General features: G+C 72.7%; 54 protein-coding genes and 1 riboswitch (1 of these 55 cut by a window edge). Of the genes, 28 read left to right on the forward strand and 26 right to left on the reverse strand.

What is annotated here, in order from left to right:
• The first annotated feature begins 38 nt into the window (after positions 1–38).
• Positions 39–272: a DUF397 domain-containing protein gene (locus QCN29_RS15780; RefSeq protein ID WP_279928773.1), complete on the forward strand. Its 234-nt coding sequence runs from the start codon at positions 39–41 to the stop codon at positions 270–272.
• 48 nt (positions 273–320) lie between these two features.
• On the opposite strand, the gene QCN29_RS15785 is transcribed toward QCN29_RS15780, so the two are convergent.
• The gene (locus QCN29_RS15785; RefSeq protein WP_279928694.1) at positions 321–689 is read right to left on the reverse strand and encodes a hypothetical protein; all 369 of its coding nucleotides are present in this window, start codon (positions 687–689) and stop codon (positions 321–323) included.
• Between the two features lie 133 nt (positions 690–822).
• Here QCN29_RS15785 and QCN29_RS15790 point away from each other — a divergent pair, with 133 nt between their 5' ends.
• Both QCN29_RS15790 and QCN29_RS15795 read left to right on the forward strand, forming a co-directional pair.
• Positions 823–1,224 carry an ACT domain-containing protein gene (locus QCN29_RS15790; RefSeq protein ID WP_279928696.1) on the forward strand — a complete coding sequence of 134 codons (402 nt, stop codon included), beginning with the start codon at positions 823–825 and terminating at the stop codon, positions 1,222–1,224.
• 47 nt (positions 1,225–1,271) lie between these two features.
• Positions 1,272–1,772, forward strand: a complete 501-nt coding sequence (locus QCN29_RS15795; protein WP_240134582.1) for a hypothetical protein — start codon at positions 1,272–1,274, stop codon at positions 1,770–1,772.
• A 79-nt stretch (positions 1,773–1,851) separates the two neighbouring features.
• Here QCN29_RS15795 and QCN29_RS15800 read toward each other — a convergent pair whose 3' ends face one another.
• Together QCN29_RS15800 and QCN29_RS15805 are read right to left on the reverse strand one after the other, a co-directional pair.
• Positions 1,852–4,080 (reverse strand): terpene synthase family protein, encoded by a 2,229-nt coding sequence (locus tag QCN29_RS15800; protein WP_279928697.1) that lies wholly within the window; start codon positions 4,078–4,080, stop codon positions 1,852–1,854.
• 258 nt (positions 4,081–4,338) lie between these two features.
• Positions 4,339–5,460: an aminoglycoside phosphotransferase family protein gene (locus QCN29_RS15805; protein WP_279928698.1), complete on the reverse strand. Its 1,122-nt coding sequence runs from the start codon at positions 5,458–5,460 to the stop codon at positions 4,339–4,341.
• A 296-nt stretch (positions 5,461–5,756) separates the two neighbouring features.
• On the opposite strand from QCN29_RS15805, the gene QCN29_RS15810 reads away from it, so the two are divergent.
• Positions 5,757–7,250: a DNA-binding protein NsdB gene (locus QCN29_RS15810; RefSeq protein ID WP_279928700.1), complete on the forward strand. Its 1,494-nt coding sequence runs from the start codon at positions 5,757–5,759 to the stop codon at positions 7,248–7,250.
• Positions 7,251–7,346: 96 nt separating this feature from the next.
• On the opposite strand, the gene QCN29_RS15815 is transcribed toward QCN29_RS15810, so the two are convergent.
• Positions 7,347–8,828: a PP2C family protein-serine/threonine phosphatase gene (locus QCN29_RS15815; RefSeq protein ID WP_279928775.1), complete on the reverse strand. Its 1,482-nt coding sequence runs from the start codon at positions 8,826–8,828 to the stop codon at positions 7,347–7,349.
• Between the two features lie 290 nt (positions 8,829–9,118).
• A complete protein-coding gene (locus tag QCN29_RS15820; RefSeq protein ID WP_279928702.1) occupies positions 9,119–9,703 on the reverse strand; it encodes a DM13 domain-containing protein in 585 nt (194 codons plus the stop codon).
• Positions 9,704–10,001: 298 nt separating this feature from the next.
• Here QCN29_RS15820 and QCN29_RS15825 point away from each other — a divergent pair, with 298 nt between their 5' ends.
• The gene (locus QCN29_RS15825) at positions 10,002–10,568 is read left to right on the forward strand and encodes a type 1 glutamine amidotransferase domain-containing protein (protein ID WP_279928703.1); all 567 of its coding nucleotides are present in this window, start codon (positions 10,002–10,004) and stop codon (positions 10,566–10,568) included.
• Between the two features lie 95 nt (positions 10,569–10,663).
• Here the strand turns inward: QCN29_RS15825 and QCN29_RS15830 are convergent, their stop codons facing one another.
• On the reverse strand, positions 10,664–10,942 hold the full coding sequence (locus QCN29_RS15830) for a DUF6158 family protein (protein WP_240134576.1): 279 nt from the start codon (positions 10,940–10,942) through the stop codon (positions 10,664–10,666).
• A 106-nt stretch (positions 10,943–11,048) separates the two neighbouring features.
• Here QCN29_RS15830 and QCN29_RS15835 point away from each other — a divergent pair, with 106 nt between their 5' ends.
• Positions 11,049–12,167 (forward strand): baeRF2 domain-containing protein, encoded by a 1,119-nt coding sequence (locus tag QCN29_RS15835; RefSeq protein WP_279928704.1) that lies wholly within the window; start codon positions 11,049–11,051, stop codon positions 12,165–12,167.
• Between the two features lie 84 nt (positions 12,168–12,251).
• Here the strand turns inward: QCN29_RS15835 and QCN29_RS15840 are convergent, their stop codons facing one another.
• On the reverse strand, positions 12,252–12,635 hold the full coding sequence (locus QCN29_RS15840; RefSeq protein WP_279928706.1) for a hypothetical protein: 384 nt from the start codon (positions 12,633–12,635) through the stop codon (positions 12,252–12,254).
• The gene (locus tag QCN29_RS15845; protein WP_279928708.1) at positions 12,593–13,345 is read right to left on the reverse strand and encodes an ANTAR domain-containing response regulator; all 753 of its coding nucleotides are present in this window, start codon (positions 13,343–13,345) and stop codon (positions 12,593–12,595) included. Before QCN29_RS15845 ends, QCN29_RS15840 begins: the two co-directional genes overlap by 43 nt.
• Before the next feature lie 76 nt (positions 13,346–13,421).
• Here QCN29_RS15845 and QCN29_RS15850 point away from each other — a divergent pair, with 76 nt between their 5' ends.
• Positions 13,422–14,657, forward strand: a complete 1,236-nt coding sequence (locus QCN29_RS15850; protein ID WP_279928709.1) for a PAS domain-containing protein — start codon at positions 13,422–13,424, stop codon at positions 14,655–14,657.
• Here the strand turns inward: QCN29_RS15850 and QCN29_RS15855 are convergent.
• Positions 14,652–15,422 carry an RNA polymerase sigma factor SigF gene (locus QCN29_RS15855; protein ID WP_279928776.1) on the reverse strand — a complete coding sequence of 257 codons (771 nt, stop codon included), beginning with the start codon at positions 15,420–15,422 and terminating at the stop codon, positions 14,652–14,654. The two genes, QCN29_RS15850 and QCN29_RS15855, sit on opposite strands and share 6 nt — an antisense overlap.
• A 393-nt stretch (positions 15,423–15,815) precedes the next feature.
• On the opposite strand from QCN29_RS15855, the gene QCN29_RS15860 reads away from it, so the two are divergent.
• Positions 15,816–16,256, forward strand: a complete 441-nt coding sequence (locus QCN29_RS15860) for a CBS domain-containing protein (protein ID WP_240134571.1) — start codon at positions 15,816–15,818, stop codon at positions 16,254–16,256.
• Between the two features lie 152 nt (positions 16,257–16,408).
• Positions 16,409–16,753: a DUF3040 domain-containing protein gene (locus tag QCN29_RS15865; protein ID WP_279928711.1), complete on the forward strand. Its 345-nt coding sequence runs from the start codon at positions 16,409–16,411 to the stop codon at positions 16,751–16,753.
• Between the two features lie 32 nt (positions 16,754–16,785).
• On the opposite strand, the gene QCN29_RS15870 is transcribed toward QCN29_RS15865, so the two are convergent.
• Positions 16,786–17,598 carry a VOC family protein gene (locus tag QCN29_RS15870; protein ID WP_279928712.1) on the reverse strand — a complete coding sequence of 271 codons (813 nt, stop codon included), beginning with the start codon at positions 17,596–17,598 and terminating at the stop codon, positions 16,786–16,788.
• Between the two features lie 149 nt (positions 17,599–17,747).
• Positions 17,748–18,065, reverse strand: a complete 318-nt coding sequence (locus QCN29_RS15875) for a hypothetical protein (protein WP_279928713.1) — start codon at positions 18,063–18,065, stop codon at positions 17,748–17,750.
• 184 nt (positions 18,066–18,249) lie between these two features.
• On the opposite strand from QCN29_RS15875, the gene QCN29_RS15880 reads away from it, so the two are divergent.
• Positions 18,250–18,726 (forward strand): DUF6299 family protein, encoded by a 477-nt coding sequence (locus QCN29_RS15880; RefSeq protein ID WP_279928714.1) that lies wholly within the window; start codon positions 18,250–18,252, stop codon positions 18,724–18,726.
• 54 nt (positions 18,727–18,780) lie between these two features.
• Here QCN29_RS15880 and QCN29_RS15885 read toward each other — a convergent pair whose 3' ends face one another.
• The 6 genes from QCN29_RS15885 to QCN29_RS15910 form a co-directional block, all read right to left on the reverse strand.
• Positions 18,781–19,356 carry a TetR/AcrR family transcriptional regulator gene (locus QCN29_RS15885; protein WP_279928716.1) on the reverse strand — a complete coding sequence of 192 codons (576 nt, stop codon included), beginning with the start codon at positions 19,354–19,356 and terminating at the stop codon, positions 18,781–18,783.
• Between the two features lie 31 nt (positions 19,357–19,387).
• Positions 19,388–20,812, reverse strand: a complete 1,425-nt coding sequence (locus QCN29_RS15890) for an amidase (RefSeq protein WP_279928718.1) — start codon at positions 20,810–20,812, stop codon at positions 19,388–19,390.
• A complete protein-coding gene (locus QCN29_RS15895; RefSeq protein WP_279928719.1) occupies positions 20,790–21,008 on the reverse strand; it encodes a hypothetical protein in 219 nt (72 codons plus the stop codon). Before QCN29_RS15895 ends, QCN29_RS15890 begins: the two co-directional genes overlap by 23 nt.
• Before the next feature lie 145 nt (positions 21,009–21,153).
• A complete protein-coding gene (locus tag QCN29_RS15900; protein WP_279928721.1) occupies positions 21,154–22,278 on the reverse strand; it encodes a trypsin-like serine peptidase in 1,125 nt (374 codons plus the stop codon).
• Positions 22,279–22,348: 70 nt separating this feature from the next.
• A complete protein-coding gene (locus QCN29_RS15905) occupies positions 22,349–23,071 on the reverse strand; it encodes a class I SAM-dependent methyltransferase (protein WP_279928722.1) in 723 nt (240 codons plus the stop codon).
• 43 nt (positions 23,072–23,114) lie between these two features.
• Positions 23,115–23,330 carry a hypothetical protein gene (locus QCN29_RS15910; RefSeq protein ID WP_240134561.1) on the reverse strand — a complete coding sequence of 72 codons (216 nt, stop codon included), beginning with the start codon at positions 23,328–23,330 and terminating at the stop codon, positions 23,115–23,117.
• A gap of 284 nt (positions 23,331–23,614) precedes the next feature.
• Between QCN29_RS15910 and QCN29_RS15915 the strand changes: the two genes are divergently transcribed.
• The 3 genes from QCN29_RS15915 to hemC all read left to right on the forward strand — a co-directional run bounded on the left by QCN29_RS15915 (position 23,615) and on the right by hemC (position 27,264).
• Positions 23,615–23,806, forward strand: a complete 192-nt coding sequence (locus QCN29_RS15915; RefSeq protein ID WP_240134560.1) for a DUF6381 family protein — start codon at positions 23,615–23,617, stop codon at positions 23,804–23,806.
• 648 nt (positions 23,807–24,454) lie between these two features.
• Positions 24,455–26,164: a sigma-70 family RNA polymerase sigma factor gene (locus QCN29_RS15920; protein WP_398859249.1), complete on the forward strand. Its 1,710-nt coding sequence runs from the start codon at positions 24,455–24,457 to the stop codon at positions 26,162–26,164.
• 164 nt (positions 26,165–26,328) lie between these two features.
• Complete coding sequence (gene hemC, locus QCN29_RS15925; RefSeq protein WP_279928725.1) at positions 26,329–27,264, forward strand: hydroxymethylbilane synthase; 936 nt, start codon at positions 26,329–26,331, stop codon at positions 27,262–27,264.
• A gap of 51 nt (positions 27,265–27,315) precedes the next feature.
• On the opposite strand, the gene QCN29_RS15930 is transcribed toward hemC, so the two are convergent.
• Positions 27,316–27,804, reverse strand: coding sequence for a DUF5709 domain-containing protein (locus tag QCN29_RS15930; protein WP_279928726.1), 489 nt, complete (start codon positions 27,802–27,804; stop codon positions 27,316–27,318).
• Between the two features lie 148 nt (positions 27,805–27,952).
• Complete coding sequence (locus QCN29_RS15935; RefSeq protein WP_279928727.1) at positions 27,953–29,254, reverse strand: cytochrome P450; 1,302 nt, start codon at positions 29,252–29,254, stop codon at positions 27,953–27,955.
• A gap of 737 nt (positions 29,255–29,991) precedes the next feature.
• Between QCN29_RS15935 and QCN29_RS15940 the strand changes: the two genes are divergently transcribed.
• Positions 29,992–30,903 carry an SDR family NAD(P)-dependent oxidoreductase gene (locus QCN29_RS15940; protein ID WP_398859233.1) on the forward strand — a complete coding sequence of 304 codons (912 nt, stop codon included), beginning with the start codon at positions 29,992–29,994 and terminating at the stop codon, positions 30,901–30,903.
• Positions 30,904–30,987: 84 nt separating this feature from the next.
• The gene (gene hpnR, locus QCN29_RS15945) at positions 30,988–32,505 is read left to right on the forward strand and encodes a hopanoid C-3 methylase HpnR (protein ID WP_279928778.1); all 1,518 of its coding nucleotides are present in this window, start codon (positions 30,988–30,990) and stop codon (positions 32,503–32,505) included.
• Between the two features lie 58 nt (positions 32,506–32,563).
• On the opposite strand, the gene QCN29_RS15950 is transcribed toward hpnR, so the two are convergent.
• Together QCN29_RS15950 and QCN29_RS15955 are read right to left on the reverse strand one after the other, a co-directional pair.
• Positions 32,564–33,463, reverse strand: coding sequence for a DMT family transporter (locus QCN29_RS15950; RefSeq protein ID WP_279928728.1), 900 nt, complete (start codon positions 33,461–33,463; stop codon positions 32,564–32,566).
• 4 nt (positions 33,464–33,467) lie between these two features.
• The gene (locus QCN29_RS15955) at positions 33,468–34,796 is read right to left on the reverse strand and encodes a glycosyltransferase (protein WP_279928729.1); all 1,329 of its coding nucleotides are present in this window, start codon (positions 34,794–34,796) and stop codon (positions 33,468–33,470) included.
• A 342-nt stretch (positions 34,797–35,138) separates the two neighbouring features.
• On the opposite strand from QCN29_RS15955, the gene QCN29_RS15960 reads away from it, so the two are divergent.
• The gene (locus QCN29_RS15960) at positions 35,139–36,377 is read left to right on the forward strand and encodes a glycosyltransferase (protein ID WP_279928779.1); all 1,239 of its coding nucleotides are present in this window, start codon (positions 35,139–35,141) and stop codon (positions 36,375–36,377) included.
• A gap of 293 nt (positions 36,378–36,670) precedes the next feature.
• Here QCN29_RS15960 and QCN29_RS15965 read toward each other — a convergent pair whose 3' ends face one another.
• Genes QCN29_RS15965 through QCN29_RS15975 form a run of 3 tightly spaced genes read right to left on the reverse strand, consistent with a single transcriptional unit; the run spans position 36,671 to position 40,372 of the window.
• A complete protein-coding gene (locus QCN29_RS15965) occupies positions 36,671–39,031 on the reverse strand; it encodes an FtsX-like permease family protein (protein WP_279928731.1) in 2,361 nt (786 codons plus the stop codon).
• Between the two features lie 4 nt (positions 39,032–39,035).
• A complete protein-coding gene (locus tag QCN29_RS15970) occupies positions 39,036–39,869 on the reverse strand; it encodes an ABC transporter ATP-binding protein (RefSeq protein WP_279928732.1) in 834 nt (277 codons plus the stop codon).
• Positions 39,866–40,372, reverse strand: coding sequence for a PadR family transcriptional regulator (locus QCN29_RS15975; protein ID WP_240134550.1), 507 nt, complete (start codon positions 40,370–40,372; stop codon positions 39,866–39,868). Before QCN29_RS15975 ends, QCN29_RS15970 begins: the two co-directional genes overlap by 4 nt.
• Positions 40,373–40,556: 184 nt before the next feature.
• On the opposite strand from QCN29_RS15975, the gene QCN29_RS15980 reads away from it, so the two are divergent.
• From QCN29_RS15980 to QCN29_RS16020, 9 genes are all read left to right on the forward strand, one after another.
• Positions 40,557–41,846 carry an ABC transporter substrate-binding protein gene (locus QCN29_RS15980; RefSeq protein ID WP_279928735.1) on the forward strand — a complete coding sequence of 430 codons (1,290 nt, stop codon included), beginning with the start codon at positions 40,557–40,559 and terminating at the stop codon, positions 41,844–41,846.
• 204 nt (positions 41,847–42,050) lie between these two features.
• A complete protein-coding gene (locus QCN29_RS15985; protein WP_279928736.1) occupies positions 42,051–43,736 on the forward strand; it encodes a glycoside hydrolase family 13 protein in 1,686 nt (561 codons plus the stop codon).
• 37 nt (positions 43,737–43,773) lie between these two features.
• Positions 43,774–45,108, forward strand: a complete 1,335-nt coding sequence (locus QCN29_RS15990; protein ID WP_279928737.1) for an ABC transporter substrate-binding protein — start codon at positions 43,774–43,776, stop codon at positions 45,106–45,108.
• 11 nt (positions 45,109–45,119) lie between these two features.
• Positions 45,120–46,463, forward strand: a complete 1,344-nt coding sequence (locus QCN29_RS15995; protein ID WP_279928738.1) for an ABC transporter permease — start codon at positions 45,120–45,122, stop codon at positions 46,461–46,463.
• Positions 46,464–46,534: 71 nt separating this feature from the next.
• A complete protein-coding gene (locus QCN29_RS16000; RefSeq protein ID WP_398859252.1) occupies positions 46,535–47,410 on the forward strand; it encodes a carbohydrate ABC transporter permease in 876 nt (291 codons plus the stop codon).
• 286 nt (positions 47,411–47,696) lie between these two features.
• Positions 47,697–47,888 carry a putative ATP-grasp-modified RiPP gene (tgmA, locus tag QCN29_RS16005; protein ID WP_240134546.1) on the forward strand — a complete coding sequence of 64 codons (192 nt, stop codon included), beginning with the start codon at positions 47,697–47,699 and terminating at the stop codon, positions 47,886–47,888.
• Between the two features lie 18 nt (positions 47,889–47,906).
• Complete coding sequence (gene tgmB, locus QCN29_RS16010; protein WP_240134545.1) at positions 47,907–48,827, forward strand: ATP-grasp ribosomal peptide maturase; 921 nt, start codon at positions 47,907–47,909, stop codon at positions 48,825–48,827.
• A 405-nt stretch (positions 48,828–49,232) separates the two neighbouring features.
• On the forward strand, positions 49,233–50,840 hold the full coding sequence (locus QCN29_RS16015) for a phospholipase D-like domain-containing protein (RefSeq protein ID WP_279928739.1): 1,608 nt from the start codon (positions 49,233–49,235) through the stop codon (positions 50,838–50,840).
• A gap of 381 nt (positions 50,841–51,221) precedes the next feature.
• Positions 51,222–51,377: riboswitch (cyclic di-AMP (ydaO/yuaA leader) on the forward strand.
• A gap of 4 nt (positions 51,378–51,381) precedes the next feature.
• A complete protein-coding gene (locus tag QCN29_RS16020; protein WP_279928740.1) occupies positions 51,382–52,164 on the forward strand; it encodes a transglycosylase SLT domain-containing protein in 783 nt (260 codons plus the stop codon).
• 121 nt (positions 52,165–52,285) lie between these two features.
• Here the strand turns inward: QCN29_RS16020 and QCN29_RS16025 are convergent, their stop codons facing one another.
• Positions 52,286–52,783 (reverse strand): peptidylprolyl isomerase, encoded by a 498-nt coding sequence (locus QCN29_RS16025; protein ID WP_240134542.1) that lies wholly within the window; start codon positions 52,781–52,783, stop codon positions 52,286–52,288.
• Between the two features lie 250 nt (positions 52,784–53,033).
• Here QCN29_RS16025 and QCN29_RS16030 point away from each other — a divergent pair, with 250 nt between their 5' ends.
• Entirely contained in the window at positions 53,034–53,327 is a 294-nt protein-coding gene (locus QCN29_RS16030; protein ID WP_279928743.1) for a hypothetical protein, read from the forward strand.
• 38 nt (positions 53,328–53,365) lie between these two features.
• Here QCN29_RS16030 and QCN29_RS16035 read toward each other — a convergent pair whose 3' ends face one another.
• Entirely contained in the window at positions 53,366–54,145 is a 780-nt protein-coding gene (locus QCN29_RS16035; protein ID WP_279928744.1) for a DNA-formamidopyrimidine glycosylase family protein, read from the reverse strand.
• A 157-nt stretch (positions 54,146–54,302) separates the two neighbouring features.
• Between QCN29_RS16035 and QCN29_RS16040 the strand changes: the two genes are divergently transcribed.
• Together QCN29_RS16040 and QCN29_RS16045 are read left to right on the forward strand one after the other, a co-directional pair.
• On the forward strand, positions 54,303–54,686 hold the full coding sequence (locus QCN29_RS16040) for an NADH-quinone oxidoreductase subunit A (RefSeq protein WP_279928745.1): 384 nt from the start codon (positions 54,303–54,305) through the stop codon (positions 54,684–54,686).
• Positions 54,677–54,915: the 5' portion of a hypothetical protein gene (locus QCN29_RS16045; RefSeq protein ID WP_279928746.1), read on the forward strand. The gene runs 895 nt beyond the window's last position; only the first 239 of its 1,134 coding nucleotides appear in the window; it begins with the start codon at positions 54,677–54,679; the stop codon falls past the right edge of the window. Before QCN29_RS16040 ends, QCN29_RS16045 begins: the two co-directional genes overlap by 10 nt.

Consider the following 54,915-nt stretch of genomic DNA (forward strand, 5'->3'; position numbering starts at 1 on the left):
ACGACGAACCGGGAGGAGCTACGGACGTGGGCGAGACCATGACGACCACCGCGCAGACGCCGTCCGGCTGGGACAAGCCGGAGCTCGACCTCAGCAACGCCGACTGGCAGTCCGGCAGTCAGGGGGCGGGAGACGTCCAGATCGCCTTCGTCGAGGGGTTCATCGCGATGCGCAACGCCGCCCGGCCGGGCAGCCCGTCGCTGATCTTCGCCCCGGACGAGTGGCGCGCCTTCGTCATGAACGCCCGCGAAGGGGAGTTCGACCTCACCTGAGCCCCTCCGCCGCCCGGGCACGCCCGGCGGCCTGCCCGGCGGCCCTCGTCACGCCGATGTCTGGGCGCCCCCGTGGCCGCCGACCGCCGAACCGTTGATCTTGTCGATGGCCTGGCGCGCATGCTCCCCGGGGGAGCGTGCGGTCAGCGGGGACACCGGGGACGCCGTCGCGGGCGGGGTGCGTTCGGTGACAGCCTGGGGACGTGAGACCGGCCGGGTGCGCAGGCGGTGCGCGGCGGCCTCGTCCAGGGTCACGGCGCGCTGCATGCGCGCCGCAAGCCGTCCCGCCTCCTGCCCGAGGGCGGCCACATCCTCCCACCCCAGCCGGACCACCAGCCGAAGCTCCGCCTCCCCGTCCGGAAGCGCGTGCACGGAAGGCGGCAGGGGCGAGGCAGAAGGATCGACGCGGTCGTTCATGGACTGCTCCTCACGGGGGTGCCGGTCGGTGTCGGTATCCGCATGTGCCCAGGGATACGCAGCGGCCGCCGGCCGCGTTCAACGTCAACACCGCGCCGCCGCTGCGCCGGAACCGCCGGCGTAGGCTGGCGCCATGAGCGGCGAACGGGATCTGCACATCCTCCTCGCGACCATGCGGCCCGAGCTGAACGCCGGCCGTTATGTCTTCACCACCGTCGACGGCCCTGCCCCTGAGGGGCTGCGGCCCGTCGTCACCGTCACCGAACCCGAGGGCCTCACCCTCGTCGTACGCCAGGAGGAGGCAGACGCCGCCGGGCTGTCCTACGACTATGTCGCCGGATGGATCACACTGCGCGTCCACTCCGCGCTGGACGCCGTCGGGCTGACGGCCGCGGTCGCCCGCGAACTGGCCGAGGCGGGCGGTCTGAGCTGCAACGTCGTCGCCGGCTACCACCACGACCACCTCTTCGTGCCCCACGACGGGGCCGAGGAGGCCGTCGCCCTGCTGGAGGCGCTCGCCCGCCGCTCCCACTGACCCGGGGGCCGGCGGGCCGCACGGCCGCGGGCACGTACCATGGCCGTATGTCCTTCCTCCGCCGCCGCAGCGCCGCCACACCCGCGGGCCCGGATTTCGACGTCCTGGCCATGGACCCGGGGGACTGGCCCGGAAATCTCGGCGCGGGCCTGCTGCCCGCTCCGGACGGAAGCTGCCAGGGCGTCTTCCTGCGCTATGACCTCTTCGGCGGCCGCGGCCCGGCGATGATCATCGGAAATCTGCCCGAGGGCTCCCCGGCCCGTGAGCTGGAGGAGGGCCAGATCCCCTTCGAGGTGGCCCAGCTGCTGGCCGCACTGGGGAACGACGAGCCGGTGCAGGTCGTCGGCAGCGAGGACACCCCCGTGATGCAGGGTGACAACCTGCTGATCGTGCGCCGTGTCAAGCTCTCCGAAAGCCGTATCTCCTGCGTCCAGTTCGACCGCAGCGACCATGTCCTGGTCACCATCGCGAGCTGGGACCGCCCCATCACCGACGATCTGTACGCACTGCTCAAGCCGCTGCCCGCAGAGCTGTTCCAGCAGGGCTGAGCAGCGACGGCCGCCACCCGGCCGACCTGCCCGCCGCCCTGTGCGCGGCGGGCCGTTGCCCACGGTGAGCCGACGGCGGCTACGCGACGACGGCCGTGGACGGGCGGCGGACCGGCAGCGTCAACGGACGCGCCGCCGAAGTGCCGAGCCCCACTGGCCCGGTGAGCCGCCACGGCCCCATCCCGCCGTCCCGCAGATCCTCCTCCCGGTAGCGCCTGCACTCCCGGTGCCAGGTCAGAATCGCGGCCATCCAGTCCTGCAGTTCACGCACATACCCGTCAAGGACCTCGCGGGCCTCCTGCTTCAGGTCCATATCCTCGTAGAGCTGGGGCAGTTCGGCAGCCGCGACGTGCTGGAACTGCGCCATCCGCGATGCCATGAGATCGGCGACGATCGGCATCGCCGTCGGATAGTCGAGATCGAAGAAGTTCTGCACCACCAGAACGGCGTTGTGCACCTCGCCCTCGAACTCGATCTCCTTCTGGTACGAGAACAGGTCGTTCATCAGCATCGCGTAGTCCATGGCGGAGCGTTCCAGCGACTGCACCGGGCCGCTGCGGTACACCTCCTCCGGCACCAGATCGCCATGCCCGATCCGGGCCAGCCGCATCGTCATGTCGGAGCCGAACGTCTGCCGCCTCATCTCCAGATAGTCCACCGGATCCGGGATGCGGTGCTCCGCCTGATTGGCCAGCTCCCACACCCAGCTGGCGGTCATGTCCTCCACGGACCTGCGGAACGCCGCACGGTCCTTGTCGCTCATCGACCCCGCGGTCCGCACCCACAGATCGGCGAGACCGCGCTCCAGGGCGTTCGACGGCTCCGGCGCCGACGCGCCGTCGAGCGGCATGAACAGCGAGAGCCGGTCGCTCGACGCGTGCGCCCCGATCAGATCCCGGGTCCGCCCGTACACGGCCGGGTACAGATCGTCCCCATAGGTCCCCCAGGTCAGCCAGCACGATCCGACGTCCAGCTCATCGGCCGGACACTCGGGGTTGATGCCGGCCGCACACAACGGGAAGTCAAAGCCTTCGAGCTTCCGCTCGTCCCAGACATGTGAGTGCGGCATGCCCGGCTGGGCCTGGAGCATGCCCATCGCACGGGCCCACGCCACCGTCCGCACCCGGGAGCCGTCCAGATGAGGGTTCAGCCGGGTCTCGAACGGCATCCGGAAGTCCGGCAGCAGTGAAGGACCGACCTTCTGGTAGGGGGTGTGGGTGTGGCGGCGCCACCGTGCGGCCTCCGACCGCGGCGTGAAACGGACGGAGGCGGCCGCCATGCCGAAGGCGTCCCCCGGTCGGCCGGCTCCCAGATCCGCTTCCCCGTTCATATAGCGGCTGGACCGCATATGCCACTCATGCCCGCCGGACTGCCAGTCCTGAAGGCCTTTCGCATAGGCCGCGACGGCGGCCGTCTGCGCAGCGTCCAGCCCCTTCTCCACGCAGAGCGGGCCGACTTCGGTCAGCGCCGTGTGCTCGAACTGCTGGAGCCGTGACGTCAGCAGATCGTTGACCGCCTCCGCCGCCTCCTGCGTGGTGCAGTTCAGAAACGTCTCCAGCACCAGCACCCCGTTGCTGTTCTCGCCCTCGTCCTCGACCTCCCGCTGGTACGAGAAGAGGTCGTTGCGCAGATGGACCGCATCGGAGAAGGCGTCCCGCAGCACCCGCAGCGGCCGGGAGTGAGCCACTGCGTCGGGCACCTCCGCGCCGGCCGCGAACTCCACCAGTCCCGCGGACCAGGGTGCGCCGCCCACCTTGCGGCGCATCTCGACGTACTCGACGGGATTGGCGATCCGGCCCGCGTTGATGTTCGCCAGTTCCCACATGGACTCATTGAGGAGATTCTCGGTGGCCTCCGAGAAGCGGGTGCGCCAGTCCATCGACATGCCGGGCACCGTGCGCGCCCAGAGATCCGCCAGCCCCGCCTCGACCGGATTCTCCGGTTCCGGCATCCCGTCCGCCAGGTCCATCGGCATGAACAGCGGCAGCCGGCCCAGATGGGACTTCCCGTTCCTGGTGTCCTGGGTCCGCTTGTAGCGCTCGAGGAAGTGGTCGTCGAAGAAGAACACCCACACGTACCAGTCGGTGACCAGGGAGAGCACCTCTGCGGCACAGTCCGGGTGGGTGTAGGCGCACATCAGCGCATAGTCATGCGCTTCGAGATCGCTCTCCTCCCAGACGCCGGAACCCTCCAGCATCCCCATCCGGCGCGCCCACTGGTTGGTGTGCGCCCGTGCCTCCTCGAGATGAGGGTTGAGCCGCGCCGGATACGGAACATAGAAGTCCGGCAGTGTGAAGGGCTGTCCCATGTGCGGCAGTTGCCTTTCGATCGGCATCCGCGACCCCGGCGCGGATGGACAGTGGTCGGCCGAGCCCCTACCCGTCGCCCATACGGCCCACGCACAATAAGGATAAGTCACACGATCACACTCAAGTCGGCTGTCAGGCATCCGCCTTCACCCTGCCGTGGGCACGCGGGCACACCACAGGGCGCTGCGTTCCCAGTGCGTCGGCTCACTGGGAACGCAGCGCGCTTCCCCTCTGCGGGGTCCCTCTCCGAGGGCCGGTCAGCGGGTGCCGACCGCCGCGCGCACGGCCCGCCGGGCCATGGCGCAGTCGTCGTGGAGCCGCCGCAGCAGCAGCCGCTGCTCCTCGCCGGCCGACAGCCCGGTCGGCTGCGGCTGGCCGGGGCTCACCGGCGGAGCCTCCCGCATCGTGCGCTGCACGGCCGTCTCATAGGTGCGGATCTCCCTCGTCAGCACCAGCATCAGATTCACCAGGAACGCATCCCGGGCCGCAGGTCCCGGCCGCTGTGCCAGCTGGCTGATCTGCCGGCGTGCCGCCGGGGCGTCTCCCAGCACGGACCAGAGCGTCGCCAGGTCGTAGCCGGGCAGATACCAGCCCGCATGCTCCCAGTCCACCAGCACCGGACCGGCCGGCGACAGCAGGACATTGGAGAGCAGTGCGTCCCCATGGCAGAACTGGCCCATGGCCTGCCGCCCGCCGGCCTGTGCCAGCCCGTGCAGCAGCTTCTGCAGATCGCCCAGGTCGCGGTCGGTGAACAGCCCCAGCTCGTGATAGCGGGCGATACGGGACGCGTAGTCCAGCGGGGCGTCGAACAGCCCCGCCGGGGGGCGCCAGGTGTTCAGCCGGACGACCGAGTCCAGCACGGCGCGCAGATCGCCGCGCGCCGGCGCCTCGGCCGTGTGCCGGCTGAGTGCCGCGGCCCGCCCCGGCATCCGCTCGATGACCAGCGTGCAGTTCTCCGGGTCCGCGGCGATCAGCCGCGGCACCCGCACCGGCGGACGGTGCCGCACGAAGGCCCGGTACGTCACTATCTCGTGACGGAACCGCTCGGCCCAGGCCGGCGAGTGGTCCAGTAAGCACTTGGCGACCGCCGTGGCGCGTCCTGTGCCGCCCACCAGCAGCACGGACCGTCCGCTCCTTCGGAGCACCTGGACCGGGTTGAACTCCGGGCAGATGCGGTGCACCGAGGCGATGGCCATGCGCAGCTGCGCGCCCTGCGGGCCGGACAGGTCGATCCTGCCGCTGAGAGGCTGGCCCACCGTGCCCGCCGCCCGTCGAGCCCGACCGGCGTGCGTGGGGTCGAGATACGGGGCGCCGCCGGCCGGGACAGCGGGACGCTGCAGCCGGGGCGGGGCGGACACGGAGGACGATGCTGTGTACATGAGCGATACAGATCCCTTCGTGCGCCGACAAGTTGCATCGGTTGCATTGACATGCAACCAGAGTGCAGCAGTGTGCAGCGGTGTGCTCCTGCGTGCACCAGTGCGCCGCCCCGCCCCGGCGCCCAGGCAGCACCCTGGGGAATGCTCCAGCTACCGGGCCGGGGTGGCGCGTTCCTACCTGACACCCGAGCGCGACTGGCGGACCACATTGCGAGCCCTGGCGAAGCCTGGCGAATAGTCGCTTCGCAACTGACAGGGGGCTACTGTCAACTCAGCCGAGAACCTGGGGGCTTGATGTGAGTGGAGAACCCAACACCCGCCTGAGCGACCTGTTCGGCCTGGCCGGCTGGTCCAAGGGAGAGCTGGCGAGAATGGTCAACCGGCAGGCGGCGGCCATGGGCCACCCGCAGTTGGCGACCGACACCTCGCGGGTCCGGCGCTGGATCGACATGGGGGAGACCCCGCGCGACCCGGTGCCCAAAGTGTTGGCGGCTCTGTTCACCGAGCGACTCGGCCGTGTCGTGACCATCGAGGACCTCGGGTTCGCACGGAGCGGGCGAACGGGCAAGCGCCGGGACGTTCAAGGGGCGGACAACCCCGACGGACTGCCCTGGGCGCCCGACCGTACGGCCGCGGTCCTCACCGAATTCACGGGAATGGACCTCATGCTCAACCGACGCGGTCTGGTGGGCGCGGGCGCCGCGCTCGCCGCAGGCTCCGCACTCAGCAGCGCCATGTACGACTGGCTGCACACCGACCCCGCACTCGTCCAGGACGCTCCCCGCACCGACAGTCCCCTGCACGCCGACCCCGCTGGGTACGACCGCTATGAGGCCGCCCCCATCGGGTCGCAGGAGATCGAGGCGCTGGAGCGTTCCGTCGAGGTGTTCCGCGCCTGGGACGCCGCCCGTGGCGGCGGCCTCCAGCGCAAGGCCGTCGTGGGGCAGCTCAACGAAGTGGGCGGCATGCTCGCCTACCGTCACCCCGACCATCTGCAGCGCCGCCTGTGGGGCGTCGCCGCCAACCTTTCCGTCCTCGCCGGCTGGATGTCCCATGACGTCGGCCTCGAACCCACCGCCCAGAAGTACTTCGTCATCGCCGCCCACGCCGCTCGTGAGGGCGGCGACCACCCGCGCGCGGGCGAGGCGGTCTCCCGTGCCGCCCGGCAGATGGTCCACCTGGGCCGTCCCGACGACGCCCTGGACCTGATGAAGCTCGCCAAGTCCGGCTCCGGCAAGGAAGTCCTGCCGCGCACCCAGGCCATGCTGCTCACCATCGAAGCATGGGCGCATGCGCACATGGGCCGGGGCCAGGCCATGCGCCGCACCCTCGGCGAGGCGGAGGACCTCTTCGCCTCCGACAAAGGCGATGTGCCTCCGCCGAGCTGGATGCAGACCTTCAAGGACGAGGACATGTACGGGATGCAGGCGCTGTCCTACCGCACCCTGGCCGATCATGAGCCCGCCGCCGCCAAGCACGCCCAGCACTTCGCCCAGAAGGCGCTGGAGCTGCGCATCGACGGCCGGCAGCGGTCGAAGATCTTCGACTACATCTCGCTCGCCTCCGCCTGCTTCATCGCCGACGACCCGGAGCAGGCCGATCGCTATGCGCGTCTGGCGCTGATGTCGATGGGGGAGACCTCCTCGCACCGGACCTGGGACCGGCTCCGGGAGATGTACCGCCTCACCGGGCGGTACGCGGGCTACTCGAAGATCGAGGATCTGCGCGAGGAGATCAAGCTCGCGTTCCCCAACAGCCCGTCGACGAAGGCCCGGGACGTCGAGATCTAGCAGCCCGTCGGGACCTGGCAGCCCGTCGGGAACTCGCAGACCGGAGGCGTTGAGAACCAGTAGACCGGAGGTGTCGAGACCCTGGAGGCCCGATCCTCACCGACCGATCCGAGCTGCCATCACACAGGCATCGTCCCCGCGCTCCGCCTCGCCGAACTCCTCGACCACGGCCCGGACGCAGTCCTGCGCGTCCTTGGCTTCGGCGAACAGCGGCGCCAGTGCCAGCAGTCGGCCGGTGTCGCACTCCTCCGCCGCACTGGTCCTCGTCAGCCCGTCGGTGTGCAGGACGAGCACATCGCCGGGCAGCAGCCGTACGTCGGCCTGGCCGTACTGTGCGGTGGGGGTGGCGCCGAGCAGCACGCCCTCGGGGGGAGTCAGCGCACGCCCCGTCCCGCCGCGGAACAGCAGCGGGGCGGGGTGCCCTGCCTGCGCCCAGGTCAGGGTACGTTCGGCCGGCTCGTAGCGGCAGCAGACGGCGCTGCCGAGGGCGGGCTGCGCGGAGGCTTCCAGCAGCTGGTTGAGATGAGCCATGAGCTGACCCGGCGCAATGCCGGCCACGGCCATGCCGCGCAGCGCCCCGAGCAGCATGGCCATCGAGGAGGTGGCGACCACACCGTGCCCCGTCAAATCGCCGACGCTCAGCAGCGCCTGGCCACCGGGCAGCTGCAGGGCGTCGTACCAGTCTCCGCCGATCAGGGCGCTGTCGGCGGAGGGAAGATAGTGTGCCGCGACGTCCAGCGCGGCCGGTGCGTCCTCGGGCAGCTGAAGGGAGCCGCGCCAGGGCGGCAGCACCGCTTCCTGGAGCTCGACCGCGAGTCGTCGCTCCGTCTGCGCGAAGTGCTCTTTGCGCTGGAGGGAGTGGCGCGTTTCACGGACCGCGCGCTGGCTGCGCCGCAGTTCGCTGACGTCCCTGAGGACGGCCCACATGGAGGCGGTGGAGCCGTCGGCGTCCAGGACGGGCTCGCCCGTCATATGGACGGTGCGGACGCCTCCGTCGGTGCGCACCATGCGGAACTCCCCGTCGATGGGGCTCCCGTCCACCAGACAGTCCGTCACCATCGCGGTGAGCAGCGGCTGATCCTCCGAGAACACCATGGCGGGCAGCTCGTCCAGCGTCATGGGACCGCTCTCCGGCGACCACCCCAGGATCTGGTACAGCTCGTCGGACCAGCTCACCTCGTCGGTGAGCAGATTCCACTCCGCGCTGCCCACTCTGCTGAGCAGTGAGCCGCCGTGCAGGGCGGAGTCCGCCTCGTGCTCGGCGAGATCGTCCTGAAAGGAGTCAGGGGCCTCGAATGACTCGACCCGCCCGTGCGGCCCGGGGGAGTCCGCGGCCTGCGCGGGCAGCCCCTCCTTGAGCTGGCCCAGATGTGCGCCGAGGTCGTCGAGGTGATGGACGGCCAGATCGCACAGGGCACGCTGCCAGCGTCCGTGTGCGTCGTCCTCCTGGTCCGCGGCATCCCGGCGTACGGCGTCGACATCGCCGCGGAGCCGCCTCGCCAGCGAGATCAGCGCATCGACGTCGCCGCGCTCAGGAGGCTGCGGGGCGGGACGGTCCGCGAACACATGGGACGGCATGTCGTACTCCGATACAGGCGTGGCCACGGCCGGGTCTCTACAAAGGACCGGTAACGAGGGTTGCACAGGGAGCGAGGGCTCGTAAGCCATTTGGCAACACTCGATCTGGTGGTGCCCAGGACATATGCCATAGGCCCGCAGGCTACTCGGCGGTCTTGTCGAGGTGAAGAGTCCCCGCCGCTCACGGGGGCATAACCGGCCACCTGCGGGTGCGGCAACTCGGCCGCACTCCGCAGGAGTTGAGACTCGGTCGGATGTTCCCTTCCGGAGTCGAACAGGTACGGCAGGGGTCAGGCGCCGACGATGGGCGCGGCGCCGAACGACACATCGAAGCGGTCGCACCAGATGCTCACGCTGGTGAACTTGTCCAGATCGACGTCGGCGGGCAGGGCGTAGTTCTGGTCCCCCTTGTTGCCCTTGAGTTTGCCGAGACTGACGTAGGCGCCGTCGTCGAAGACATGCCAGCCGGCCTTGCCCTCCTTGACTGGCGCGTCGCTGAGCAGCACCCGCAGGTCCGGGCCGTTGCTGGTGTCGAGGTTCTCCAGCCGCAGCGTGCGGCTGCCGTCCGCGAGCCGGAGGATCTTCACCGAGCCCGTGGTGGTGTGCTCATGGCTGATGAGCTCCCCCTCGGCCAGCGTCACGGGCCCCGCCGGAGCGGTCGGCGCCGCGCCGTCCGAGGGCTCCGCGCCCTCCGCCGCCTCGTTCGCGCCGCCGGCCGGGGCCGCGGTCGGGATCTCGTCCCGTACGGTCTCGTCCACCCACAGTTTCCACGGCTGGAACCAGTACAGTCCCGCACCGGCCAGCGCCAGCCCGACGACGAGCACCGTCACACCCAACGGCTTGCCGAACCACCTGAGCACACGCCCCACTGCCATCTCCTCATTCCCGAACACTCCGGCACCTGACCGGCGACCTCCATTCAACGCCAGGTCAGGGCGGCAGTCCCAGCCCGGCCCGATGACGAAAGTCTTACGGCCGCATCGCCCGCGGCAGCCCGCGGGGAGAAGCCGGGCCGCCGCGGGGGCGGGTCCGAGCCGCGGGCGAAGTGTGTACCCGTAGCTCGCTCGGCCGCAGCCCGGGCCCCCGGCACTGCGCCGTCCGAACCACCGCTCCCACCACCGCATGGGGCCGCCGGGCGGGGGTACCCAGGGGACGGACACAGAGGAGCAGATCATGCTGATCGCATTCCTGACAGCGCCCCGGGGCGTGGAGCAGGTCGAACTGACCGAGCCATGGCAGGCCGTCCTCGACGCCGGCGACACCCCCCGGCTCGTCTCCACCCGGCCCGGCCGGGTGCAGGCCTACCGCCATCTCGACAAGGCGGACGCCTTCCCCGTCGACCAGGTCGTCACCGACGCATCGGCGGACGAGTACGGGGCACTGGTGCTGCCCGGCGGGGTCGCCAACCCCGACGCGCTGCGGATGGACCGGCACGCCGTGGCGTTCGTCCGCAGCTTCTTCGACACGGGCAAGCCCGTCGCGGCGATCTGCCATGCGCCGTGGACGCTCGTGGAGGCCGACGCGGTGCGGGGCCGGACCCTCACCTCGTGGCCGAGTCTGCGCACCGACATCGCCAACGCGGGCGGCACCTGGGTGGACGAAGAGGTCACGGTCTGCCACGACGGCCCGAACACCCTGATCACCAGCAGGAAGCCGCACGACCTCAAGGCGTTCTGTGCGGCCTTCACCGCGGAGTTCGCCAAGGCCGGGCAGGAGCGAATGAGCCCCTCCGGCATTTGAGGAGCGGGGTCCCGGGGGCGGAGCCCCCGCGCACGGGGTCCGGGGTGGAGTCCCGGTTTCGGGAAGGGGCGGGAGTCCGCCGGGAGGGGCCCTGCCTAGCGGCGTTCCCGCGCCTCGGCGGCGTCCCGCGCGCCGTCACGGGCACGGGCCCCGGCCCGTGTCCTGCCCGGCGTCACCGTGCGCCGCGGATGCCGGCGCAGATACTCGTTCTCCAACTCCGCCATCCGCACATTGTGCGCGTCCAGCGCCGCCGCGGAGCCGTACAGCAGCGTGTCGTGCCTGCTCCGGTGGATCGCCTCCAGCTCGCGCAGCAGCACCGGCTCGTCCAGACGGGCCGGATCGACGCCCCGGTGCTCGTGCTCGGTCTCCGTCATCTCAGCCGTCCTCCGTCCGTCTCCACAGGTCTCGCGGCGGTGCCGTGTGACTGGTGACCTCGCGGGTACTCGCCGGGAACGCGAACGCGGTCACCGGGAGGATTCCATGCGACTCGAATTTCTCACGCCGCTCTACGAGCGTCCCGGACCGTGGGCCAGCGTGCATCTCGACACCGACTGGGGAGACCGGGACACCCCCGCTCGCCGCGAGCTCCAGGCCCGTGAGGTCTGCCGGGCACTGGCCGAGAAGGGCGCCGACCAGCAGACGGGCCATGCCGTCTACGAGGCCCTGACCGCCTTCGGCGGCAGGCCGGGGGAAGCCGGGCGCGCCGTGTACGCCACGGGCGGCGAGGTGGTCCTCGACCCGCCGCTGACCCACCGCCCTGCCGCGCCCATGGACGTCACCTGGGCGGCCCTGCCGCATGTCGCACCGCTGCTGGACCTCGCCGCGCAGGAACCGGTCTGTCTGGTCGTCTACGTCGACCGCACGGGCGCGGACTTGGAACTGCGCACTCCGCTGGGGGCCGCGGACGCCGGGTCGGTCGTGGGCAAGCACTGGCCGCTGCACCGCACCGCGAGCGCCGACTGGTCCGAGCGCCATCACCGGCAGCGCGTGGAGAACACCTGGGAGCAGAACGCCCAGGAGATCGCGGAGGCCGTGACGGGAAACCAGGAGGAGTACGGGGCCGACCTGATCGTCCTCGCCGGAGACCCCTACGAGCGGCGGGCCGTCCATGAGCGGCTGCCCGCGGCGCTGCAGCCGTACGTCGTCGAGACCGAACACGGCGGACGCGCCGAAGGTGCGGGCAGCAGGCTGCTCGACGCGGACGTCGAGCGCGCCCGCCAGGAGCATCTGAGCCGCCGCGCCGAGGAGGAGCTCGACCGCTTCAGGGCCGCACCCGAAGCGACGGCGGAAGGCGTGCCCGCGCTGGTGGAGGCGGCCCGCGAGCACCGCATCGAGGAGCTGTTCATCCGGCCGGAGGGGGCGGACGCCCAGCGCCGGGTGTGGGTGGGCGAGGCCCCTGACCAGCTCGCGATGCGCCGCACCGACGCCCGGTACCTCGGCGCACGCGACCCCGACCCCGCCCGCGCGGACGACGCGCTGCTCCGCTCCGCCGCGGTCACCGGCGCGGAGGCGTTGCGGGTCCCCGCCCGGGAGCCCGCGGACGCCTCCCCGGCCGGCGGCCTGGGCGCCCTGCTCCGCCGGCCCGCTCACGCGGCATGACGTCCGCCGGGCGACCGCTCAGGCGCCCCGCTGTCCGGGCGAGGAGGCGCGCCCGGCTCCGCGCCGCCGCCGGGGGGCGGCCGGCTATCCGATCCCACGCCCCGGCCCGTGGCGTTCCTGACCGTCAGGCCGGTGCTCGGGACGCCCCGGCTCTTCAGGAGTGTCCGGCTCCGGTTCCTCCTCCTCCGCGTCCTCCTGTCGCGTACGCGCCCGCTCCCGGCGGTGGTGGATGCCGACCGCCTCGCCCAGGGCGAGCAGCGCCAGCACCGCGCAGATGAACGACAGCGCCATCAGGACCCCGGGATCGGGCGAGTCACCGGCTTGGGACCACAGCCCCCACACACCGAACAGCACCGCTCCCGCCGCGAACACGGGGATGTACACCATGGCCAGGAGCAGGCGGACCCTCAGCGGGTTCCGCGCCGTCATCGGCTCCGCGCGGATGTGCGAACGGCCTCGTCCGAACACGCGGGACTCCTTCCGCTCGCCCCGGCGAGAGCCCTGAGCTCCGCTTCGAGCCCCCGTCCCCGGCGGCGCACCACCTCGTCGGCCACCTCCGCGAGCTTCCGGTTGGTGCGCTGCGAGATCCGCCGCAGAATGCCGAACGCCTCCCGGGCATCGCCCTCGGTCACATGCATCACGATCCCGCAGGCCTGATCAATCACCGCCCGGGACTCCAGCGCCGTCTCCAGCTGGTCGACCTCGGCCAGTGCCGCACGACACGAGTGATCGCGGGCCAGGCCCTCCGCGAAGTACTCGCCGAGCAGATGGACCGACTGCTGCACGCCCTCGCCGAACGCTCTGGGGCGGAAGCTGTACAGGCTCAGGGTGACGTCCAGCTCGTCTCTGCTGAACGGCATGGTCACACTCGACCGCAGTCCGGAGTCGAGCGCCACGGCACGGTAGTCGGGCCAGCGCTCCTCGGTCAGCAGATCCTGGGCGCTCACCGTCTCGCCCGCGTCCAGCGCGGCAGGGGTGGGCCCTTCACCGGAGGCCATCTCCACCGAGAGCAGTGCGGTCAGGTCGGGGTGCGTCGCCGTGGTGCGCAGATCGCCGCCCTCGCCGGTGAGGGTGGCGACCGCGCCGCAGCTCGCATCGGCGCACTGCATGGCCTCGCGGGTGAACTGGGAGAGCTCACGGGCGGCCGCGGTGGGTTCGGGGACGGGCGGGGATGGCATGAGCTGCCGCCTCCTTCCACCGTCCGGATTCCCGCTGGGAACGCCGGGAAACGCCGCCGTGGGCTAGCGTCGGGGTATGGACGCGCACGGGTTCGAAGCGGACCCCGGGCAGGGGCATGCGCTCGACCGGGAGCTTGCCGACTTCGTCAGGCGCGTGGGCGAGCTGAGAGCGGCCCGCGGACTGCCGACGACAGAACTGCACACCCTCCTCGACGCCGCGCTGTTCGAGCTCGAGCATGTCGCCGACGACCTGTGGCCCGCCTGGCGCCGCAGGCTTGCGGCACAGTGGCCACAGGCCCCGCGCACCCCCGCCAGAGCCTCGGCGGACCGAGCCGAACAGCAGCTCTTCAAGGCCCTCTTCCAACGGCTGCCGCTGCCCGTGGCACTGATCGACGCCGACACGGCCGTACGGCGGATGAACGTCGCCGCGACGGAACTGACCGGCGTCCGCGCAGGCTATGCCGCGGGCCGCCCGCTGGCAGGACTCCTCAGACCCGGCGACCGCGCGGCCCTGCGCTCGCAGGCGGCGGCCGTCGCACGCGGCGAAGGAGGCCGCAGTCTGCGGGTCCACCTCCAGCAGGCCCCCACGACACCGCTGCTCGTCACCCTCACCGCGCTGCGCCCCCCGAACGAGCAGCAGCCGGCCGTCCTGCTGGTGTTGCAGACCGACGGGACCCGTACGGCGCACCCGTTCCCCTCCCCGTCCGCTCCCGTGGCCGGGCGCGGTGCGGCGCGTCCCGATCTGACCGAGGCCACCCGCCACGCCGAGCTGATCGACGTCTTGGACGCCATGACCACGGCGCTGCTGCTCGACGGCGGCGGGGAACCGCAGCAGGTGCTGAGCACGGCCGCACGGGTGCTGTCCGCGGGCTTCGCCGACTGGGTCGTGGCCGATCTGTCCTCGGGCGGAGTGCTGCGTCGCGTCTGCGTCCGCGGCCCGGAGAACGGCCGCGGCCCGGAGAACGACAGGGCCGCGGACACGCTGGCCAAGAAGGTCGCCGCGCAGGACCCGGCGGACTGCCCCCTGGTGGTGGAGACGGCGCGAGGCGGACCGGCAAGCCTCCAGGTGCGGCCGGACGACCTGGAGGCCTTCGGCCGGGACGAGACCGGCGACTCGATCCTCGTCCAGGCCGATGTGACGTCACTGCTGTGCGCGCCGCTTCACACCCCGGTCGCCGGCGGCGGACGGGTCGACGCGGTGCTGACGCTCTTCCGCACAGGGCCCAGGCTCGCCTTCTCCCTGGCCGAGGCGCGGATCGTCGACGTCATGGGCCACCACATCGCGCTCGCCATGCGGCGGCGTCTCTCATGACCTCCCCGCCGCGGCCTTCGCCGGTCCCTCCGCGGTCTCGTCCGCGGAGCCGTCCCGCAGCGCCTCCTCGCGCAGCCGCTCGCAGCACCGGCTGATCAGCCGCGAGACGTGCATCTGGGAGATGCCGAGGCACTCGGCGATGCTGCTCTGCGTCATGTCGCGGAAGAAGCGCATGTAGAGAATGCGCTGTTCACGCTCGGGCAGTCGGCGCAGCCCCGGTTTGACGGCCTCACGGTCGACGAGCACGTCGAGGGCCGGGTCCGCCGACCCGAGGGTGTCGCGCAGGGTGTACCCGTCCTCCGCGCCGCTCAGCTCGGCGTCCAGCGAGAGCGCCGAGAAGCTGTCGAGCGCTTCGAGACCCACCCGAACCTCCTCCTCGGTCATCCCCGCGTGCGCGGCGATCTCCGCCCGGGTGGGCGGCCGGCCGGGGATCGTCTGGGACAGGTCCTGCCGGGCGAAGCGCACGCGATTGCGCAGATCCTGTACCCGGCGGGGTACGTGCAGCGTCCACAGGTGGTCGCGGAAGTGCCGCTTGACCTCCCCGACGACGGTCGGCACGGCGTAGCTCTCGAAGGCGTTGCCGCGGCCGGGGTCGTAGCGGTCGACGGCCTTGACCAGACCCAGCGCGGCGACCTGCCGCAGATCCTCCATTGACTCCCCGCGGTTGCGGAAGCGGCCGGCGAGCCGGTCGGCCATGGGCAGCCAGGCGCAGACGATGTCCTGGCGGATCCTGCTGCGCTCCGGTCCGTCGGGCAGTCCGGCCATCCTCCGGAACGCGTCCTCGGTGTCGGGGGCGTCGGTGTGCGGGTTTCCGGCGCGGCGGCCCGGCCGGTCGCGCCGGGTGTGCTGAGTCTGCCGGACGGGTGCGTACGGGCACATGGTGCTCACGGCTCCCTGGAGTCTTTCGACGCACGGTGCGGGAGCGGGACCGGACGGCACAAAGGCACGCCCGTGTGACTGCTCCCTCGGGCGTGCCTGCTGTCCGAAGCACGTAAAGGGCCCATGCCCGCTCCCGGCGAGAGAAAACGTGACCGCCCGCATAGGCGGATGAGGCAGGGGTACTGCGGGCAGCGTGACGAGGAGAAGCCGCCGGACGGCAGCCGGGGGACAGCCGGATGGCCGGGCCCGCGGGCGAGAGCATGTCAGGAAGGCTGAGCCATGACACAGCAAGTGAAGGACGTCATGACGGCGGGAGTGGCGGCCGTCCGGCCCGACGCCTCGCTGGTGGAAGCGGCCCAGATGATGCGCGCCCAGGACATCGGGGGAGTGGTGGTCTCCCTGGACAACCGGCTGATCGGGGTGCTCACCGACCGAGACATCGCCACCCGTGCCGTGGCCGAGGGGGTGGATCCGCTCGCCGTGAGCGCAGAGGCCGTCTGCACGCTCACCCCCGTGTCGATCGGGCCGGACGAGCCCGTCTCCAGCGCCGTGTCGCTCATGCGGGAACACGCGGTCCGCAGGCTCCCCGTCGTCGAGGGGGACCGCCCCATCGGCATGGTCAGCCTCGGAGACCTCGCCGGGACACTCGACCCGGAATCGGCCCTCGGCGACATCAGCCGCGCGCCCTCCAACAGCTCAGCCGGCCCAGCGCCCGGCTGAGCGGAACCGGCCCGGGCCCGACGGTGCGGCTCCGGCCCACTGCTGCGCGCGGGCGCGCCGCGGAGGTGTCGGGTGGTCCATCGCGGGTACCCGCCCGGTGCGCCACCAGGCGTGAACCGGTCATCACGGTCGGCCGTGAGGAGGCGTTGGCCATGGACGGAACCGGATTCACGGATCGCGAACGGCGTATCCTCGACGAGATCGAGACCGGGCTGCGCGAAGACGCCCTGCTGGACCGCCAGCTGCGCACGATGGGGCAGACGTCCGCGCCGCTGAACCAGCTGCGGTCCGCCCTGCACCGCCGACGACTCGCCGTCGCGGGCTGGACGCTCGCCGCGGTGTCGCTGGTCCTTCTCGTCTTCGCCGTGCAGACATCGGCGCCCGCCCTCATCTGGGCGTTCGCCGCCGCCTACACCCTCACCCTGCTGTGTGTGCTGCGCGGGGTGATTCTGTGGTCGCGCCGAATCAGCGCCCGTGCCCGTGCCCGCCGGCGCTGACCGCCGGCCCGCGACGGCCCGTACCGCCGCGGTCAGCCGCGGTGCGAGCCGTCGTTGACGGAGAACATCGCGCCGTCCCTGTCCCGCAGTGTGGCCTCGGAGCCCTCTGGGGTGCCGTGCTGTTCCAGGACCAGTCCGCCGTGCCGCAGCGCCGCCTGGACGGTGGCCTCGACGTCGGGGACCGCGAAGTGCACATGCCAGTGGGGGCGGATGAGCGGATCGGGCGCCTCCTCGGTCGCGCCCGAGCTGAGCCGGGCGACCACGAAGCCGTGCTGGCGTAGTACGACTTCGTCCTCCTCGTAGTCGACCTCGCAGCAGCCCGGCCGGTCGGATGCCCAGTCGAGGACCTCGCCGTAGAAGATGGCGGCGTCGAACGCGTTGCGGGTGCGCAGCCGCAGCCAGGTCGGGGCCTTCTCCCGCCAGGTCTGCCAGTTGGAGATCAGCTCGCCCTGCCAGATGCCGAAGACTGCGCCGTCCCGGTCGGCGGCGAGCGCGCCGCGGCCGACCGGGAAGTTGAGGGGGCCGACCGCCACAGTGGCGCTGCGCTCCCGGATTCGGGCCGCCGTCGCATCGGCGTCGGCGACGGCGAAGTACGGGGTCCAGGCGACCGGGGCCTGCAGGGTGGGGGTGACCTCTCCGATGCCGGCGACCGGCTCGCCGTCGAGCACGGCGAGCCGGAACTCCGCGCCGAGCCGCGCAGGCCGGAACCGCCAGCCGAGCACCGCGCCGTAGAAGTCCTGCGCGGCGGAGAGGTCGTGCGCCATCAGGCTGATCCAGCAGGGCGCGCCGTACACGTCCTCGCTCGAAGTGGCGCGGGGGTCGGCAGCCGTCGATTCCTTGTCCATGACACTCAGTGTTCCGCTCGGAAAGGGGGCATCGCGGGATCCACGACCATCGTGCCGCGCGGAGTCGCCGTACGCGAACGGTCATGCTTCCCTGGCCCGGCGGCGGACCTCGAAGCGGAGCCGGAGCGGGGCGCCGCCGGGTCACCCGCTCATGGGGAAGTGGGCAGGGCGGGCGTGTCGAGGGGGAGGCTGGGAGTGTCCGCGGGGAGTGCCGGAGTCTCCAGGAGGGTCCGGGTGCCGGTTGGAAGCTCGGGGAGGGGCGGGGGGTCGGCCGGAAGCTCGGGGAGACCGGGCGTGTCGGCCGGCGGTTCGGGCAGCTCGATCCGGTGCTGGGCGGCGGTGGCGACTGCGGAGTCCCCGGCGGATGCCGCTGAGTCGAGCGCCGCGGCGGGCCCGGTCCCCGCCAGGACGAGTGCGGCGCACAGTGCCGTGGGCACCAGGGCACGGGGCAGGGTTGAGGGACGCATACGGCTTCCTTTGCGATGTGGGTGGAACATCTCTCACCCACCGTGTAAAGCATCGGCACGCAGCGCAATCGGAAGCGGGAAGGTGACCGCCATTCGGCGGCACAGAGGTGTCGGCCGTCCGTGCGAAGGTCCGACATCTTTGCGTACAGGCTTCGTTGGGCGGAGCATGATCACATCTCGACGTATGTCTCCCGCCCTGACCGCGTGTCTCGCCGCGGTCTGCCTCGCCGGGGTGAACCCCGGTGCGGCGGGCGCACACTCCGGCGCGGGCTCCGGCCCCGACGCCGTGACGCTCGACCCGGCGGGGCAGCTGGCCGCCGACGGCACGGTCACCCTCAGCGGCACCTACCGCTGTTCGCCGCTCCACCACGGCAGGACGGTGCTCGTCGGCGCCAAGCTGATCAAGGGCGACGTCCACCACGGCATCGGCGGCACGGTCGCCCGGTGCGACGGCCGGGAGCACAACTGGCGGCACACCGGTCAGCTCAAGGGCGATCTCGCCGGTGAGGCAGGCGACACGGCAGGGGGCGGGCCGGGCCGGACGACAGCCGGGCGGGTCGACGGCGAGGCGACCCTGCTCAAGCTGGAGCCCGGCGGCGTGGTCCCGGTTCCGGTCCTCCTCGACCGCGACGCACGGTCCCTCGTGCTGCAGCTCGGTTAGGGACCGGGTCGGAGTCCGGGCCGCGGGAAGGGACAGGGCGGGGGAGGGCCCGCTTCACGGCAGCGGGATCAACCTGTACAGCACGGTGGCGACGAGGGAGCGGGCGTAGCCGTCGGCATCCGGCGGTCCCTGCCGGAAGAGGGCGCGGTACACCAGCGGGGCCACCACATGGTCCAGCACCGTCTCGGCGTCCGGGGCGCGCTCGCCGCGGGCCGCGGCGCGCGACAGGATCGTCTCGATCTGCCCGGCCGCATAGGCAGCGCACCGCCCGCTGTTCGAGCCGTCCGGGTCCCCGGCCAGCGTGTCCCGGAGGCGGGCCTGCCCGGCGGGGGAGGCCGTCTGCTGCGCGAAGGACGTGGCCCAGCCCTCCAGGTCGGCCCGGAGGCTGCCGAGGTCCTCCGGCGGCGAGCCGGGCCGCAGCCGTTCCACCGCTACATCGGACAGCAGCTCCCGGAGGGTCCCCCATCTGCGGTAGACCGTCGACGGAGTGACTCCGGCGCGGGCGGCGACCAGCGGCACGGTGAGGCCGTCCCGCCCTCGTTCCTGCAGCAGTTCGCGCACGGCCGTGTGCACGGACTGCCGGACGCGGGCGCTGCGCCCGCCGGGGCGTACCGCTGGTCTGGGGCTCATCGCACGGAACCCTAACGCACATATGCTGCTTTTAGTCGGCCAGAGCCTGCGGAGGGGCCAGTCGGCCGATCTCCCCACGCGCCCGCTCGTACGCGGCCCCGGCGCGCAGCACCGTCGCGTCGCCCAGCGGGCGGCCGATGAGCTGCATGCCGATGGGCAGCCCCGCGTCGTCGCAGCCGACCGGCACGGTGAGCGCCGGGGCGCCGATGATGTTGGCCGGGGCGGAGAGCCTGACGTAGGCGTCGGCGACCGACTCGGAGGTGCCGTCGGGCCAGTCGATCCGCTCCCGGCCCCGGCCGGCCGCGGTGCACGGGACGGTGGGCGCGGCGACGACGTCCACCGCGTCGAACACGGGCTCCCAGGCGCGCCGCATCAGCGTGCGGGCGCGCTGCGCACGGAGGTAGTCGCCCGCAGGGACCAGTTCGCCGGCCTCCAGCAGCGTGCGCACCTCGCCCCCGTACAGCTCGGGCGAGGTCCGCAGCGTCCGCTCGTGGTACGCGGTCGCCTCCGGCGCCGTCAGACCCCACTGCACGGCGCGGATCTGCTCCGTCATCGGCACCCGGATCTCCGCGCGGACGGCCCCCAGACCGCACAGCACCTCCACGGCCCGCCGCACAGCGGCCGACACCTGGGGATCCGTGCGGTCGAAGAAGTAGTTGACGGGCACTCCGACGCGCAGCCCGCGCAGATCTCCGCCCAGCCCGCGCGCGTACGGGGAGAGCGGCACATCGAGCGAGGCGGGGTCGCGCGGATCGTGTCCCGCCAGCGCGTCCAGGACGAGCGCCGCGTCCTCGACGCTGCGGGTGATCGGGCCGGCGTGGTCCAGGGACCAGGACAGCGCCGTGACGCCGTGGCGCGAGACCAGGCCGTAGGTGGGCTTCAGTCCCGTCACGCCGTTCAGTGAGGCGGGCACCCGGATCGACCCCCCGGTGTCCGTGCCCAGGGCGAAGGTCGCCGCGCCCGAGGCGACCGCGACCGCGGAACCCCCGCTCGACCCTCCGGCGACTCGGCCCGGATTCCACGGGTTGCGGGTCTGCGGCGTCGTCAGCCCGTAGGCGAACTCATGCGTCTGCGTCTTGCCCGTGAGCACGGCCCCGGCCCCGAAGAGCCGCGCGGCCACGGCGCTGTCCTCGTCCGCCCGGTGGCCCTCCCGGACGCGGGACCCCGCGCCGGTGGCCAGTCCCGCGACGTCGAACAGGTCCTTGAGCCCCACGGGGACACCGTGCAGGGGGCTCCGCGGCCCCCGCGCCGCGATCTCCCGCTCCGCGGCCGCCGCCGCCTCGCGCGCCCTGCCCGAGGTCACCGCCGCATATGCGTTGAGCCGGCCGTCGACCGCGTCGATGCGGCCCAGCACCGACTCGGTGAGCTCCACGGGGGAGAGCTCGCGCGCGGCGATGGCCCGGGCGGCCGCGGCCAGCGTCAGGCCGTACGGCTCACTCGGCGCGCCCGGCGGCATGGCCCGGCTCCTTGAGCGCGTCATAGGCGGCCGCGGGGGGCGTCTCGCCGAACTCCAGTGTCCGCAGGGGAGAGAGAAGGGCGTGTACGCGGTCGGCTCTGGCGGCGACAGCGGGCGCGTGCTCCGCGTCGAGCGGCAGTCCCGCTCTGCGGGCCCAGCGGACGGCTTCTCCGGCCGAGAGCGGGATATCGGTCATGGGCCTCTTCCTCCCGATTAAAGCAAAGATGTTGCGTTAGCCGCCCACCCTATGAGCCCGCCGAAGATCGCCTCAAGCGGACATCCGGCCAAACGAGGGACACTCCGTAGTCGGCTGTCGGCCGCCGACGGCGGCCGACAGCCCACTACGGCGCGGGCTCCGCCGCGAACGCCCTGCTGAAAGCCCCGAACATGGACTGGGCCTCGTCGCCCAGGAACGGGCCCGCCAGCCAGGCCGCCGGCACCGGGCCGATCGAGGTGTTGGACACCAGTGCCGGCCTGCCGTCCGCACCCGGCGCGAACCAGCCGCCCCCCGAGGAGCCCCCGGTCATCGTGCAGCCCATCCGGTACATGGTCGGCTGGGACGGCGACAGCGACAGCCGCCCCGGCCTGCCGGTGCACGAGTGCATCCGCGCGCCGTCGAAGGGGGCCGTGGCGGGGTAGCCCCACACCCCCATCACGCCGATGTCCTGCGCGGCCGGACCGCCGAACCGTATGGGTAGCGCCGAGCCGACCGTCTCCTCAAGCGACCGGCCGTCGCCGCCGCCCTCCGGCCTCACATGCAGCACGGCGTAGTCAAACGCCGCTCCGTCCCCTCCCGTGGTCCTGCCCTGCGCGATCCACTGGTCCGAGGTGGCCGCCCCGTCGGCCCACCACATGCCGAAGGGGGACACCTGCTCAGGGCCGAGTGCTCCGAGCCGTCCGGCCGGCGCGCCCGTGTCGTTGTACGACGGCACAAAGACGATGTTCCTGAACCAGCCTCCGTCCCGCCCCGCGTGCACACAGTGCCCCGCCGTCCACACGAGGTTGGACCGTCCGGGGTTGGCCGGGTCCCGCACCACGGTCGCCGAGCACACCATCGGTCCCGCCGGTCCGTCGAAGAACACCTTTCCGACCGCGGCGGCGCTCGCGCGGTAGGGCGCCGGCACCGGACGGGCGGCGACGGGCGCGGGCTCCGGATCGCTGACACCCGTCTCCCGTCCCACGTTCCCCGGCACGTTCTTGTACGGCTCACGGGCCCCGGCCATCCGGTCGTGCCCCCACAGGCCGTCGATCACGGGATTGACGAACTCCTCCGCGCCGCGCAGCCAGGCCGCCGGATTCCAGTTCCGCCAGCCGCCCGCCCGCCAGCCGTCGAGGTCCACCCCCAGTTCCTTCAGCCGGGCGTCCGCCTCTCTCGACAGGTCGCCGCCCGGCTGTCCGCTGCATCCACTGCCGAACACCAGCACGAGGACGACGGTGAGAACCGTGGCGGACAAGCGCAACGACATGGCAGGGGACTCTCCCGGTCGGCGACGGCGGATGTGCTGTCCACACATACGACCGGCACGCCACCGGCGTTCAGACGCGGCGCGCGACCACCAGTCGGCACCGCGGCGAGCCGTCCGGCCGGCGGCCCAGCGCGGGCAGCGCCGTCAGCTCCGTCTCAAATCCCGCGGCGGCCAGCTCGCGCAGCACGTCGGGGAGTTTGAACGTCCGGTAGTACATGACGAACCGCGGCCGCCACACCAGATTCCGTATGCGCATCGCCGCGTCGAACCCCCACAGCGCCCAGTACAGCCGCGAGCCGACGCGGGCGGGCGCGGGCACCGGGAAGGCGAACAGCCCACCGGGGCGCAGTGCCTGACGCACCTCGGTGAAGAGCGCAGGGCGCTCGGCCGGCAGAAAGTGGCCGAACGCTCCGAAACTCACCGCCAGATCGAAGCCCTGGCGAAACGGCAGCGCGCGGGCGTCCGCCCGCACCCAGCCGACCGCCGGGCCGCCCGGCAGCGGAGAGACGCGCGCGGCGGCGAGCATCCCGGCGCTGAAGTCCACCCCCACGACCCGCTCCGTGCACACCTGCCGCAGCACTCCGACACCGGCCCCCGTGCCGCAGCAGACGTCGAGCCCCGCATCGAACGGCCCCAGCTCCCCGAGGACCTTGCCCACCTCCTCCAGCACCGCGTCGGGCGTACGGAAGGGGGTGTGATCGAACTTCGGCGCGAGCAGGTCGTACCCCCGCTCGACGGACGACAGCCCCTGCCGCGCGAGTTCTCGCAGGGTCGGCCTCTGGGTCGACGACATGAGTCCAGGCTATCGAGACGAGGTGCGGCCCCGGCCCCGGTCGCTACCGCCAGGTCTCCGGCCCGCCTCCGCGCCACTCGACGAGGCTGCTGTCGAAGAGGTCGATGGTGTCGCCCTCCGTGCCGAACCCCATGCCGCGCAGAAGTTCCGCCACGTCCCCGCGCCCGTGCGCCAGGCCGGCGAACCGGCCGTGCACGCTGACGCGGCGGCCCCCGTCGGCGGGCGGGTGCACGATCACGGGCGGGTGTTCCGAGGACATGCCTCCAATGTGCATCGCGGCCGAGATGTCCGCATGTTCGTGACGCCCCGCGGCCGACCGGCCGCCGGTCGGCGCTCCGGCGCTCCGGCGACCGGCGGCCGGCCGCGGGCGGCTCGATGCTCGACGGGACCGTCCTCGGTGCCGCAGCCTGCGCGGTCGTTCACCGCTCTACTGCGCTGAACTGCGGTGATGACATGGAGTGAGGCTTCGAGGTGCGGGGGCGTCGGGCTGCTGGTTCGCTGAGGAGGCCCCTTCCTCATCCCCCACATCTCGAGGAGCAACTCATGAGTGCTGTGGACGAATCCGGCGGCCGGGCCCGTCAGCTGCGCGAGAAGGCGCAGGAACTGCGGCAGGCGGCGGAGCGGGCCGACGACCCGGAGCAGCGCCGGCGGCTTCAGGAGAAGGCCGACCGGCTGCAGCAGCAGAGCGAGCAGGTGAGCGGCATGGGCAGCGGGGACATCTATCCGCTGGAGTGAGCGCCGTATGGCGAGGCCGTAGGCCGTACGGCGATGACGTGCGGCGCGAGGGCGGCCGCGGACCGTGCGCATGCGGTCCGCGGCCGCCCTCGCATGCGACTGCCGGACGGCATCGCCGCGGCGTGCTGCGCCTTCGCTCCGGCGCCTGCCCCGCCTTGTCCGCCGCGGAATGAAGATCTTGGGAAACGCCGAGATTCACCAGGGAGCAGACCCTCCAGCCGGCCCGCGAGACCCACGCGGTAGCCCCCGGCGCGATCTCGTACTGCGCCTCGACGACCTCTGCCCCTTCCTCGGGGCCCCGAGGAGATGTTCCGCTACAGCAGGGCGACGCTCACCTGCCGCGGAAACATCGCCGGCTCCGTCATCTTCGACGCGCTGGCCCGGCTCTTCGCCGAGGGCGGACCCGAGGACGGGGCCCGCCGCCTGATCGCCGGCTTCGGGCCCGGCATCACCGCGGAGATCGCCGTCGGCCCCCGGGTCGCCGACGACCGCGAACCGGTCGGCTTGGACCTGGCGGCCGTCGTGGCCTCAAGCCGAGCCCCTCAACCGGAAGAACAGTCTCCACGATTTCCGTTATCGACGCCCGGGCAGGGCGTCTCCCTAGGTGTGGGACGTACAGTCCGAGCCGAGACGGAGAGTGGAGAGATCGTGAGCAGTGACGTCGACGCCGCAGTGATAACGGCGGCGCAGTCGGGGGACCGGAGTGCCCGCGACCGGCTCGCCGCAGAGTCCCTGCCGCTCGTCTACAACATCGTCGGCCGTGGGCTGCACGGGCATGCCGACGTGGACGATGTGACGCAGGAGACCATGCTGCGCGCGCTCGACAGTCTTGGAGGCCTGCGCGACCCCGGCCGTTTCCGGTCCTGGCTGGTCGCGATCGCGATGAACCAGATGCGCGGCCACTGGCGGCGGCGCGGGGCCGGAGCGGCTGCCGGCCTGGACGAGCTCCACGACCTGCCCGACCCCCGCGCGGACTTCGTCGACGTCACCATCGCCCGGCTCGGGCTGTCCGGCCAGCGCAGGGAGGTCGCCGAGGCGACGCGGTGGCTCGACCCCGAGGACCGCGCCCTGCTGTCGCTGTGGTGGCTCGAGGCCGCCGGCGAGGTCACCCGGTCGGATGTGGCCGAAGCCCTGGAGCTCACGCCCCAGCACACCGCCGTACGGGTCCAGCGGATGAAGGCCCAGCTCGAGGTGGGCCGCGTCGTGGTACGGGCGCTGGCCGCCGAGCCGCACTGCGTGCTGCTGGAACCGCTGACCGAGCAGTGGGACGGCATACCCTCCGCGCTCTGGCGCAAGCGGATCGCCAGGCACGCCCGGCAGTGCACCGTCTGCTCCGGGCACTCGTCGGGGCTGATACCGGCGGAACGGCTGCTGGTCGGCCTGGCGCTGACGCCGCTGTCGGCGGCGCTCGCACTGCGCTGGACCGCCGGCGCCCCGCCGTACGCCGGCCCCGCCTCGTACGCCGGGCCCGCGAAAGCGAACCCGGACGCCTCCGAGCACCACGCCGAATCCGCCGAACCCGTCGCGTCCGCGGCGGACCCGGCGGTCCGCCCGGGCTCCGCCGGGGCGGACCGGCCGGGGGGACGTCATGGCCGGCGCACCCGCACCCGCCAGGAGCTGCGCCGGGGACGCCGCGCCCGCCGCCGTACGGCCGCGGCGGCGGCCGCCGTACTGATCGCAGGGGGCGGCGGTGCGCTCCTGCTGCTCCCCGAGGAAGAGGACAAGGACCGGGCGGCCGCCTCGTCGGCCGCCGAAACCGACTCCGGGCCGGCGCTCCCGCACACCGCTTCGACGTCCTCGTCGCCGTCCCCCTCCCCGAGCCCGTCGAGCGCCTCCCCGACCCCCTCCGCGTCCCCGACCCCCTCCAAGAGCTCCGCCGCACCGAAGAAGACCGAGCAGCCGGCTGCGACACCCCCGCGCACCACCGCCCCGCGACCGCCCGCCACCCCCCGATCCACCCCGCCGGCCACACCTCAGGGCTTCGTCGCCGAGGTCACCGACCTGGTGAACGCCGAGCGCGCCAAGGAGGGCTGCGGTCCCGTCAGCGGCAACACCCAGCTGCACCAGGCCGCGCTCGGCCACTCCGAGGACATGGCGGCCCGGGACTACTTCTCCCACTCCAGCCCCGAGGGCACAGGACCGGGAGAGCGCATCACCGCCGCGGGCTACCAGTGGAGCACCTACGGCGAGAACATCGCCCGCGGGCAGCAGACCGCGGCCCAGGTCATGGAGAGCTGGATGAACAGCCCCGGCCACCGGGCCAACATCCTCAACTGCTCCTTCAAGGAGATCGGCGTCGGCGTCCACGAGGGCCAGGGCGGGCCCTGGTGGACGCAGGTCTTCGGCGCCCGCCGCTGATCGCTGTGGAGGCCCCGCCGGAGCACCGCGGCGCGGCCCGCCCGGCCGCCGCGGCCGGATGGGCAGCCGTGCGGCTACAGCCCCCCTCGGCGTCCGCTCGTACCCCGCCCCTCATCCGCAAACGCCGTCCGAGCGCCCCCCTCTGACGCTCTATCGTGTAAGCCATGTCCACCCCTGAGCTCATCCGCATCGTCTCCCGCGACTCGCCCATGGCACTCGCCCAGGTGGAGCGCGTACGCGCAGAACTGGCCGTCCGCCACCCCGGTGTCACCACCGAGGTCGTCCCCGTCAAGACCACCGGCGACAAGTGGATGGGCGACCTCTCCCAGGTGGAGGGCAAGGGCGCGTTCACCAAGGAGGTCGACGCAGCGCTGCTCGCGGGCGAGGCGGATCTCGCCGTCCACTGCGTCAAGGACGTGCCCGCCGACCGGCCGCTGCCCGCCGGCACGGTCTTCGCCGCGTTCCTCAAGCGCGACGACATCCGCGACGCCCTCGTCCACCCCGCGGGGCTCACCCTGGACGAACTGCCCGCCAAAGCCCGCATCGGCACCTCCTCCGTACGCCGCATCGCGCAGCTCGCAGCCTCCCACCCGCACCTGGAATGCGTGCCCATGCGCGGCAACGCCAACCGCCGGCTGGACAAGCTCCACGCGGGCGACGCCGACGCCCTGCTGCTCGCCGTCTCCGGCCTCGCACGCATCGGCCGCATGGATGTGATCAGCGAGATCCTGCCGGCCGACGTGATGTGCCCGCCCATCGGCGCCGGCATCCTGGCACTCCAGTGCCGCGAGGGCGACGCCGAGCTGATCGACGCCGTCAGCGGCCTCGGCGACCCCGACGCCCACCGCGAGGCCACCGCCGAGCGGATGCTTCTCCATGTCCTCCAAGGCCACTGCAACAGCCCGATCGCCGGATACGCCCGGGCCGAGCGCAACGGCGACCTGTCGCTGCGGGCCTGCGTGTTCACCCCCGACGGCAAACGCGTCCTCAACGCACACGAATGGGCAGGCCCGCTCGACCCCGCCACACTGGGCATCTCCGTGGCCGTGGCCCTGCTCCGCCAGGGAGCCCGGGAGCTGATCGACTCCATCGGCCACTGACCCGCCCGCCCGTCCGTCCGCCCGCCTGTCTGCCCGTCCGTCCGCGTCGGCTCAGCTCTCGGCTCCGGCGGCCGGCTCCTCCACGACGTGCATCGCCGCCTCCTCCGCGGAGGCCGCTCCGCCGTCCACCCCCACATCGCGCGCCACCAAATCGCTCGGACGGCGCGGCGTGGGGTCGTCCGGGCGGGTCAGCCGCCCCGCCCGCACCTCGCCCGCCTCGTCGTCCAGCGGCTCGCCCTCGCCGCCCGGCAGATCGCCGATGCCGTCGCCGTCCTCCTCCGGCCCGGCGCCGGAGCCGTCCGGCTGCTCCCGCGCCAGCCGCTGATCAAGCGTTTCGCCCCGCAGCTGCTCCGTGCCGGTCGTCCCGTACGCCTCCACCGCGAGCGGCCGCTCCGGCGGCGAGTAGCCCTCGTCCAGCAGCGCGTCGAGGTCCTTCTCGTCGAGCACGTTCTCCATGTCGAGGTCGTCGGCCGGCCGGTTCTGCACATCCGAGCCCGTCGGCTGGTACACCTCGTCGCCGCGCGTCGTCTCGTCGGTCATCAACGTCGACCCGCCTTCCGTTCTGCCAGTGGCGGGGTCCGTGCCGGGCTCCAGCCGCTGGGGCAGCCGATGCGGTCTGTGCCCCCGCGTGCCGGGTGCCCGCGCACGGCTGCGGGCAAACGGCCCCGGAGCCCCCGGCGACCGGGGATCACCAGTCCGGCCTGCGGTTCCGCGCCCGGGGCGGCGCGGCGTGCGGGGGCGGCACCGAGACGACCAAGCCGCTGCGCGGCCGCGTCGGCACATGCCGCAGGGGGATCGCCAGGTCCTGCCGCGGCACGTCGTAGTCCATGCCGGCGAGCCGCGTCGACACCGACCGCAGCAGTGCGACGGTCACATCCTCACCGGGGCAGCGATGGCCGTGCGGATCGCCGCCGCCCTGCGGGATCAGCTCGTCGCGGCCCGGCTGACGCCCGAGGAACCGCGCCGGATCGAAGGCATAGGGATGCGGCCACAGCGCGGGGTCGTGGTTCTGCCCGTACACGTCGAGCAGCACCAGAGAGTGCTCGGGGACCGTCACCCCCTCCCAGTGCAGCTCACGGGCGGCGAGACCCACGATGAACGGCACGAACGGATAGAACCGGCGCACCTCGTGGGCGAAGGCCTCCGCATACGCCGCGTCCCGGGCCCGCAGCGGCGCCCGGTGCTGCGGCCAGCGGTGCAGGGCGTGCGCGGCGAAGACGACGTACCAGGCGACGGCCGTGGCGGGCCGCACGATATTGAGCGCCTCCACCGCCGCGGTGTGCTCGTCCAGCAGCTCACCGTAGGCCCCGCGGTGCAGCGCCACCGCCCGCACCAGCGACCCCTGCGGCCCCGCGCCGTTCCGGCCAGCGGCCCGTTCCGCCGCCTCCCGCTCTGCGCGGATCAGCTCCTCGAACCGCTTCTCCTGCCGGATGCGGGCCCGCCGCGCATGCCAGTGCCGCGGCCCCGCGGTGGCGAAGCCGTCGACCATGGCCACCATGTCGTCCGCCGTCTGCACGGTCTCCTCCGCCGGCAGCGGTACGCCCGCCCAGCCGCACACGGCGCGGGTGAGCACCACGCTCGTCGCCCGGAACAGCTCGACGGCGGGCTGCTGCGCCCAGGCGCGCGACGCCGCGTCCCACTCCGTCCCGACGCGCTCCACCAGGGACGCCACCGGGGCTTCGCCGGTGAGCAGGGTCAGGAACAGCGCCTTGCGGGCGCGGTGCTCCGGTCCGTCGAGCGCCTGGACGGCGCCGCGGCCGAACAGCGTGTCGACGACGGGGGCCGGCAGCGCCGACCGGCGGACGACATGCCGTTCGTCGTAGAAGAACCGGACGGCGTCCGGGCCGTGCAGGGCCGTCGCCGTCCGCCCCGCCAGCCGGGTCTGCACCGTGTTCTCGCCGAGGTGCCTGCGCAGGTCGGGCAGCCAGGCGTAGCCATGTGTCAGGAAGGACACGGTGCTCTCGACGACGGGTGCCGTGCGCTGGTTCATACGACGCCGGGTGCCCCGTACGGCGCGATGCACTCACGCCCGGCAGACGCCGGATGCACAAGGCGCCGACGCTGCGGGAGGTGAGCGCCTGCCGGCCGTGGCCGGCCGCCGAGCTCCGCACGATCGGCCCGGAGGCCGTCCCGCGCTCGGCGCCACGGCGGCAAGGCGCTGTACGGCGGCAAGGCGCTGTACGGCGGCACGTTCCGGCTGATCCGGCAGCGGGCTCCTGCTGCCGCCGCCCGGGGCGCTCGGCACGCCGGAGCCCTCCGCAATGCCCGCCGAGGACGGCGGGGCCGGAAGCCGGGGGTGTGTCGTCTCGCCCCGTCCACCCCTCGGCGTGCTGCGCGGACGACCGCGAGGCCGCCTGCCGGGGCTGCCGTCGGATCTGCGGGTGGTCGACGACGCGCCGGGCTGATGTGATTGCCGCGGGCCGGGCCGCAGAGGGCCCCGGAGGCGCGCTGGGGACCGTCGCGGGTTCATCCAGTCGCACCACCGGCATCCGCCCTTCGGCGTGTCCCCGGCGGATATGCGGCCGCGTCGGTTCTGCTGTTGCATGAGTGACGATCCGCGCGGCAGCCGCCCCCAGTCTCCTCAAGACACCGCGGAAGACCCTTGAGACCCAGCGTCCGAGAGGCCTGAGCAGCCTGAGACATCCGAGAACCACCGACGCCCCACGGACGGAAAGCACCGGCAGAGCAATCGGCAGACCAACCGGCAACCGAGCCAAGGAGAACGGTGTGGCGAGCGCATACCTGGCCACCGGCCCCGGCCCCGAACCCCCGCCGCCCGACGCGGGAGAACCGCACGGCCGCACGGGTTCCGCCGCCGGTCCCGGCCGCTCGGCAGGTCAGCCCCGCGGAGCGGTGCGCGGCCGTCCCGCCGGCGAGCCGGCCGACCGCCCCGTCGCACTGATCACCGGAGCGTCCTCGGGCATCGGCGCGGCGGTCGCCGCCCGCTTCGCCGCCGACGACAAGCGGGCCTGGCGGCTCCTGCTCCACGGCCGTGACAGACAGCGCCTGGGGCTGCTGGCGGCCCGTACACACGGCTCGGCCGTGCCCGCCGACCTCACCGACCCCGCCGCGGTGCAGCGGCTGTCACACGCCGTCCTGGAGGACGCCGACCATGTCGACGTCCTGGTGGCCTCGGCCGGCGTGGGCTGGTCGGGGCCCTTCGTGGCCATGCCGCACAAGGCCATCGACGAGGTGCTGTCCGTGGACTTCGCGGCCCTGGTCCATCTGGTCCGCGCGGTGCTGCCCCGGATGGTCGAGCGGGGCAGCGGGCAGCTGGTGCTCATCGGTTCGATCGCCGGCGCCGTCGGCGTCCGGGACGAGGCCGTGTACTCCGCGGCCAAGTCGGCGCTCGGCGTCTTCGCCGACAGCCTGCGCTACGAGCTGCGGGGCACGGGCGTCCACGTCTGCCTGGTCGTGCCGGGCATCGTGGACACCCCGTTCTTCGCCCGGAGGGGAACCCCCCGACCCACCAAGGTCCGCGCGGTCAGCCCGGCGCAGGTGGCGGACGAGGTGTGGCGGGCCGTCACCAGCGGGCGACGCCGACAGGAGATCTTCATCCCCCGGTGGCTCCGCCTCCCCGCCCGCCTGTACGGCGCGACCCCCGGCCTCTTCCGGCGACTGGCGGGGAGATTCGGCTGACCCACCGCCCAGGACTGCCGGGACGTGCAGCGAAGCCCGTCGAGGACGTCGACCAATCCGTCAGCTGTCGGCTGGAGACTGATGATGCGTGTGATGCTCGTACACCCGAGTGCTCTGATGTACTCGGAGATCTTCCTGCGCCTTGAGCCCCTGGGCCTGGAACGGGTGGCCGCAGCAGCCCGCGACGCGGGACACGAGGTTCGAGTGGTGGACCTGCAGGTCCTCTCCCGCTCCCTGCTGGACAGGGAGATCGCGTCGTTCCGTCCCGAGGCGCTGGGCGTCTCGCTGAACTATCTGGCGAACATTCCCGAGGCGATCGACATCGCCCGCCACGCCAAGGCCGCCGCTCCGGGGTGCTTCGTCTTCTTCGGCGGGCACAGCGTGTCCTTCATCGCCGAACACGTGCTGCAGCAGGCGGACGGCGCGGTGGACGCCATCGTGCGGGGCGAGGGCGAGCCCGCCGTCGCGCCCCTGCTGGCCGCGGCCCGCGACGGCGCGGCGCACACCGTGCCCGGCGTCGTCTCACCTCAGGGCCGCGGACCCGCGCCCAAACTGCTCGACAGCCTGGACCGGCCGCTCCCGGCCCGCGATCTGATGCGCAAGCGCAACCGCTACTTCATCGGCGAACTCGACCCCTGCGCCTCGATCGAGTTCACCCGCGGCTGCCCCTGGGACTGCTCCTTCTGCTCCGCGTGGACCTTCTACGGCCGCAGCTACCGCAAGGCCTCGCCCGAGGCCGCGGCCGACGAGATGGCCTCGATCCGCGAGCCCAACGTCTTCATCGTCGACGACGTGGCCTTCATCCGCCCCGAACACGGCGACGGCATCGCCGCCGCCCTGGAGCGCCGGAAGATCCGCAAGCGCTACTACCTGGAGACCCGCAGCGATGTGCTGCTCCGCAACGAGGAGGTCTTCCGCAGGTGGACGCGCCTGGGGCTGCGCTACATGTTCCTCGGCATGGAGGCCATCGACGCCGAAGGGCTCGACCTCTACCGCAAACGGGTGAGCCCGGACGACAACTTCCGCGCCCTGGAGACCGCGCGCCGCCTCGGCATCATGGTCGCGATCAATCTGATCGTCGACCCCGCCTGGGACGAGGAACGCTTCCGCGTCGTACGGGAGTTCGCCATGAGCGTGCCGGAGATCGTGCATCTGACGGTCATGACCCCCTACCCCGGGACCGAGATCTGGCACACGGAAGCCCGCCATCTGACCACCCGCGACTACCGGCTGTTCGACATCCAGCACGCCGTCGTCCCCACCAAGCTTCCGATCGACGTCTTCTACCGCGAACTGGTGCGCACCCAGGCCGTCATCAACCGCAAGCACCTGGGGCTGAAGACGGCGGTCGGGGCGATGCAGGTGCTGGGGCGCAATCTGCTGCACGGTCAGACCAACTTCGCCCGCATGCTGTGGAAGTTCGGCCGTGTGTACAACGTGCAGCGGCAGCTCGCGGACCACCGCCGGCCGGTGGAATTCGAACTCCCGCTCCCGCAGCGCCGGGTGTCCGCGCCTGCGCGGCAGGACCTGTACATCCACGCCCGAACGGCGACGCACGCGCGGCGGACGGCGGGGCCCGGGGAGACCGCCGCGGCGGACTGAGACACGGGCCCCTTCCCGTACCCGGGCTCCGCCCCGAAGGCCGGGGAGCAGATCCGCATCACCCCGCGCCGGACGGCACCCCCTTTCGCCGCCCGGCGGTCTGGCGGCCGTACAGGGCCCTGAGCACGGGAGACGTGTCCAGTGCGACGATCCCGGCCAGCGTCACCACCGCACCGCACCCCGCTGCCACTCCCGCCGCCCACCCGCCCCGCAGGCTCTCGCCGAAGAGCCCGATGCCCACCGCGATGGCCACGGCCGGCTCCGCCGCGTCGATGACGGGCATGCCGGCGGCCAGCGGGCCGGCCTGGAAGGCGCTCTGGATCAGCAGGAGCCCGCCCAGGCTGGCGGCCACCAGGAGATAGGTCTGCCAGGAGGCGAAGACCGCCGCCGCGCCTTCGTCGAAGCGGTCGACCGTCGCGTCCAGCAGAACGGACTGGCCGCCCATCACCACCCCGGCCGCCAGCGCGATCAGGGAGGCCTTCGGCGGCCCGGTGACGGCGCGGCCGGCGGCCAGGGCCGTGGCCGCGAGGCCGCCCAAGGCGCCCAGGGTCAGCAGCCAGCCGCCCGGGCTCGCCTCGGTGCTGCCCCCCTGGGGCCGGGCGGCCAGCAGGGCGACCGCGAGACCGCAGGTCACCGCCGCGGTGCCGGCCCATTCGCGCGGGCCCAGACGGGTCCGGGCCAGCCGCGCGGCCAGCGGGATGGCGAAGACCAGCTCGCAGACGATGAGCGGCTGCACCAGGCTCAGCGGGGCGTGTGCGAGGGCCAGGGCCTGGAAGCCGTAGGCCAGCACCGCCAGCCCGATGCCGCCCAGCCACATCGGCTGCCGTACAAGGTGCCGCACCAGGGCGGGGGAGAGGGACTCCTCGTCCGGTCGGCGCGCGGCGGCCCGCTGCTGGAGCACCCCGGCCAGGGCGAAGCACGCGGCAGCGGCCAGCGAGGCGACGACGGCGCCCCACACCTCGTCAGCCGTCCCCGGGCGACGGGAGCGGCGCGACCGCGCGCCACACCGGCAGCAGATCCTCGGTCAGCACCTCGGCCCAGGTCCGGTGGCGGGCGGCAGCCGATGCGGCCGCACGCCGCCCCATGGCGGCGCGCTCCGCCGGATCGTCCGCCAGCGCCGCCAGCGCGTCCGCCCAGCCCGCCGGGCTGTCGTCCGTCACGGTCAGCCCGTCCCGGCCGGGGGCCGCAAGCCACTGGGTGGTACGGGCGCCCGCCGGCAGCACCACCGGCAGCCCGCAGGCCATCGCCTCGCCGACGACATTGCCGATCGTCTCGGTCAGGGACGGGAGGACGAAGACGTCACAGCCCGCGTACACCAGGGCCAGCCGGTCCTGGTCCAGCGTGCCGAGCAGCGTCGCGCCGCCGCCGAGCAGCCCGGCCACCCGCGCCGAGTCCTGACCGGCTCCGGCGACGACCAGATGCGCCGAGCGGCCCCGCTGCCGCAGCAGCCGTACGGCCTCCGCCGCCAGCAGGACCCGTTTGGAGGAGTCGACGCGCCCGGCGAACAGCACCCGCACCGGGTCCCGGGGGACGCCGAGGAGCCGGGTCAGCTCGGCGCGCGCCGACGGGTCGGGGCGGAAGCGGGTGTGGTCCACGCCCCTGCCCAGCAGCGACACCCGCTGCTCGCCCGCCACTGCGGCGATCTCGGCGCGTTCCGCATGCGTGGAGACCATCACCCGGTCGCAGGCCCGCAGAATCCGGTCCCGTCTGCGCCGAACCAGGGCGGCGCTCGCCTCGGCCAGCGCACGGGGCCCCCGGCCCGCGCGCCGGCCGGTCAGCTCCTGGACGTACAGGGCGGTGAGGGCGGGCACATCGGTGTGGACCGAGCCGACGAGCCCCGCTCGGTTGGGCAGCCCCGAGCGGCGCTGCGCGCGGCTGAGGCGCACCGCGGTGGTGGCGAAGGAGAAGACATGGGTCAGATGCCACACGTCGTGGAAGGGGAGCAGCCGTCCGAGCGCCGGATGGTGCGGCGCGACGTCGCAGACGTCGACGCCGCGGTCCCGCACCAGCGGGGACGTGCTGATCAGCGGTGGCAGGGTGACGAAGCGGACCGAGGGGGAGAGGGGCTCCATGCGGGGCCTGTCGCCGAGCACATACAGCGTCAGATCGACGCCGAGCTCCGCGGCGGGCAGCCCCGCGGCCGCCTCGGCGAACCGCTCCCAGCATTTGACCTGGCCGCCGGCGGAGCCGGTGCGGACCAGATCGACGAGGACCGCGACGGACGGCGTGCCGGCGGGAGACGGCAGCGCGAGGTCTCCCCCGAATGGAATGCCCGTCAGCGGATCGCTCACCGTAACAGCCCTTACCGAGGAGACCCCGTCCCGGGCAGACCCGTCCCGAGGCGGCCTTGCCAAGGCCGTGAGGCCGATGAGCCGATCGTATTCGATCTCCGCATCTCCGGCTCGTCCACAGGCGGCACAGGACATGGACCGGCCCAATGGACCGGCCCAATGGACCGGCCCGTACGGTGCCGGACGGACGCCCCCGGCCTCTGCCGGGCGGCGCCCGGCGGGCCCTTTCGGCGTCAAGGCGGTCCGCGGAGCCGACGGCGGCCGTCCGGGCGTCGCCGCGGCCGGAAAGCATCGGCGTCGCCACGGCGGCCGTCCATACTGGCCGACGTGCGCGTAGCGGTCATGACAGCAGGGTCGCGGGGCGACGTGGCCCCCTACACAGGTCTCGGGCACGGCATCGCCTGTGCGGGGCACGAGGTCACCCTCGTCACCCACCGGCGCTTCGAGCCGCTGGCGCGCTCCGCCGGCATGGGCTTCCACACGCTGCCCATGGACCCGTATGCCGAACTGCACTCCGAGCGGGGCCTCGCACTCCACCGCAGCGCCACGGGGGCGGGCAAGCTCGCCCGGATGCTGCACATGGCCCGGGAGCATGCGGGACCGGTGGCCGAAGAACTGCTCAAGGCAGGGCAGGAGTCCGACATGCTGCTGCTGGGCGGCACGGTCGCCCCGCTCGGCCAGGTCGTCGCCGAAGGCCTCGCCCTGCCGGCCCTCGGCGTCTACCTTCAGCCCCTGGCCCCCACGCGGGAGTTCCCGCCGCCGGTGCTGGGCGTCCGCTCCTGGGGAGCGGCGGGCAACCGGCAGGCGGCGCATCTGGTGAACGCCTCCCTCGACCTGGTGTTCGCCGCAGCCGTCAAGGACCTGAGGGCCCGGCTGGCGCTGCCCCCGGCCGGCCCGCGCGCCGTCCGGCGGGCGCGGGAAGCCTGCGAATGGCCCGTCCAGCACGGCTTCAGCCCCCAGGTGGTGCCCCGACCCCGGGACTGGCGTCCCGGCCTGGACGTCGCGGGCTACTGGTGGCCGTACGACCCGCCGGGAAGCGAACTGCCGCGCCCGCTCGCCGACTTCCTGGCCGCCGGCCCGCCGCCGGTCTTCGTGGGTCTGGGCAGCGCCACCGTGCCCGACCCGGACCGCCTCAGCCGGACGGTCGTCACCGCGCTGCGCGCGGCCGGACTGCGCGGAGTGATCCAGAGCGGCTGGGCCGGGCTGGCCGCCGAAGGAGACGACATGCTCACCGTCGGCGAACTCCCGCACGCCGCGGTCTTCCCGCACATGGCCGCGGTGGTCCACCACGCGGGCGCGGGCACCACCGCGGCCGCGCTGCGGGCCGGCGTTCCCGCGGTGCCCGTCCCCATCCAGTTCGACGCGTCCTTCTGGGCGTCCCGCCTCATCGCCCTGGGCGTCGCCCCCCGGTCCGTCCCACTGCGCGGCCTCACCGCCGGTGCGCTGGCCACGGCGCTCACGCGGGCGGTCTCGCTCCCCGCGTACCGCGACCGTGCGCGGTCCCTGGCCTCCCGCCTCCGTGCGGAGGACGGCGTGGCCCCGGTCGCCGCCGCGGTCGCCGCCGCCGCGACTGCCGGCTGACGGGGCCGCTCCGGCCATCTCCCGGACCGCCGGGCCCGGAGCGGGACGCCGCCACGCGGAGCGGGGAGCCGTACGGGACGGCCCGCGGCGCTCACGCGGCGCGCCTGAAGCCGCCGCGGCAGTGCGTTGTGGCACGTGGTCCGGGTGCGGTGGCGCGCCGAGTGGGTGGGGCGGTTGCGCGGTCCGGTGTCAGGGCGTTTCGTGCGGGGAGTTCGCCAGCCGGCAGTGTGTTGTGGCACGTGGTCCGGGTGCGGTGGCGCGCCGAGCGTGTGAAGCGGCCGCACGGCCCGGCGTCAGAGCGTTTCGCTCAGGGAGTCCGCCAGCCGCCGGTGCGCGGTGCGGGCCGCCGGCACCGCGGCCGCCGCGACCGCGCCCGCCACGGCGCAGACGACCACGGCCAGCAGCACCCCGGCGGACGGCAGTTGCGCGATCCCCGCGCCGATGCCGCTCGCCCGGCCCTGGGCTTCGACGAGCCAGTGGCCCGACAGCAGCCCGAGCCCCGCGCCCAGCGCGGCCGCCGCCAGGGCGGTGAACCCCGCGGCCGCCACGATCGTCGCGCTGATCTGGCGCGGCGTCAGGCCGATCGCCTTGAGGGCGAGCAGATCCCGGCCGCGGTCGCGTACCCCGGTCCCGGCCAGGGTCAGCAGCTCCGTGAAGCCGATCAGGGCGAGCACTCCGACCAGCGCCGCGATCACACCCTGCGCCGGTTCCAGCCGGTCCGCCGGGTTGGCGGTCTCACGGATGTCCAGCGTGCCGCCCCCCGCCCCGGCCAGGGCGGCGCGCACGGCCGAGGCGTCGGCGTCCGGACGCAGCACCAGATGGTGGAAGTCCGGCCGGATGTCCGCATCGCGCTCCTGGAGGGTGTCCAGGGTCGTGGAGACCACCCGGCCCCCTGCCTCCGGCTCGATGCTGCGCCCGACGATGTGCAGGATCTGCGGCCGCCCCTGCACCGTCATCCGCACCCAGTCGCCGATCCGCACATTCAGCAGATCGAGAAGCCCCTGCCCGGCGACCGCCTCGTCCGGCCCGGCGGGAGCCCGCCCCTCAGCGATGCTGAAGGGGTACGGCCGCGCCGCGGTGCCGAGGCCGCGGACGGTGATCGTGCCCGTCTGGCCGGGCACCAGGGCCGCCGCCTCCACCCCCGGGTGCGCAGCCACGACGCCCGGGGGAGCGGTCAGCACCCGCTGGAGCCCCTCGCCCGCGACGGCGCCGCTCTCCGCCCGTACGGTGAGCGCCGCGGGCACCCCCACCTCGGCCGGGCGGCTGCGGAAGGCGTCCAGGGTGGCCGAGGCGACCAGCGCCGCCGTGATCATCAGCAGCGGCAGGGCGGTCCTGGTCAGGGCGGCCAGGGTGCGCGGCCGCCGCTGGAAAGCGGCCCGCCAGCCGAGCACCAGCGCGGGCGGCACCCGCAGTCCCAGCGCCCGTCGGGCGAGGGGCGTCATCGGCACGGCCGAGGGCTGCACCGCGCGCACGACCGGCACCGGAGGGACCCGCCCGGCCCGCCATGCGGCGAGCGAGGTGGCCGCCGCGATCAGCAGGACGGCCGCGGCCGGGATGCCCAGCAGCTGGGCCCCGTGACCCGGCAGGTCCTGCCAGAGCCCGGCCGCCTCGCCGATCCGGCCGGGTATGCGGGCGCCGAGCAGCCCGATCGCGGCCGTGCCGACGGCCGCCCCGAGCAGCGCGAAGGCAAGATGCTGGACCAGGAAGCCGCGGACGACCTGGGCGGGGGTGAAGCCGACGGCCTTGAGGATCGCGATGTCCCGGAGCTGCCCGCGCACGCGTGCGCTGATCGCCCCGGACGCGGCGAGCGCGGCGGCCAGCAGGGCGCCGAGGCCGAAGACCGCGAAGAGCTGACCCAGCAGCCGGTCGTCGCCCCCGGCCTCGGCCCGCACCTGCTGCCACTTGACGACCTGGGAGACCCGGTCCGCGCCCAGCAGGGTGACGGCTCGCTGGACGGTGAAATCCGTGTCGCCGGGATCGTCCAGCCGAAGGCCCACGCTCCGGGCGGCGCTGCCGGGCGCGACCAGGTCCAGCGTGGCCGGCAGCACCCAGCCGGCGCCGGGCTGTCCGCCCGGCCGGTAGCCGGGCTCGGCGGCCTCGGCGATGCCGGCGACCCGCACCGTGCGGGACGAACCGTCCGCCGCTCCGATCATGGTGATCGTGTCGCCGGGCTCCGCCCACAGCACCCGGGCCAGCGAACGCTCCAGCACGATCTCCGGCTGCCCGGTCGGCTGCGCGCCCGACCGCCCGTCCGACAGCCCGTCCGGAGCGGTGAGCCAGCGGCCCGCCGTCACCAGCGGCCGCGCGATCTGCGGCGGCTGATCCGGCGCCGCACGCAGGGTGATCTGCGCCCGCGTCCCGTGCGCCTCCAGAACGGCCCGCCCGGTGCGGTACGGCCCCGCGACGCCTGTGACGCCGTCGATGCGGGACAGTGCGGCGGCGTCGTCCTGCCCGGCTCCGGCCTGCGTGTGCAGCCAGACGTGCGCGCCCTTGGACTGGGTGAAGATGCGCTGCCAGGGGTTGGCCGCATAGCTGGACAGCGCCACGGCCAGCAGCAGGGAGGCGATGATGCCCGCGCTGGCCAGCACCGCGAACACGGCCTGCCCGCGGTGTGCTCTCAGATCGGCGCGCGCCCAGCGCACGGTGGCCCGCACGGCGTCAGTCCTTCAGCTCGACCACGTGCGAGACGCCGCCCGCGGGGCCGCGTGCCGGGCCTCGCCGCGGTCCGGGCTCCGGGCCGTCGAGCCGTGCGTCGTCGGTGATGCGCCCGTCGAAGAAGCTGATGACCCGGTCGGCGGCGCCCGCCATCCGGGCGTCATGGGTGACCATCACGATCGTCTGGCCGCGTTGGTGGAAGCGGGACAGCAGCCGCAGCACCTCCCGGGTGCCCTTGCTGTCCAGACTGCCGGCCGGCTCGTCGGCCAGCAGCAGCGCCGGATGGTTCACCAGCGCCCGCGCCAGGGCCACCCGCTGCTGCTCACCTCCGGAGAGCTCGCCGGGCACGGACCGCTCGCGGCCCTCGAGTCCCAGCTCGGCCAGCAGCTCGGCGCGGCTCGCACGGGCGTCGCGCGGCGAGGCGCCCGCCAGCAGAGCGGGCAGCTCCACGTTGTCGGCGACGGTCAGGTCGGAGACCAGATTGAAGAACTGGAAGACGATCCCGATGCTGCGGCGGCGCAGCACCGACCAGCGGGCCTCGCGGTAGCCGTCCACGCGGCGGCCGTCCAGCCACAGCCGCCCGCCGTCCGGCCGCTGCAGCCCGCCGAGCAGATGCAGCAGAGTGGACTTGCCCGCCCCGGAGGGCCCGGTCACGGCGACGAACTCGCCGGGCTGCACCGCCAGGTCCACCCCGCGCACGGCGTGCACGGGCGCGCCCTCGCCGACGTGGGTCTTGGTCAGCCCCTCGGCGCGGACGATCGGCACGCCCCCGGCGCCGGATGGGGCGTCGCCCGCCGGTATCCCGCCGCCGGGGCCGGCGGCCGCCGCGTCGCTCATTCCAGCTCCTCCTGACAGCGCTCCAGCCAGTCGAGGTCGGCCTGCAGATGCAGCATCGCGCCCTCGATCAGCAGCTGGGAGACCTTGTTGTCCCGGTCCTCGGACGCGGCCAGCTTCGACAGGTCCCGCATGGTCCGCAGATAGTGCCGCCGCTGTCTGTTGATCAGGTCGATCGGGTCGGCGAGCCCGGACTCGGGCGCGAGGGCGATCTTCATAAAGAACTCGTCCCGCACCCGGGGCTCGTCGTTGGTCTCGTCGAACCAGGCGAGCACCGCCTCATGGCCGGCCTCGGTGAGCCGGTATGTGCGTTTGTTGGGCCTGCCCGACTGCTCGACGTCCTCGCCGGCGATCAGACCGGACTTCTCCAGCCGCCCGAGGGTGACATAGATCTGGCCGACGTTCGGCTGAGAGTACGCGGCGCCCAGGAGCTTCTCAAGGTCCTGTTTGAGCTCGTAGCCATGGGCGGGGCCACGGGTGAGGAGTGCCAGGAGCGGCAGCCGCACGCGCTCCCCTCCCTTGCGATCCCTCTGCTGACGTGAATGCCTGCATGTTGCATGGCACGGCGCGGGCTGTGGCCCGCGCCACCTGGCTTATGTGCCGGGACGTCTAGTATCGCCCATGCCTAACCGGTATACATAGGCCGGGATGGGCGGCAGTGTGGCCGCAGTGGTGTGCTGGGAGGAACCTATGCGGTGGATGCGTGCCGCGGGTAGAGGGCTCCTCGCCGCCGCCGTGATCGTTGCCGGGTACACCGGTTTCAGTGCGGGCGCCGTGTCCCCGCAGCCGCCCGGAGCCGCGCACGCCGCGGGCCGCGGGCCTCTGACCCTGGCGACGGCGGGCGATCTCACCGGCTATCTGGGGCCGCTGCTCGACGACTGGAACCGCGTCCGCCCGGCCGAGCGGGTCACCCTCGTCGAGCTTCCCGACTCCGCCGACGAGACCCGCGCCCAGATGATCAGCGAGCTGCGCGCCGGCTCCGACCGCTTCGACCTGCTGAACATCGACGTCGCCTGGACCTCGGAGTTCGCGGCGGCCGGCTGGATCGCCCCGCTTCAGGGGGAGCGGTTCCCGCTGGACGCCTTTCTGCCGCCCGTGGTGGACACCGCCACCTTCGAGGGCCGGCTGTACGCCGTCCCGTACGTCACCAACGCCGGGCTGCTCTACTACCGCAAGGACATCCTGGAGCGGGAGGGGGAGCCGCCGCCGCGCACCTGGGCGGAGCTGGCCCGGCTGGCCCGGACGCTCGCGCCGAAGTACGGCATGGACGGCTACGCGGGTCAGTTCCTGCCGTACGAAGGGCTCACGGTCAACGCCACCGAGGCGGTGCACTCCGCGGGCGGATCGATCCTGGTGGACGACGGCAGCCGGGTCGCGGTGGACTCCGAAGCCGCGCGCAGCGGACTGGGCTTCCTCGCCGACGGGGTCCGCGAGGGCTGGATCTCTCCCGATGCGCTCGCGTACAAGGAAGAGGAGTCGCGCCGGGCGTTCCAGGACGGCAGACTGCTGTTCCTGCGGAACTGGCCCTATGTGCACTCGCTCGCGAGCGTGCCCGGCTCGCCGGTAGCCGGGAAGTTCGACGCCGTGCCGCTGCCCGGCCCCTCAGGGCCCGGCACCAGTGTGCTCGGGGGCTCCAATCTGGCGGTGAGCAGCCATTCCCGGCACCCCGAGTCGGCGGCCGACCTCATCGCGTATCTCACCAGCGACCGGGTGCAGCGCCAGGTGCTCACCGAGGGGTCGCTGCCGCCCGTGCGGGCCGATCTCTACGAGGATCCCGCGCTGGTGCGCGCGTATCCGTATCTGCCGACGCTCAAGCAGAGCGTGCTCAGCGCCCAGCCGCGCCCCAAGAGCGCCCGGTACGACCAGGTGAGCCTGGCCGTGCAGGCGGTCGTCCAGGATGTGATGGCGCTGCGTCACAGCCCCGACGAGGCCGCCACGCGGCTCGCCCGTGAGCTCGCGGCCATCTCCCGCGCCGACTGATCTTCCCTTCCTCTTTACCTCGCAGGCCTCTACTTACATGTTAGGTAGAGGCCTGCGGTGTCATACCTGTAGAAATACGGACAAATCAGGGCCGATTTCTGCGCGATCGTTGACACCTTTATGACACCCCTACTTAACATGCATGCATAACAGCGCACCCGCTCTGGGGCGCTCTCGCATCCAGCAAGAACGGGTTGACGCGAGATGCTCAGCACTCTTCCGGCCGCCGTCGGCGGCCGCCCCTCCGGTCCCGCCCCCGCCTGGTGGCGTGACGCGGTGATCTACCAGGTCTACGTCCGCAGCTTCCTCGACAGCACCGGGGACGGCATCGGCGATCTGGCCGGCGTGCGCGCCGGACTTCCCTATCTGAGGAAACTCGGCGTCGACGGCGTCTGGCTCAGCCCGTTCTACCCGTCCCCCCAGCACGACCACGGCTACGACGTCGCCGACTACCGCAACGTCGACCCCGTCTACGGCGACCTCGACGAGTTCGACCGGCTGACGGCCGACGCCCGCAGGCTCGGGCTGAAGCTGCTGCTCGACATCGTCCCCAACCACTGCTCCAGCGAGCACCCGTGGTTCCGCGAGGCGCTCGCCGCCGCCCCCGGGAGCGCGGCCCGCGCCCGGTTCCACTTCGCCGACGGCCGGGGCCCGGACGGCAGCGAGCCCCCGAACAACTGGCGCGCCATGTTCGGCGGCCCCGCCTGGAGCCGGGTCACCGAGCCGGACGGCGCCCCCGGCCAGTGGTATCTGCATCTGTTCACCCCGCAGCAGCCCGACCTCAACTGGCGCAACCCCGAGGTGGGGGACCACTTCGAGAACACCCTGCGCTTCTGGCTGGACCGGGGCGCCGACGGCTTCCGCATCGACGTCGCCGCCGGACTGTTCAAGCACCCCCTGCTTCCCGACTCCGACGACCCCGCAGCCGACGAACGCGCCCGCGACTCGGTCAACCCGCTCGCCTGGAACCAGCCCGAGGTCCACGACGTCTGGCGGCGCTGGCGAGCCGTCTGCGAGGAGTACACCGCCCACGACGGCCGGGAACGGCTCCTCGTCGGCGAGGTCTCCGTGCCGACCGCCCGCGAGCACGCCCAGTACGTCCGCCCCGACGAACTGCACCAGGCATTCTTCTTCGACCTGCTCAGCGCCCCCTGGGACGCCGGGGCGTTCCGGTCCGTCATCACCGAGGCCATCCGCGACATCGCCGGCACCGGCTCAACCGTCACCTGGGTCCTCAACAACCACGACCAGGTCCGCACCGTCACCCGCTATGCGGGCGAACCCGGAGTGGAGGGCAGCGGCCTCGGCGCCGCCCGAGCCCGCGCCGCCGCCCTGCTGATGCTGGCGCTGCCCGGCGCCGCCTACGTCTACCAGGGCGAGGAACTCGGCCTCCCCGAGGTGCTCGACCTGCCCGACGACGTCCTCACCGACCCGATCTTCCACCGCACCGGCAGCCGCGCCCGGGTGCGCGACGGCTGCCGGGTGCCGATCCCCTGGTCGGGGCACGCCTCCCCGTTCGGCTTCAGCCCCGGCGGCGCCGACGGCCGGGCGGCGCGCCCCTGGCTGCCGCAGCCCGACTGGTTCGCCGAACACGCCACCGACCGCGCGCTCGCCGACACCCGCTCCTTCTGGCACCTCTACCGCGAGGGACTCCAGCTGCGCCGCAGCCTCCCCCAGCTCGGCGACGGGGAGCTGCGCTGGCTGGACACGCCGGAGCAGGTCCTCGCCATCGTGCGCGGCGACGGCCTCGTCTGCGCGGTCAACTTCGGCGACGAGCCGGTGCCCGCACCCGTCCCCGGAACACCGCTGCTGGCCAGCGGCCCCTGCCCCGACGGCGTCCTGCCCGCGGCCACCGCCGCCTGGTGGACCGCCGAGCCCCCCACCCCCTGAGCCCCCGCACCACCACCCCGTCAGGAAGGACACACCCATGCGACCCTCCGCCACGACCCGCAGAACCGCGGCCGCCGCCTCGGCCGCGCTCGCCCTCGCCCTCGGCGCAACCGCCTGCGGCGGCTCCACCGGATCCGCGAGCGGCAAGGAACTGAGCGGCAAGACCGTCACCGTGGCCGGCGTCTGGACCGGCAGCGAGCAGGACAACTTCCGCAAGGTGCTGGACGCCTTCACCGAGAAGACCGGCGCCAAGACCGTCTTCGTCCCCACCGGCGACAGCCTGTCCACCTTCGTCGGCAGCAAGATCGAGGGCGGCAACGCCCCTGACGTGGTGATGGTCCCCCAGGTCGGCGTGTTGAAGCAGTTCGCCGAGGAGGGGTGGCTCACCCCGCTGTCGGACAAGACCGCCAAGGCCGCCGACGCGTCCCTCGCCCCCGTCTGGAAGAACTACGGCACCGTCGACGGGACCTACTACGGCCTCTACTTCAAGGCCGCCCACAAGTCCACCGTCTGGTACAGCCCGGACGCCTTCGACCGGGCCGGGGTGAGGGCGCCCGGCACCTACGCGGATCTGCTCAAGGCCGGCCGCACGCTCGCCGACTCCGGGCTGCCCGCCTTCTCCGTCGCGGGCCAGGACGGCTGGACGCTCACCGACTGGTTCGAGAACATCTATCTCTCCCAGGCGGGCCCGGAGAAGTACGACCGGCTCGCGGCCCACACCCTGCCGTGGACCGACGAGAGCGTGGTCAAGGCCCTGACCACCCTTGGCGAGCTGTTCAAGGACAAGCGCCTGGTCGCCGGAGGCGCCGACGGCGCCCTGAACACCGACTTCCCCGGCTCCGTCGAGCAGGTCTTCGGGCCCAAGCCGCGCGCCGGCATGGTCTACGAGGGCGACTTCGTCGGCGGCATAGCCAAGGACCAGTTCGGCAAGAAGCTCGGCGAGGACGCCACGTTCTTCCCGTTCCCGTCGGTCGACGGCGGTCACGCCCCCGTGGTCTCCGGCGGTGACGCGGCGGTCGTCCTGAAGGACGGCAAGCAGCAGGACGCCGCCATGCGGCTGCTGGAGTTCCTCGCCACCCCCGAGGCCGCCGAGGTCTGGGCCGGGGCCGGCGGCTTCCTGTCGCCCAACAAGGACGTCGACCTCGCCGCGTACGGTGACGACACCACCCGCAACACGGCCGAATCGCTCGTCCGCGCCGGCGACTCCGTCCGCTTCGACATGTCGGACCAGGCCCCCGCGGCCTTCGGCGGCACCAAGGGAGCGGGCGAGTGGAAGATCCTCCAGGACTTCCTGCGCGACCCGTCGGACGCCAAGGCCACCGCGAAGGCGCTGGAAGACGCGGCCGCCAAGGCCTACGGAAACGGCAGCTGAGGCCCGCCCCCATGGCTGTCACCTCATCCGCCCCCGCCGCCGCGGTCACCCCGCGGCGGCGGGCCCAGCGCAGAAGGCGCGCCGCCGCGGCCCTGTTCGTCCTGCCCGCGCTGCTGCTGCTCGGCGCGCTCGTCGTCTACCCGGTGCTGTTCTCCATCGGCCGCAGCCTGTTCGACGCCGGAGGAGAGCGCTTCGTCGGCGTCGCCAACTACACCGCGATGTTCCGCGACCCGGCCACCCTGACCGCGATCCGCAACAGCACCATCTGGGTGGTCGTCGCCCCCGTCCTGCTCACCGGGGTCGGCCTGGTGCTGGCGGTGCTCACCGAGAAGGTGCGCTGGGCTACCGCGTTCAAGCTGGTGCTGTTCCTGCCGATGGCCGTGTCGTTCCTCGCCGCGGGCATCGTCTTCCGGCTCGCGTACGAGGAGGAGCCGGACCGCGGCGTCCTCAACGCCGTCGCAGTCGGCGTGCACGACGTCTTCACGGAGCAGTCCCCCTACCCCGAGGCCAGAGCCCGCGAGGGACACGGACTGACCGCGGGGAGCGACGGCTCGTACCGCACCGACGCCGCCGTGGACACCGGAGCGAGTGTCAGTCTCGGCTTCGTCGGCCTCACTCCGGACGCGGTGCCCGCGGGCGCCCGGCCCGCACAGGACGCGGCCGCCCGCACGGCCGCGGCCGACGAGGTCAGGGGAGTCGTCTACCTCGACTTCACCCCCGGCGGGGCCGGCACGCCCGGCGCGGTCGACCCCGAGGAGAACGGACTGCCGGGCATGGCCGTGGAGGCCGTGCGCGACGGCGAGGTGGTGGCCTCCGCCACCACGGCGGACGACGGCTCCTTCGCCTTCACGGGGCTGCAGGCCGGCTCCTACACGGTCCAGCTCCCGGAGAAGAACTTCGCACCCCCCTATCAGGGCGTCTCCTGGCTCGGGCCCGCGCTCGTCACCCCCGCGATCATCGGCGCCTATCTGTGGATCTGGACCGGGTTCGCCATGGTGCTCATCGGAGCCGGACTGTCCGCCCTGCCCCGCGACGCACTGGAGGCGGCGCGCATGGACGGCGCCAACGAGTGGCAGATCTTCCGCAAGATCACCGTGCCGCTGCTGGCCCCCGTGCTCACGGTGGTCTTCGTGACCCTCGTGATCAATGTGATGAAGGTCTTCGACCTCGTCTACATCATCGCGCCCGGTCCCGTGCAGGAGGAGGCGAGCGTGCTCGCCACCCGCATGTGGCTGGTGTCCTTCGGCGGGGGCAACGACCAGGGGCTCGGCAGCGCCCTGAGCGTACTGCTGCTCCTGCTGGTCGTCCCGGCCATGATCTTCAACATCCGGCGCTTCAGAGGGAGCCGAAAGTGAGCGGCAACGTCGGCAACGTCATCGAGCGCAGCCCGGCCGACGGCGGCGCGAGGCCACCCGCGCGCCATGCCGTGCCCGCCTCGCCGTCCGCGCCGCCGCGGCGCGCGGCCAAGCGGCTGCGGGCCTGGCTCGGCAGCGGGGCCGTCCAGGCCGTCCTCACCCTTGTAGCGCTGGTCTGGATCACCCCGCTGGCGGGACTGCTGCTGTCCTCGATGCGCTCCGACCGGGACAACGCCTCCAGCGGCTGGTGGACGGCGCTCACCGATCCCGGGCAGCTCTCGCTCGACAACTACACGGCGCTGCTGGCCGATTCGGGCATCACCCGGGCCTTCTGGAACACCGTGCTGATCTCGGTGCCCGCCACCGTGCTGGTCGTCGGCCTCGCGGCGCTCGCCGGATACGCCTTCGCCTGGTTGGAGTTCCCCGGACGGGACGCGGTCTTCCTGATCGTCGTGGGCCTGTTGGTGGTGCCGGTGCAGATCGGCCTGCTGCCGGTGGCCAAACTGTTCGGCGCGGTCGGGCTGTTCGGCACCGTGCCGGGCGTCGTCCTGTTCCATGTCGCCTACGGGCTGCCCTTCGCGATCTTCCTGCTGCGCAACTTCTTCGCGGAGATCCCGCGGGAGATGCTCGAGGCGGCGAGGATGGACGGCGGCGGCGAATGGCGGATCTTCTCCCGGCTGGTCCTTCCGCTGGGCCGCCCCGCCCTGGCGAGCCTGGCCATCTTCCAGTTCCTGTGGGTCTGGAACGACATGCTGGTCGCCCTGCTGTTCGCCGACAGCGGATCGCAGCCGCTGACCGTCGCCCTGCAGCAGGAGATGCGCCAGTTCGGCAGCAATATCTCGGTGCTCGCGCCCGGTGCGTTCCTCTCGCTGGTCGTGCCGCTCGTCGTGTTCTTCGCCTTCCAGCGCCACTTCGTACAGGGGGTGATGGCGGGCTCCGTCAAGTAGTCCTTTGCGGACAGTTCCACGCAGACCGCTCACGAGGCGGCCGCCGGATTCCGGCGGCCGCCTTTTGCATGGAACCCGGCGGCCGTCGACGAGGTCTTAAGGGGTGCCTGATCCAGCCACCGTCACCCATAACTCACCCCCGATTGCAGCGAGTTGTCATGAGCAGCCAGTGTGACCACCTTCACTCCGACACAGATCGAAAGTGACCCAGCGTGATGAGTTTTCCCTGTTGCTGGCACGTACTGTTACGCGTGCACCCACCGTCCGAGGGCGACCAAGGAGACACATGCGACCGTTCGTCTTGAACTACGTACGTCCGGCCGAGGACCCGGCGGTCACCGCGCCCTACACCTACGACTCCGCCCTCCAGCTCAATGTGCTGCCCGACGGCCGCCCCGCCATCCTGGACCGCACGGTGCTCCTGGCCACCGGCACCACCACGTCCACGGCGGGATCCAAAACGCACTTCGACGACTGAACGAAGACCGGTGCCCCGATGACTGTGCTGATCCTGACCTGTCGGCAGGACGTCACCGCGGACATGGTGGTCGCGCGCCTCCATGACCACGGCGTCCCGCTCATGCGCCTGGATCCGGCCGATCTGCCCGGCGCGGCAGCCCTGTCGACCGAATACGTCAGCGGCGACTTCCAGGGCTATCTGTCCACGGGCGGACGCCTGCTGTCGATGAGCAGTCTGCGGTCGATATGGGTGCGAAGACCCGGTGCCCCCGCCGCACACGCCCCCGAACCCTCCCCATGGCTGACCGCGGAGACCGAACAGGCCCTGTACGGGATGCTCTACGCCACACAGGCGCGGTGGATGAACCACCCCTCGGCATCCGCACAGGCCCGCTGCAAGCCCTGGCAACTGCGGATCGCCCAGCGAAGCAACTTCGCCGTGCCTCCGACGGTCATCACCACCTTCCCCTATGCCGCCCGGCAGTTCGCCGAGCAGTACGGTGACATCGTCGTCAAGGCCGCCTCCGGGCCGCCCTCCGGAGGCCCCCCGGTCGCCCTCCCCACCACCCGCATCGGCCCCGACGCGGACTTCGCCGCCGTCTCCGCGGGCCCCACGCTGCTGCAGCGCTACATCCCGAAACAGGCCGACGTCCGGCTGACCTATGTCGGCGGCCGGATGTACGCGGCCCGCAAGCCCGCCGCCGAAGGCCAGGTCGACGGGCGCTACGGCACGAGCGAGCACACCTGGACGGCGGTCGACACCCCCGACCGCATCGCGCGCGCCGTCCATGACTTCATCGACCTCGCGGGCCTGGCCTACGCCGCGTTCGACTTCGCCGAGGACGAGGAGGGCGTCTGGTGGTTCCTGGAATGCAACCAGGGAGGCCAGTTCGGCTTCATCGAACTGGAGACCGGACAGCCGATCGCCGAGGAGGTCGCCCGCTGGCTGCGCGCCTGACGCCGCGAGGAGCGGGCCGCCGCCCGTTCTCCGGCGCGGGCGCACCGCGGGCAGCCTCGTCAGGACGGTCGGGACGCCTCCGGCGTCCGCGTCTCCGCCGCTTCCGCGCGACGCCGCGCGCCGAGGAAGTCGATCATTTCGCGCCAAGCCCGGCAGACGGAGGCGGCACGGAGCGAAAGCCTCTGGTTCCGCAACAGCCCGGCGCTGACGGCGAGTTGACATACGACGCTGCAGCGGGCCGGCAGGGGAGGCGGCACACGGACCGGTCCGCGATGGCCGGTGATCATCCATCGTCCGCTCGGCGAAGTTAACCAGCCGGTAGCTTCTACGCGCTCATCGAGCGCACGGGATGTTCACCGCATGGACGGCCGTGCGCCTTCCGCCATCTCACCGAAGGACACATCCGTGGCCCGCCACAGGCTCCGCCGTCTTGTCTCCTCCGCGACGGCTCTTGCCGCCGCGCTCGTCTCCCTGGGCGCCGCGCCCGCACACGCCGACGACGGCACTCCGTATCTCGACGCGGTCGAGCGGACGCTGAGAGAGGTCTCACCCGGTCTCGAAGGCCGCATATGGGAGCGCAGCGGCGGCAATGCCCTGGACGCACCCGAGGGCGATCCGGCCGGCTGGCTGCTCCAGACCCCCGGCTGCTGGGGCGACGCGACCTGCTCCGACCGCTCGGGGGCGCAGAAGAGACTCGACAAGATCACCCGGGACATCTCCCGGGCCGAGCGCACGGTCGACATCTCCACGCTCGCGCCGCTGCCGGACGGGGCGTTCAACGACGCCGTCGTCGACGGCCTCAAGGCGTCTGCGGCGGCGGGCCACCGGCCCAGGGTCCGCGTCCTCGTGGGGGCCGCCCCCCTGTACCACCTCAACGTCGTGCCGTCGACCTACAAGAACGACCTGCTCCGGCGGTTGGGCGCGGCGGCCGACAGCATCACGCTGAATGTCGCGTCGATGACCACCTCCAGGACCGGCTTCTCCTGGAACCACTCCAAGCTGCTGGTCGTCGACGGCGAGTCCGTCGTCGCCGGGGGCATCAACAGCTGGAAGGACGACTACCTGGACACCGCCCACCCCGTCACCGACGTCGACCTCGCGCTGCGGGGCCCGGCGGCGCGCGCCGCCGGCGCGTTCCTGGACACGCTGTGGACCTGGACCTGCCGCAACGCGGGCAACCCCGCCAAGGTGTGGCTGGCCGTCTCCGACGGCGCGGACTGCATGGCCGCCATGCACCGCGACGGCAATCCGACGGTCGTCCCCGCCCAGGGGAACGTCCCCGTCGTCGCCGTGGGCGGCCTCGGCATCGGCATCGAGGACTCCGACCCCGCCTCGTCCTTCCAGCCCGCCCTGCCCGGCGCCCGGGACGCCCGCTGCTTCCCGGGCCTGCTGTCTGACCGCACCAACGCGGACCGCGACTACGACACGGTCAACCCGGAGGAGAGCGCGCTGCGCGCCCTGGTCGCCGCCGCCCGCGAGCACATCGAGATCTCCCAGCAGGACCTCAACGCCACCTGTCCGCCGCTGCCCCGCTACGACATCCGTCTCTACGACACCCTCGCGGCCAAGCTCGCCGCGGGCGTGAAGGTCCGCATCGTGGTCAGCGACCCCGCCAACCGCGGGCTGATCGGCAGCGGCGGCTACTCGCAGATCAAGTCCCTCTCCGAGATCAGCGACACCCTCCGCGAACGGCTGGCGCGCCTCACGGGTGACGAGGCCGCCGCCTCCCGCGCGCTGTGCGCCAACCTCCAGCTCGCCTCGTTCCGTGCCGCCCCCTCCGCGACCTGGGCGGACGGCAGCCCGTATGCCCTGCATCACAAGCTGGTCTCGGTCGACGACTCCGCCTTCTACATCGGGTCAAAGAACCTCTACCCCTCCTGGCTCCAGGACTTCGGCTACATCGTGGAGAGCCCGGACGCGGCCCGTCAGCTGAAGGAGGAGCTGCTCGACCCGCAGTGGACGTACTCCCGTCACACCGCGACGCACGACTACCGGCACGGAGTCTGCGCCTGACGGGATGAGCGACGACTTACTAGGACACATCCGGTATGGGTGATTTGACCCATTAGCTAAGCAGTCGCGCGGTCAGCGGCTTTTTCTGCTATTCGCTGACATCTCAGGGCAGTTGCGCCGAATGGCACCCGGCGCGACTGCCCGTGATGTCGGTCACGCTGGGAACCGATTGGCGATCTCGGCGTCCAGGCGAATTAGTGCTTTGCAGAAGGAAAGTTGAGAAGTGTGCTTCATCGGGGCGTCGCCACTTCATCGCCAAATCGGCCTCTTTCGATGCCATTCCGTCATACAAGGCCTTGTTACTCAGGTGCGGACTCGCCTACCGTCACCGTCATTCCGGATGGAACGCCGAATCCTGCCGCTGTCCGGACACCGCACCCACCCACACACCCGTCACACCCGGCAGGAGCGGGGGACCCAGGTAAGACGCCGGTCCGACCCCGGAGCGGCTTGGGGTGAAGCCGTGCACAGCGATGCGCGGCCGGGCATCTCCAGCCCGAACCCGACAGCTCACCTCGCAGGCGACGGAGAGGAATTCGCCATGCCCGAAAAGGGTAAGCACCGTCGTTCGAACCATCAGCGGATCACCCGCGGAATCGCCCTCGCGGGTGCCGCCAGCACTGCACTCGCTCTTCCGTTCTTCGGTGCGAGCATTGCTGAAGCGACGCCGAATACGGTCCACTCGACTGCCAAGCCCGCCGCGATCGCCACCGCCGTTGCCGCGGCCAAGGCAGCCGGTCCGCTGACCTACACCGTGGTCGCGGGCGACTCCCTCTCCGCCATCGCCGAAGAGCATTCGGTGAGCGGCGGCTGGAAGCGGCTCTACCAGGACAACCGCCGCGCGGTCGGTGACAATCCGTCACTCATCCGCCCGGGCCTGAAGCTGACCGTCGTCCCGGGGCCGGGCGCCGCGCCGCAGGAGCCCAAGAAGGCTGCCGCCTCGTCCGACCGGGCCGACCGTTCCGCCGAGCGGACCACGGTGGCCGCAGCGGCGAAGTCCTACCCCGACAACCTCGACGGCTGGATCCGCGAAGCCCTGGACATCATGGCCCAGCACGGCATCCCCGGCAGCTACGAGGGCATCCACCGCAACATCATGCGGGAGTCCTCCGGCAATCCGAACGCCATCAACAACTGGGACTCCAACGCGGCCAAGGGAACCCCGTCCAAGGGCCTCCTCCAGACCATCGACCCGACGTTCCGCGCCTACCACGTGCCCGGCACCTCGATGGACCCCTTCGACCCGGTCGCCAACATCGTCGCCGCCTGCAACTACGCGGCCGACCGCTACGGCTCGATCGACAATGTGAACGGCCCGTACTGAGCGAACGGCGCGCACTGACGCCGCCCGACACAGCCGTCCGGCCCGGCGCCCCGCAATCGGGGCGCCGGGCCGGACGGCCTTGCGCAGGTCAGGACAGGGCCGCTGACGCGGCCTCCGGCTCTCAGGCGACGACGCCGGACTTCGCGATCCGGATGTCGGCCTTGGTGGCGCCGCTGCGGGAGCCCAGGGACTCGATCTTCTTCACGACGTCCATGCCCTCGACGACCTCGCCGAAGACGACGTGCTTGCCGTCCAGCCAGTCGGTGACGACGGTGGTGATGAAGAACTGGGACCCGTTGGTGTTCCGGCCCGCGTTGGCCATGGACAGCAGGCCCGGCTTGGTGTGCTTGAGCTGGAAGTTCTCGTCGGCGAACTTCTCCCCGTAGATGCTCTTGCCGCCCGTGCCGTTGCCGGCGGTGAAGTCGCCGCCCTGCAGCATGAAGTCGGGGATGACCCGGTGGAACCCGGAGCCCTCGTAGCCGAAGCCGTGCTCGCCGGTGGCCAGCTCGCGGAAGTTCCTGGCGGTCTTGGGGACCACATCGTCGAAGAGCTTGAAGACGATCCGGCCCGCGGGCTCGTCGTTGATGGAAATGTCGAAGAAAACGTTGCTGTTGCTCACGGGTACATCCTCACATCCTGTCGCCCTCCGTGCCCACACGCCCCCCTCGTGTCACGGTCACGCACTGCCCGCAGCCGCCCGGCCCGACCCGCCCGCAGCCGCCCGACCCGCCGGGCCGAGTCCGGACCCGGACGGCGGCGTCGAGGTTGCCGCCCCCGGGGGCCGGGGCGACGCTGAGGACGATGCGGCCCGGGCGTCGCCGGTGCGGAACGGCCGCGCCGGCCCGTGGCACAGCAGAGAGGACCAGAGCATGCGCGTGATGCTGCGAGCCCAACTGGACACCGAGAAGTCCACCGAGGCCCTCCACCAGGGCAGACTCGCGAAGATCATGATGGAGCTCATGGACCAGCTCCAGCCGGAGGCCGCCTACTTTGGCCCGAGCGACGGCAAGCGCTCCTGCACGTTCGTCTTCGACATGCAGGACAGCTGGCGGCTGCCCGGCATCGCCGAGCCGCTGCTGTCCGGCCTCGGTGCCCGGATCGAGATCCAGCCGGTCATGAACGCCGAGGACATGCAGAAGGGCCTCGCGGCGATCCAGCGCTGACGTGAGCGACCCAGGGCGCCGGGCGGCGCGCGGACCGTTCAGCGCTGGCAGTGCTCGCACCACACCGTCCGCCGCCCCGCCGTCCGCCCCGACGCCAGCGGACGGCCGCACCGCGGGCACACCGGCTCGGCGTCGTCCCGGCGGCCGGTGAGCCAGCCGCGGCGGGCCGGGACGCGGCCGGCCCGCACCGAGGACCGCAGCACCCGGCCCATCGCGGCATGCACCCGTCGCAGCTCGTCGTCGTCCAGACCGCGCACCGAGCGGTCCGGGCGCACCCGGGCCCGCCAGAGGATCTCGTCGGCGAGGAGATTCCCCAGCCCCGCCAGCAGCGACTGGTCCGTCAGGGCGCTCTTGATCCCCCCGCGCCGCCCGGACAGCAGCCGGAGGAAGCGCGAGAGGTCCAGCCCCCGTGCGTCCGGTCCGAGGTCCGCGAGGATCCGCTCCACGGCCGCCTCGTCCGCGGCCAGTCGGACTCCCTGCAGTTTGCGCCGGTCGCGGTAGCGGAGCTGGCGGCCGCCGTCGAGGGTGATCAACAGCCGGTCATGCGCCTCGACGGCGTCGTCCGGCGCGGCGCACAGCAGTTCGCCGGTCATCCCGAAGTGCCAGACCAGCGCAGGACCGTCGCTCGGCGTGACCAGCCACTTGCCGTGCCGCCACGGCTGTGCGAACCGCCGCCCCTGAAGCTCCCGGCACAGCCGCCGGGCGGTCACCCCGCGCAGCACCCCCGCATCGCGGACCTCGACGCCGTCGACGCGCCGCCCACCGGCGCACCGCTGCATCACCCCGCGGAACCCTTCGACGTCCGGCAGCTCGGGCATGTCCTCCTCCAGGCCGTTCCGGGCCTGCCGGGTACCCCCCGCGCCGCCCCCGCACGCGTCAGAGCCATCCGGGCGAACGGGGGTTTGCGAACCGCCCGAGGGGATACCGGTCACGCGGAGTACCGGCGGACGACCCGGATCAGGAAGGGAGGGGCCCATGCATGCGGACGCCTCGGCGAGCGGCTTCACCGCGGTGCTCGCGCTGCTCGGCCTGACCGTCCTCGCCGTGGGGCTGCTGTACGGAACGGCCCACCTGCTTCGGGGGGCCGCAGGACCGTACGTCGCCCAGCCGTACGTCGCCCAGCCGTTCGGCTCCGGACTGGAGCCGGCCGAGCACGCGGTCAGCCGGTTCCATATGCGCTGGTACGCCGTGACCATGCTCTTTCTCGCCTTCGACATGGAGATGGTCTTCATGTACCCCTGGGTCCGGGTCATCTCGGCCATGGGCCCCGGCGCGGTGATCGAGATGTTCGTCTTCCTCGCCGTGCTGGTCGCCGGTGTGGTGTACGCCTGGCGGGAGGGGGCCCTGCGGTGGACCTGACCGCCCTGCTGCTGCGGGCCGCGGCCGCGCGCCCCCGCGTGCTGCTGGCCGCCGCGCCGGCGGCCGTGCGGGTGCGGCTCGCGGCCGAGCGGGAGCTGCGCCTGCGGGACCTGCCTGAGGCCGTGACCCCGGCCGACGCCGACGTCCTGCTCATCGCGGGGACGCCGGGCCCGGAGCTGGACCGGGCGGTCGACCGGCTGTGGCAGGACATGCCGGAACCCCGCGCCCG

It is taken from the genome of Streptomyces chengmaiensis, from assembly GCF_029846775.1.
Lineage (GTDB): Bacteria > Actinomycetota > Actinomycetes > Streptomycetales > Streptomycetaceae > Streptomyces > Streptomyces chengmaiensis.

What these genes read in the sequence shown, in the direction of transcription:
- QCN29_RS15790 (WP_279928696.1), top strand. Translation starts at nt 823, where the DNA reads ATGAGCGGCGAACGGGATCTGCACATCCTCCTCGCGACCATGCGGCCC.
- QCN29_RS15980 (WP_279928735.1), top strand. Translation starts at nt 40,557, where the DNA reads ATGCGGTGGATGCGTGCCGCGGGTAGAGGGCTCCTCGCCGCCGCCGTG.
- QCN29_RS15935 (WP_279928727.1), bottom strand. Translation starts at nt 29,254, where the DNA reads ATGAACCAGCGCACGGCACCCGTCGTCGAGAGCACCGTGTCCTTCCTG.
- QCN29_RS15850 (WP_279928709.1), top strand. Translation starts at nt 13,422, where the DNA reads ATGGACGCGCACGGGTTCGAAGCGGACCCCGGGCAGGGGCATGCGCTC.
- QCN29_RS15900 (WP_279928721.1), bottom strand. Translation starts at nt 22,278, where the DNA reads ATGTCGTTGCGCTTGTCCGCCACGGTTCTCACCGTCGTCCTCGTGCTG.
- QCN29_RS16035 (WP_279928744.1), bottom strand. Translation starts at nt 54,145, where the DNA reads ATGCCCGAGCTGCCGGACGTCGAAGGGTTCCGCGGGGTGATGCAGCGG.
- QCN29_RS15905 (WP_279928722.1), bottom strand. Translation starts at nt 23,071, where the DNA reads ATGTCGTCGACCCAGAGGCCGACCCTGCGAGAACTCGCGCGGCAGGGG.
- QCN29_RS15780 (WP_279928773.1), top strand. Translation starts at nt 39, where the DNA reads ATGACGACCACCGCGCAGACGCCGTCCGGCTGGGACAAGCCGGAGCTC.
- QCN29_RS15990 (WP_279928737.1), top strand. Translation starts at nt 43,774, where the DNA reads ATGCGACCCTCCGCCACGACCCGCAGAACCGCGGCCGCCGCCTCGGCC.
- QCN29_RS15860 (WP_240134571.1), top strand. Translation starts at nt 15,816, where the DNA reads ATGACACAGCAAGTGAAGGACGTCATGACGGCGGGAGTGGCGGCCGTC.
- tgmB (WP_240134545.1), top strand. Translation starts at nt 47,907, where the DNA reads ATGACTGTGCTGATCCTGACCTGTCGGCAGGACGTCACCGCGGACATG.
- QCN29_RS15825 (WP_279928703.1), top strand. Translation starts at nt 10,002, where the DNA reads ATGCTGATCGCATTCCTGACAGCGCCCCGGGGCGTGGAGCAGGTCGAA.
- QCN29_RS15915 (WP_240134560.1), top strand. Translation starts at nt 23,615, where the DNA reads ATGAGTGCTGTGGACGAATCCGGCGGCCGGGCCCGTCAGCTGCGCGAG.
- QCN29_RS15885 (WP_279928716.1), bottom strand. Translation starts at nt 19,356, where the DNA reads ATGAGCCCCAGACCAGCGGTACGCCCCGGCGGGCGCAGCGCCCGCGTC.
- hemC (WP_279928725.1), top strand. Translation starts at nt 26,329, where the DNA reads ATGTCCACCCCTGAGCTCATCCGCATCGTCTCCCGCGACTCGCCCATG.
- hpnR (WP_279928778.1), top strand. Translation starts at nt 30,988, where the DNA reads ATGCGTGTGATGCTCGTACACCCGAGTGCTCTGATGTACTCGGAGATC.
- tgmA (WP_240134546.1), top strand. Translation starts at nt 47,697, where the DNA reads ATGCGACCGTTCGTCTTGAACTACGTACGTCCGGCCGAGGACCCGGCG.
- QCN29_RS15995 (WP_279928738.1), top strand. Translation starts at nt 45,120, where the DNA reads ATGGCTGTCACCTCATCCGCCCCCGCCGCCGCGGTCACCCCGCGGCGG.
- QCN29_RS15985 (WP_279928736.1), top strand. Translation starts at nt 42,051, where the DNA reads ATGCTCAGCACTCTTCCGGCCGCCGTCGGCGGCCGCCCCTCCGGTCCC.
- QCN29_RS15785 (WP_279928694.1), bottom strand. Translation starts at nt 689, where the DNA reads ATGAACGACCGCGTCGATCCTTCTGCCTCGCCCCTGCCGCCTTCCGTG.
- QCN29_RS15830 (WP_240134576.1), bottom strand. Translation starts at nt 10,942, where the DNA reads ATGACGGAGACCGAGCACGAGCACCGGGGCGTCGATCCGGCCCGTCTG.
- QCN29_RS15960 (WP_279928779.1), top strand. Translation starts at nt 35,139, where the DNA reads ATGACAGCAGGGTCGCGGGGCGACGTGGCCCCCTACACAGGTCTCGGG.
- QCN29_RS16020 (WP_279928740.1), top strand. Translation starts at nt 51,382, where the DNA reads ATGCCCGAAAAGGGTAAGCACCGTCGTTCGAACCATCAGCGGATCACC.
- QCN29_RS15855 (WP_279928776.1), bottom strand. Translation starts at nt 15,422, where the DNA reads ATGGCCGGACTGCCCGACGGACCGGAGCGCAGCAGGATCCGCCAGGAC.
- QCN29_RS15815 (WP_279928775.1), bottom strand. Translation starts at nt 8,828, where the DNA reads ATGCCGTCCCATGTGTTCGCGGACCGTCCCGCCCCGCAGCCTCCTGAG.
- QCN29_RS15835 (WP_279928704.1), top strand. Translation starts at nt 11,049, where the DNA reads ATGCGACTCGAATTTCTCACGCCGCTCTACGAGCGTCCCGGACCGTGG.
- QCN29_RS15880 (WP_279928714.1), top strand. Translation starts at nt 18,250, where the DNA reads ATGTCTCCCGCCCTGACCGCGTGTCTCGCCGCGGTCTGCCTCGCCGGG.
- QCN29_RS15865 (WP_279928711.1), top strand. Translation starts at nt 16,409, where the DNA reads ATGGACGGAACCGGATTCACGGATCGCGAACGGCGTATCCTCGACGAG.
- QCN29_RS15800 (WP_279928697.1), bottom strand. Translation starts at nt 4,080, where the DNA reads ATGGGACAGCCCTTCACACTGCCGGACTTCTATGTTCCGTATCCGGCG.
- QCN29_RS15890 (WP_279928718.1), bottom strand. Translation starts at nt 20,812, where the DNA reads ATGCCGCCGGGCGCGCCGAGTGAGCCGTACGGCCTGACGCTGGCCGCG.
- QCN29_RS15805 (WP_279928698.1), bottom strand. Translation starts at nt 5,460, where the DNA reads ATGTACACAGCATCGTCCTCCGTGTCCGCCCCGCCCCGGCTGCAGCGT.
- QCN29_RS16040 (WP_279928745.1), top strand. Translation starts at nt 54,303, where the DNA reads ATGCATGCGGACGCCTCGGCGAGCGGCTTCACCGCGGTGCTCGCGCTG.
- QCN29_RS16030 (WP_279928743.1), top strand. Translation starts at nt 53,034, where the DNA reads ATGCGCGTGATGCTGCGAGCCCAACTGGACACCGAGAAGTCCACCGAG.
- QCN29_RS15970 (WP_279928732.1), bottom strand. Translation starts at nt 39,869, where the DNA reads ATGAGCGACGCGGCGGCCGCCGGCCCCGGCGGCGGGATACCGGCGGGC.
- QCN29_RS15910 (WP_240134561.1), bottom strand. Translation starts at nt 23,330, where the DNA reads ATGTCCTCGGAACACCCGCCCGTGATCGTGCACCCGCCCGCCGACGGG.
- QCN29_RS15795 (WP_240134582.1), top strand. Translation starts at nt 1,272, where the DNA reads ATGTCCTTCCTCCGCCGCCGCAGCGCCGCCACACCCGCGGGCCCGGAT.
- QCN29_RS15845 (WP_279928708.1), bottom strand. Translation starts at nt 13,345, where the DNA reads ATGCCATCCCCGCCCGTCCCCGAACCCACCGCGGCCGCCCGTGAGCTC.
- QCN29_RS15895 (WP_279928719.1), bottom strand. Translation starts at nt 21,008, where the DNA reads ATGACCGATATCCCGCTCTCGGCCGGAGAAGCCGTCCGCTGGGCCCGC.
- QCN29_RS15875 (WP_279928713.1), bottom strand. Translation starts at nt 18,065, where the DNA reads ATGCGTCCCTCAACCCTGCCCCGTGCCCTGGTGCCCACGGCACTGTGC.
- QCN29_RS15930 (WP_279928726.1), bottom strand. Translation starts at nt 27,804, where the DNA reads ATGACCGACGAGACGACGCGCGGCGACGAGGTGTACCAGCCGACGGGC.
- QCN29_RS15820 (WP_279928702.1), bottom strand. Translation starts at nt 9,703, where the DNA reads ATGGCAGTGGGGCGTGTGCTCAGGTGGTTCGGCAAGCCGTTGGGTGTG.
- QCN29_RS15870 (WP_279928712.1), bottom strand. Translation starts at nt 17,598, where the DNA reads ATGGACAAGGAATCGACGGCTGCCGACCCCCGCGCCACTTCGAGCGAG.